45 protein-coding genes and 1 tRNA gene are annotated in these 53,662 nt (G+C 67.9%); 22 read left to right on the forward strand and 24 right to left on the reverse strand.

The window, feature by feature from the left end; translation table 11 throughout:
- From VGK32_16100 to VGK32_16115, 4 genes are all read right to left on the reverse strand, one after another.
- Nucleotides 1-1,081: M24 family metallopeptidase (locus VGK32_16100; protein HEY3383295.1), on the reverse strand; the 1,081-nt coding region annotated here is incomplete at its 3' end.
- Between the two features lie 56 nt (nt 1,082-1,137).
- Nucleotides 1,138-1,644, reverse strand: coding sequence for a DinB family protein (locus tag VGK32_16105; GenBank protein ID HEY3383296.1), 507 nt, complete (start codon nt 1,642-1,644; stop codon nt 1,138-1,140).
- Between the two features lie 84 nt (nt 1,645-1,728).
- Nucleotides 1,729-2,781 (reverse strand): hypothetical protein, encoded by a 1,053-nt coding sequence (locus VGK32_16110; protein ID HEY3383297.1) that lies wholly within the window; start codon nt 2,779-2,781, stop codon nt 1,729-1,731.
- A gap of 3 nt (nt 2,782-2,784) precedes the next feature.
- Nucleotides 2,785-3,744, reverse strand: a complete 960-nt coding sequence (locus tag VGK32_16115; GenBank protein ID HEY3383298.1) for an alpha/beta hydrolase — start codon at nt 3,742-3,744, stop codon at nt 2,785-2,787.
- Nucleotides 3,745-3,920: 176 nt separating this feature from the next.
- Here VGK32_16115 and VGK32_16120 point away from each other — a divergent pair, with 176 nt between their 5' ends.
- On the forward strand, nt 3,921-4,940 hold the full coding sequence (locus tag VGK32_16120; GenBank protein ID HEY3383299.1) for an AI-2E family transporter: 1,020 nt from the start codon (nt 3,921-3,923) through the stop codon (nt 4,938-4,940).
- 117 nt (nt 4,941-5,057) lie between these two features.
- On the opposite strand, the gene VGK32_16125 is transcribed toward VGK32_16120, so the two are convergent.
- Nucleotides 5,058-5,537 carry a hypothetical protein gene (locus tag VGK32_16125; GenBank protein HEY3383300.1) on the reverse strand — a complete coding sequence of 160 codons (480 nt, stop codon included), beginning with the start codon at nt 5,535-5,537 and terminating at the stop codon, nt 5,058-5,060.
- Nucleotides 5,538-5,745: 208 nt separating this feature from the next.
- Here VGK32_16125 and VGK32_16130 point away from each other — a divergent pair, with 208 nt between their 5' ends.
- Nucleotides 5,746-7,035, forward strand: a complete 1,290-nt coding sequence (locus VGK32_16130; GenBank protein ID HEY3383301.1) for a hypothetical protein — start codon at nt 5,746-5,748, stop codon at nt 7,033-7,035.
- A 70-nt stretch (nt 7,036-7,105) separates the two neighbouring features.
- Nucleotides 7,106-8,407 (forward strand): response regulator, encoded by a 1,302-nt coding sequence (locus VGK32_16135; GenBank protein ID HEY3383302.1) that lies wholly within the window; start codon nt 7,106-7,108, stop codon nt 8,405-8,407.
- 35 nt (nt 8,408-8,442) lie between these two features.
- Here the strand turns inward: VGK32_16135 and VGK32_16140 are convergent, their stop codons facing one another.
- On the reverse strand, nt 8,443-10,836 hold the full coding sequence (locus tag VGK32_16140) for a response regulator (protein ID HEY3383303.1): 2,394 nt from the start codon (nt 10,834-10,836) through the stop codon (nt 8,443-8,445).
- Between the two features lie 146 nt (nt 10,837-10,982).
- Between VGK32_16140 and VGK32_16145 the strand changes: the two genes are divergently transcribed.
- Complete coding sequence (locus VGK32_16145; protein HEY3383304.1) at nt 10,983-11,729, forward strand: DsbA family protein; 747 nt, start codon at nt 10,983-10,985, stop codon at nt 11,727-11,729.
- Between the two features lies 1 nt (nt 11,730).
- On the opposite strand, the gene VGK32_16150 is transcribed toward VGK32_16145, so the two are convergent.
- Both VGK32_16150 and VGK32_16155 read right to left on the reverse strand, forming a co-directional pair.
- The gene (locus tag VGK32_16150) at nt 11,731-12,096 is read right to left on the reverse strand and encodes a nitrous oxide-stimulated promoter family protein (GenBank protein ID HEY3383305.1); all 366 of its coding nucleotides are present in this window, start codon (nt 12,094-12,096) and stop codon (nt 11,731-11,733) included.
- 56 nt (nt 12,097-12,152) lie between these two features.
- The gene (locus VGK32_16155; GenBank protein HEY3383306.1) at nt 12,153-12,701 is read right to left on the reverse strand and encodes a DinB family protein; all 549 of its coding nucleotides are present in this window, start codon (nt 12,699-12,701) and stop codon (nt 12,153-12,155) included.
- Between the two features lie 87 nt (nt 12,702-12,788).
- On the opposite strand from VGK32_16155, the gene VGK32_16160 reads away from it, so the two are divergent.
- Nucleotides 12,789-15,089, forward strand: a complete 2,301-nt coding sequence (locus VGK32_16160) for a M28 family peptidase (protein HEY3383307.1) — start codon at nt 12,789-12,791, stop codon at nt 15,087-15,089.
- A 114-nt stretch (nt 15,090-15,203) separates the two neighbouring features.
- Here VGK32_16160 and VGK32_16165 read toward each other — a convergent pair whose 3' ends face one another.
- The 4 genes from VGK32_16165 to VGK32_16180 form a co-directional block, all read right to left on the reverse strand.
- Nucleotides 15,204-16,190: a PEGA domain-containing protein gene (locus VGK32_16165; protein ID HEY3383308.1), complete on the reverse strand. Its 987-nt coding sequence runs from the start codon at nt 16,188-16,190 to the stop codon at nt 15,204-15,206.
- Between the two features lie 510 nt (nt 16,191-16,700).
- Complete coding sequence (locus tag VGK32_16170; protein ID HEY3383309.1) at nt 16,701-18,587, reverse strand: hypothetical protein; 1,887 nt, start codon at nt 18,585-18,587, stop codon at nt 16,701-16,703.
- 102 nt (nt 18,588-18,689) lie between these two features.
- A complete protein-coding gene (locus VGK32_16175) occupies nt 18,690-19,547 on the reverse strand; it encodes a glutamate cyclase domain-containing protein (protein HEY3383310.1) in 858 nt (285 codons plus the stop codon).
- A gap of 3 nt (nt 19,548-19,550) precedes the next feature.
- Nucleotides 19,551-20,333 (reverse strand): putative hydro-lyase, encoded by a 783-nt coding sequence (locus VGK32_16180; protein ID HEY3383311.1) that lies wholly within the window; start codon nt 20,331-20,333, stop codon nt 19,551-19,553.
- Between the two features lie 65 nt (nt 20,334-20,398).
- On the opposite strand from VGK32_16180, the gene VGK32_16185 reads away from it, so the two are divergent.
- From VGK32_16185 to VGK32_16195, 3 genes are all read left to right on the forward strand, one after another.
- Nucleotides 20,399-22,465, forward strand: a complete 2,067-nt coding sequence (locus VGK32_16185) for a hypothetical protein (GenBank protein HEY3383312.1) — start codon at nt 20,399-20,401, stop codon at nt 22,463-22,465.
- Nucleotides 22,466-22,685: 220 nt separating this feature from the next.
- The gene (locus VGK32_16190) at nt 22,686-24,818 is read left to right on the forward strand and encodes a M1 family metallopeptidase (GenBank protein ID HEY3383313.1); all 2,133 of its coding nucleotides are present in this window, start codon (nt 22,686-22,688) and stop codon (nt 24,816-24,818) included.
- Between the two features lie 23 nt (nt 24,819-24,841).
- The gene (locus VGK32_16195; protein HEY3383314.1) at nt 24,842-25,882 is read left to right on the forward strand and encodes a hypothetical protein; all 1,041 of its coding nucleotides are present in this window, start codon (nt 24,842-24,844) and stop codon (nt 25,880-25,882) included.
- 23 nt (nt 25,883-25,905) lie between these two features.
- Here the strand turns inward: VGK32_16195 and VGK32_16200 are convergent, their stop codons facing one another.
- Nucleotides 25,906-27,789, reverse strand: coding sequence for a transketolase (locus VGK32_16200; GenBank protein ID HEY3383315.1), 1,884 nt, complete (start codon nt 27,787-27,789; stop codon nt 25,906-25,908).
- A gap of 177 nt (nt 27,790-27,966) precedes the next feature.
- On the opposite strand from VGK32_16200, the gene VGK32_16205 reads away from it, so the two are divergent.
- The 3 genes from VGK32_16205 to VGK32_16215 all read left to right on the forward strand — a co-directional run bounded on the left by VGK32_16205 (nt 27,967) and on the right by VGK32_16215 (nt 31,223).
- Entirely contained in the window at nt 27,967-29,094 is a 1,128-nt protein-coding gene (locus tag VGK32_16205; protein ID HEY3383316.1) for a 1-acyl-sn-glycerol-3-phosphate acyltransferase, read from the forward strand.
- Between the two features lie 308 nt (nt 29,095-29,402).
- Entirely contained in the window at nt 29,403-29,708 is a 306-nt protein-coding gene (locus VGK32_16210; protein ID HEY3383317.1) for a hypothetical protein, read from the forward strand.
- A 144-nt stretch (nt 29,709-29,852) separates the two neighbouring features.
- A complete protein-coding gene (locus VGK32_16215; GenBank protein ID HEY3383318.1) occupies nt 29,853-31,223 on the forward strand; it encodes an HD domain-containing protein in 1,371 nt (456 codons plus the stop codon).
- 25 nt (nt 31,224-31,248) lie between these two features.
- Here the strand turns inward: VGK32_16215 and VGK32_16220 are convergent, their stop codons facing one another.
- Complete coding sequence (locus VGK32_16220; protein ID HEY3383319.1) at nt 31,249-32,244, reverse strand: threonine/serine dehydratase; 996 nt, start codon at nt 32,242-32,244, stop codon at nt 31,249-31,251.
- A 16-nt stretch (nt 32,245-32,260) separates the two neighbouring features.
- On the opposite strand from VGK32_16220, the gene cax reads away from it, so the two are divergent.
- Entirely contained in the window at nt 32,261-33,430 is a 1,170-nt protein-coding gene (gene cax / locus VGK32_16225) for a calcium/proton exchanger (GenBank protein ID HEY3383320.1), read from the forward strand.
- Here cax and VGK32_16230 read toward each other — a convergent pair.
- Nucleotides 33,408-34,310: a dienelactone hydrolase family protein gene (locus VGK32_16230; protein ID HEY3383321.1), complete on the reverse strand. Its 903-nt coding sequence runs from the start codon at nt 34,308-34,310 to the stop codon at nt 33,408-33,410. The genes cax and VGK32_16230 overlap by 23 nt on opposite strands.
- A 1-nt stretch (nt 34,311) precedes the next feature.
- Complete coding sequence (locus VGK32_16235) at nt 34,312-35,217, reverse strand: NAD(P)H-binding protein (protein HEY3383322.1); 906 nt, start codon at nt 35,215-35,217, stop codon at nt 34,312-34,314.
- 118 nt (nt 35,218-35,335) lie between these two features.
- On the opposite strand from VGK32_16235, the gene VGK32_16240 reads away from it, so the two are divergent.
- Nucleotides 35,336-37,849: an AMP-binding protein gene (locus VGK32_16240; GenBank protein ID HEY3383323.1), complete on the forward strand. Its 2,514-nt coding sequence runs from the start codon at nt 35,336-35,338 to the stop codon at nt 37,847-37,849.
- A gap of 435 nt (nt 37,850-38,284) precedes the next feature.
- Here VGK32_16240 and VGK32_16245 read toward each other — a convergent pair whose 3' ends face one another.
- Nucleotides 38,285-39,043, reverse strand: coding sequence for a tetratricopeptide repeat protein (locus tag VGK32_16245; GenBank protein HEY3383324.1), 759 nt, complete (start codon nt 39,041-39,043; stop codon nt 38,285-38,287).
- 120 nt (nt 39,044-39,163) lie between these two features.
- Here VGK32_16245 and glk point away from each other — a divergent pair, with 120 nt between their 5' ends.
- The 4 genes from glk (at nt 39,164) to yidD (ending at nt 41,454) form a co-directional block, all read left to right on the forward strand.
- A complete protein-coding gene (gene glk, locus VGK32_16250; protein HEY3383325.1) occupies nt 39,164-40,153 on the forward strand; it encodes a glucokinase in 990 nt (329 codons plus the stop codon).
- Nucleotides 40,154-40,236: 83 nt separating this feature from the next.
- Entirely contained in the window at nt 40,237-40,608 is a 372-nt protein-coding gene (locus VGK32_16255; protein ID HEY3383326.1) for a DUF4870 domain-containing protein, read from the forward strand.
- A gap of 153 nt (nt 40,609-40,761) precedes the next feature.
- Complete coding sequence (locus tag VGK32_16260) at nt 40,762-41,124, forward strand: hypothetical protein (GenBank protein HEY3383327.1); 363 nt, start codon at nt 40,762-40,764, stop codon at nt 41,122-41,124.
- Nucleotides 41,125-41,142: 18 nt separating this feature from the next.
- Entirely contained in the window at nt 41,143-41,454 is a 312-nt protein-coding gene (gene yidD, locus VGK32_16265; protein HEY3383328.1) for a membrane protein insertion efficiency factor YidD, read from the forward strand.
- Between the two features lie 19 nt (nt 41,455-41,473).
- On the opposite strand, the gene VGK32_16270 is transcribed toward yidD, so the two are convergent.
- Nucleotides 41,474-41,857, reverse strand: a complete 384-nt coding sequence (locus tag VGK32_16270; protein HEY3383329.1) for a hypothetical protein — start codon at nt 41,855-41,857, stop codon at nt 41,474-41,476.
- Nucleotides 41,854-42,321, reverse strand: a complete 468-nt coding sequence (locus VGK32_16275) for a hypothetical protein (GenBank protein ID HEY3383330.1) — start codon at nt 42,319-42,321, stop codon at nt 41,854-41,856. The genes VGK32_16270 and VGK32_16275 overlap by 4 nt, the downstream gene beginning before the upstream one ends.
- 77 nt (nt 42,322-42,398) lie before the next feature.
- Between VGK32_16275 and VGK32_16280 the strand changes: the two genes are divergently transcribed.
- Nucleotides 42,399-42,578: a hypothetical protein gene (locus VGK32_16280; protein HEY3383331.1), complete on the forward strand. Its 180-nt coding sequence runs from the start codon at nt 42,399-42,401 to the stop codon at nt 42,576-42,578.
- A 17-nt stretch (nt 42,579-42,595) separates the two neighbouring features.
- Here the strand turns inward: VGK32_16280 and VGK32_16285 are convergent, their stop codons facing one another.
- Nucleotides 42,596-42,817 carry a hypothetical protein gene (locus VGK32_16285; protein ID HEY3383332.1) on the reverse strand — a complete coding sequence of 74 codons (222 nt, stop codon included), beginning with the start codon at nt 42,815-42,817 and terminating at the stop codon, nt 42,596-42,598.
- A 128-nt stretch (nt 42,818-42,945) separates the two neighbouring features.
- Between VGK32_16285 and VGK32_16290 the strand changes: the two genes are divergently transcribed.
- A complete protein-coding gene (locus VGK32_16290) occupies nt 42,946-43,152 on the forward strand; it encodes a hypothetical protein (protein HEY3383333.1) in 207 nt (68 codons plus the stop codon).
- Here the strand turns inward: VGK32_16290 and VGK32_16295 are convergent.
- The 4 genes from VGK32_16295 to VGK32_16310 all read right to left on the reverse strand — a co-directional run bounded on the left by VGK32_16295 (nt 43,122) and on the right by VGK32_16310 (nt 51,633).
- Nucleotides 43,122-43,382, reverse strand: coding sequence for a hypothetical protein (locus tag VGK32_16295; protein HEY3383334.1), 261 nt, complete (start codon nt 43,380-43,382; stop codon nt 43,122-43,124). The two genes, VGK32_16290 and VGK32_16295, sit on opposite strands and share 31 nt — an antisense overlap.
- A 193-nt stretch (nt 43,383-43,575) precedes the next feature.
- Nucleotides 43,576-47,064: a UvrD-helicase domain-containing protein gene (locus VGK32_16300; GenBank protein HEY3383335.1), complete on the reverse strand. Its 3,489-nt coding sequence runs from the start codon at nt 47,062-47,064 to the stop codon at nt 43,576-43,578.
- Nucleotides 47,065-47,077: 13 nt separating this feature from the next.
- The gene (locus VGK32_16305; protein ID HEY3383336.1) at nt 47,078-50,239 is read right to left on the reverse strand and encodes a PD-(D/E)XK nuclease family protein; all 3,162 of its coding nucleotides are present in this window, start codon (nt 50,237-50,239) and stop codon (nt 47,078-47,080) included.
- Nucleotides 50,239-51,633, reverse strand: coding sequence for a hypothetical protein (locus tag VGK32_16310; protein ID HEY3383337.1), 1,395 nt, complete (start codon nt 51,631-51,633; stop codon nt 50,239-50,241). The genes VGK32_16305 and VGK32_16310 overlap by 1 nt, the downstream gene beginning before the upstream one ends.
- Before the next feature lie 221 nt (nt 51,634-51,854).
- Here VGK32_16310 and VGK32_16315 point away from each other — a divergent pair, with 221 nt between their 5' ends.
- The 3 genes from VGK32_16315 (at nt 51,855) to VGK32_16325 (ending at nt 53,571) form a co-directional block, all read left to right on the forward strand.
- Nucleotides 51,855-52,073, forward strand: coding sequence for a hypothetical protein (locus VGK32_16315; protein ID HEY3383338.1), 219 nt, complete (start codon nt 51,855-51,857; stop codon nt 52,071-52,073).
- 31 nt (nt 52,074-52,104) lie between these two features.
- Entirely contained in the window at nt 52,105-53,331 is a 1,227-nt protein-coding gene (locus VGK32_16320; protein ID HEY3383339.1) for an asparaginase, read from the forward strand.
- Between the two features lie 164 nt (nt 53,332-53,495).
- Nucleotides 53,496-53,571 (forward strand) — tRNA-Ala (locus VGK32_16325).
- Nucleotides 53,572-53,662 lie beyond the last annotated feature (91 nt).

Here is a 53,662-nt window from a genome sequence, read left to right on the forward strand (position 1 = left end):
CACGTGCCAATGCGGCCGCCAGGACCTGGTTCCCGGTACTGCCCTCTTTCATCTCGCCCACCAGGACGTCCTGCAGGCGATTACCGAGCGCGAGCGCGTCGCGCAAACCCGCCGGCGCGTCGGCCTCGTCGGGCTTCAGCACGTACGCCACCTGCTGCACGTCGGCCGTGAGTCCCATGTAGGTCACGCCGATGTCGCAGCGCAGCATGTCGCCGCGCTCGATGACGCGCGGGTTCTTCGCGGCTGATCCCGGCGGCCGGACGATGTAGAACATCGGCTGGAACCAGGTCGAGAGCCGCCACTCGGCGATTCGTTCGCGCACCCACCAGGCGAGGTCGTCGATGCTGGTCACGCCAGGCTTGATGACGGCGCTCGAGAACGCGTCGGCGACGACCTGATGGGTGATCGCCACGATCTGCGGATAGAAGTCGATCTCCGGCTGGGAACGGCGTTCCATCCAGCCGACCGTCAGGCGGCCGGCGGACACGACGCGACTGGCCAGGTCTGGGCCCAGCGAACGCACGAGCAGGTTCTTGTGCGCGGCCGAGAGCCCGTCGGCAAACGCGAACGTCTCGGACTCGTCCACCGCGATCTTCCTGGGATTCCTGGCCCTGATGATGGCCGCGAGACGCTGCCACGGGTCGAGTTGCTCGGGTTCGAAGGCCGGCTGGTAGTAGTCGGCGAACTCCTTGTGGAGGTCACCACTGCCGTAGCGGTTCACGATGAGATGCTCGATGCCAGCCGCTCCCCTGTCGAAGAACACCAGCATCGTCAGGCGCCAGGCGAACATCGAGGGCGCGGGAACGAGCGTCCAGTACACCGGGTCTTCGTTGTGCTCGCGGCAGATGACCACCCACATGTCGATCTGCTCGCGGCGCATGATCTTCGGCAGGACGGTCTCGAAGCGGACTTTCAGCCAGCGGTTCTGCAGGAGCGCGCGATCCTTCTGATTCAAAATCGCCGGCGCAGCAGCCGTCGCAATCTGGGCCGGCAGGAGCACGGCCAGCAGGAGCAGTGACATCAGAACAACCGTGCAGCGGCCGGCGGACCATCGCGTCATGTACCCTCCAATCTCGGCCATGGACTCTACCCGAGGCCGGTCTGGCGAAACAACCGCGAGATCCGGTCTGGCACCCGTCAGCCCTTGCCCGACGCCTGCAACCGTTTCAGCAGCTGGATCTGGCCGGCGTGGTACAAGTCGTGAGCGGTCACGCCGCGGATGAGAAACGCCGCGGAGTACTTGCTGCGCGGCACGCGCTGGTCGAGCCGTCCCGGGTCGAGCGTCATCACGGCCTGGCGCAGCCGACGGTGTTCGTCGATGAGCAGGCGCACGTCGCCGCGCCACGAACCGGCCGGATCGGCATCGCCTGCCACCGGGCGCGCGAACCAGTTGCTGCCCTCGAGCGCGAACGTGCCCCTTGCCTCCCCGGTGAGCTTCCGTCGCACGGCGTACTTCCAGTAGGCCGCGTGCACGGCCAATTCCCAGATATTGTGACGCCCCGGCGCCGAGCGCCACGACGCCTGCACAGGCTTCACGGCACGGAGGGCGCCGCGCAGGTTGGCGCCGTGCCACGACATCCTGTCGAAGGCTTCATCGAGTGCGTCCAGCAACTGCGCCAGCCTCGTATCCCCGGTCTTCGCCATCGTTCAGCCTCCGTCTCGCCTGGAGCGTGCCATCGGTGTTCCGTGTCGCTCCTCCCCCGCAGGTCGCCTCGTTCGGCCGCCTGTCTACGATCCGGCCGTCGCGGTGCCCGGTCCCGACGCCGGTGTCCAGGCCGTCGCGGCCTTGGTCTTGATCTCTCGGAACTTGTCGCTCACGCCCGAGAGCCGCTCGTCCCACTCGGCGTTGATCGCCTGGTTCTGGATCACCACGTGGAACTTCGTCATCACCATGACGAGGAAGATCGGCTTGAGAAACGCCTGCCGCACGTTCGACGCGAACAGCGCGGCGATGGCCAGCCCGCCCAGGAAGCCGCCCGGCTTGGCCGACGCCGGGAGCAACGCCAGCATCAGGAACGCCGGCAGCAGCATCACGATCCAGACGACCGCGGTGAGCACCTTGTCCAGCACGACGACGTAGATCGCCGTCTTGAGAATCTCGGTGCTGTTCTGCGCGTAGTAGATGAGGCCGTCCTTCCCGGCGCGCCATGGGTTCTCGTCGCCCCGCGCGAGGTCGTAGGAGAAGATGGTCTCGTCGATGTACCGGGTCGCGGCCCGCACCACCGCGTTCACGATGCCCATGACCGACTGCAGGCCGGGAATGGGAATGAAGCCGGCGATCCAGTCGAGCGTCCGGTTGAACGTCGACACCACGCCGCGAATCAGCAGGCTGATGGCCAGCAGGACGTTGACCTCACCGAATCGCTCGGTGACGATGCGCTTGCCGTAGTCGAACATGCCGGTGGCGCCGTTGCCGATGCTGCCGTTGGTCATGAGCTCGGTCAGCACGGCGACATGGCCGGCCTGGATCAGGTAGAGCGCGTAGCGCACGACGAACCACCACGCGTAGCCGTAGCCGCCGAGGCCGACGATCATCCAGCCAACGCCGACAAACGGGTGGATCCTGGCGCCGAGCAACGCGGCGCCGCCGAAGGTCGCGCCGAACCACGCTACTGTGACCAGCGTGAAACCGACGAGGATCCCGAAACGGACGAGCGCATACGGCAGCGTCCGGGCGACGAGCGAGACAGCCGTGCCGAAGCCCGCCTGGGTCACCGCCAGCGGATACGAGTGACGAACCGGGGCGTCGGGGTGGCTGAAGGATGTCGGAGAGGCAGTCATCGGTCATCGTTCCTTTCTGTCGAGCCAACCGTGCGCGCGCATCCAGTCGAGGAGGCGGTCGGGCCATTCGGATGTCGGGCCGAGGCCCGCGCGCGTGCCGAACGCGTGCTGGCCCTTTTCGTAGAGGTGGAGTTCGGCCGGGACGCCTGCGCGCCGCAAGGCCTGGAAGAACAGCAGGCTGTTCTCGAGGGGCACGCTCGTGTCCTCCGCCGTGTGCACCATGAAGACCGGGGGCGTGTTCTTCGTCACTCGTGTCTCGACGGAGAGTCGCTCCAGGAGCGCCGGCGACGGCTGTGCCCCCAGGAGATTGCGCCGCGAACCTTCGTGGGCGTGCGGCGGCTTCATCGTGATGACGGGATAGAGGAGTGCGACGAAATCCGGGCGCGCGCTCGTGGAGTCGAGGGCTGCCCCGGTGCGACCCTCGGGCGCGTCGTAGAGCGTGGCCGCGCTGGCCGCCACGTGCCCGCCCGCAGACGCGCCGAACACGCCAATTCGATCCGGGCTGACGCCGAACTCCGCCCCGTGCGCACGAACGTATCGCACGGCACGAAGGACGTCCTGTAGCGGCGCTGGATGCCCGTACTCGGCGAGCCGGTACTTGAGGATGAACACCGTCACGCCCGCGGCCGTCAGCCGACGCGCCACGCCGTCAGCTTCGTTGGCGATGGCGAGCCGCGCGTACCCGCCACCGGGGCAGTTGATCACCGCCGTACCGGTCGCGATGTCGGGCGGGGCCGGCACGACAGTCAGCGTGGGCTTCTGCACGTTGAAGACACGCCCGTCCTCCACTCGCTCTTCACCGCCGCCCGGCTTCGCTCCAGGCACGCCTTCGGGCCAGAGTTCGATCACGCGGGCCGTGGTGGCCGTCGCGCGCCGCGATGGGGCCCCCTGGCGCGGCGTGGCGCCCACGTGAACGACCACGACCGCAACGAGTCCAACGACTACGGCAGCTGCAACGCTCATCGACCTCAAAGCGAGCTCCCTGCATCCGGGCCAGGAACGACTCCATCGAGTCGGCCGGATGATATCCCATATTGGGCCGGGACTATTTTCCCGAATCGGCGACGAAACTGTAAGAATAGGTACCTCGAGCTCGACACGGGTCCCGACCCCGTTTCTCTGCACAGGGGCAAACTACCATGCCTCCTTCAGCGACGACACTCGAAGCGATCGGCTGGCTGGCGCTCACGGGGTTGCTGGCCGTGTTCATCGCGCTCGGCCTCCTGAAGTTCATCGTCTTCCTGCTGTTCATGCGCCTGGTCATGGACCTGCTCGTGGACAGCCTAGGCAACCGCGTGGGGTTCATGTCCAGGAAGGCCATCCTCTACGCCGTCTCGCTGATCGTCGCAGGCGTCATCGCCCTGCTCGCCGCCGTCGTCGTACCGTCCTTCGCGGCGGAGCTTCCCGCGTACACGCTGAACCTCGACCGGAACCTGACAGGCAAGGTCACCGAACTGCTCGCCTCGACAGGGGTCTCGGTGGACGTCGAGATGTTGAAGGTCAGGGCGATGGAGTGGGGTCGCGAGCACGTCGGCGAGTCCATGTCGCTCGCCAGGCGAGCCGGCACCAACGTGGTGCTCCTGATCATGGCCTACATCATCACCGTCGTCGTCAAACACGACCGGATCGGCGAGGCGGACGCGCGGGGATCGGGTCGCCCGCCGGACAACCTGTGGGAGTTCCTCGCAGACTTCCTCGGGCAGAAGATCGGCACGTTCTACCGGGGCTTTCGCCAGGTGATGGCCGGCCAGGTGGTGATTGCGCTCGTCAACGCCGCCCTGACGGTCGGCCTGCTCGTCGTGCTCGGCATTCCCCACAAGACCGCGCTGACCGTGCTCGTCTTCGTGTTCGGCCTCTTGCCGATCGTCGGCAACCTCATCTCGAACACCGTGATCTGCGTGAGCGCCCTCTTGTGGACCGGGCCCGCTCAGGTTCTCGTGGCGCTCGCGTTCCTGGTGGTGATTCACAAGCTCGAGTACGTCCTGAACGGAAAGATCATCGGACACATGGTGAAGCTGCCGCTCCACCTGACGCTGCTCGGCCTCATCGTGGGCGAACTGCTGTTCCACATCTCCGGCATGATCCTCGCGATTCCGTTGATCCTGTTCGTGCGGGCCGAGTTGGCTGCGGTCGAGATCGGCGCGCCGCAGTCGTCCTGATCGCAGGCGCCAGGCCGTGGCGGCACAGGGGAGTCCGCTCGTTCCTGGTGCAGTTGCTCGAGGATGCGCTCACCCTCCGGCGAGAGACGGTCGAAGCGCTCGTTGCGCCTGTCCTCTTCAGGCCGGTCCGCTTTGCCGGCGCGACGCGTCCGTGGCTGACTGGGTGGCACCCGCTGGTCCCGGCGGATCCGGCGCCTCGCTGCGAACCTCCCACTCTGTCGCGCCCGCGGTGAGAAGCACCAGGCCGAGGCCCCCAACCGTCACCACCGCGATCAGGCGCAGGACGAGCACCATCATCCCGAACATCACGTCCTGCTGATCCGAGATCACCGTCACGAGATAGAGCTCGGTGCTGTTGTTCGGCGTGACCCCCCGCATGTGGAAGGGCGCCCGGGTGAGTCGAGAGGCCATCTGCACGACCGGCTGGTCGAAGGCGGTGAGGTCGGCGCCGCGCTTCGCGAACCGCGCGCCTGCCCAGACCCCGTACGACAGCGCGAGAGCCGCCAGCACGAGGCCTGCGACGAGATTGCGCCGAGGCCGGCCCGTGAAGACCGAGCGGCGGAAGCGCACGGAAAGACGTACCGGCTCAGTGGGCATCCTGACATTCTACTGCCGCATCGCGCGCCGCCCGCTCAGCCAGCGCCGGCACGCGCGTGCCTTCCTGGAGCGGATCTGGTGGAGGCAATCGGCCCGAGCGGGGGTATAGTCGATGTCCGGATGGAGGCATCGTGCCCTCCTACGCCTGCCATGCCGCGATATTCGACGAGCGCGTCCCGGGGAAGACGATGGGACGGGAGCAGATGTCATGACAAGACCACGACTGCTGGTGATCCTTCTCTCGCTCGCGGTGATGCCGACTGCCGCGCGCGGCCAGGCCCCGTCTCCAATCCTCGAGAGCCACGAGGGCGACGACTACACGCGCTACGAACTGCTGACGCCGGGGTCGGGGCAATTCCGGATCGTCTATGAAGTCACGGCCACGTCGCCAGGCGCCAGGTTCTATTTCAACATCATCCGGAAAGGGAGCGAGGCCAGCGACGAAGCGGTTATCGATCAGATGACCGGCCAACCACTGCCGTTCACGATGGTGAACGGAACCGCCGCGCGCGCGGCCGGCCTGGCGCACGCCGATCCCGACGCTCAGTACATCCAGGTGACGCTCTTGCGGGCCGTGCCGACGGGCGGCGAGATTCGACTGCGGATCCTCAAGACCTACAAGGATCCGAAGTCGTACTACCAGGAGGCCGGCGGGATCGTGTTCGCCCGCGGCCTGGGCATCCGCCGAAACTCGGTCGTGATGCCGGCCGGCTACGAGATCGTGTCGTGCAACGTGCCGTCTCAGGTCGTTCGGACTGCGGATGGGCGGCTCACGATCAGCTTCTTCCACACGGGCGCCGGCGAGGCGCCGCTCGTGGTCAAGGCCCGGCCGCTGCAGAAGACGGTCGCAACCCCTGCTTCGATGACGAATCCAGCCACGGCGGCCCCCACGGCGAGAGCGACCGTCACGGCCCCGGCCGCCCCGCCGTCGATCGCGGAACGCCTGAGTGAGCGCGCGCACCAGGACCGCGAGATCGTGTATTTCCTGCAGCAGCCGGAATCCCACTCCTTCTCGCTCTACCACGACTACACGGAATCGCAGCCGGGGATCGACAAGTACCTGAACGTCGTCCGCGCTGGCAGCCGCGCGTCGAATCCCTCGGCGAGGCTGCTCGACACCGGTGAAGCGTTGAAGGTGGAGACTCTGAAGGGCGATCAGATCACCGCCGCCCGGCTCGACATCGGCGAACCGGTGACGCCGGCCACGGAAGTCGTGGTCATCCGCTTCCCCGCCGTGCAGAAGGGACAGTCGGTCCGACTTCGCATCCTCGAGACCTATACGGATGGAGGCCGCTACTACCTGGATGGCGACGAACTCGTGTGGGACCGGAGTCTGGGCCGACCGCGAAACGCGGTGGTCCTCCCAGCGGGCTGGTATCTCTCGGCAAGCTCGATCCCGGCCGTGGTGAGGATGACCGAGGACGGCCGCGTCCGGCTGGACTACGACAACCCCCGGCCAGATGAGGTCGACGTCTTGCTGAAGGCCGCGCGGCGGTGATGGATCTGCCTTCTTCAAGTCTGCCGCCCCTCACGCCGATTACACGAAAGCCCCGAGGTGTGATGTGACGATGATGAAGGTGCTGCTGGTTGATGACAGTCTGACGATTCGGTCCCTGCTGCAGCGGACGCTCCACGGCTTGTTCCCCGTGGAGACCGCCCACGCCGCCAACGGGGTGGAGGCGTTGGCGCAGATCAACCACCACCGCTTCGACCTCGTGATTCTCGACGTCAACATGCCCGTGATGGACGGCGTCGAGACGCTCGAGGCGATCCGCACGTCACCAGACCACGCCGCGCTGCCTGTCGTCGTCCTCACCAGCGAGCGGAACGAGGCCGTTGTCCGGCGCCTGGTGGAACTGGGCGTCAGCGATTTTCTCTCGAAGCCGCTCCGGACCGAGGTCCTCGGAGAACGACTGCTCAAGCTCCGGAACCAGTGGCTGGATCGCGCAAAGGCCGCGCTCCCCATCTCGCACCAGGCGGGCGAACGCCTCAGGATCATGGTCGTCGAGCAGGATCCGGACCGGCGTCACTTCTTCACGACCGTTCTCCACTCGCACTTCGATGTCGTCGAGGCCGATTCCGGGGCCGCCGCCCTTCAAATCTGCCTCGCACCGAACCAGCAAAAGCTCGACCTCGTGCTGGTTGGCGATCAGATTGGGCTGCCCCCGGTCGAGATGTTCGTGCCGAAACTGCGGACGCTGGCGCCCGCGTCGAGCGCCCGCATGGTCGGGTGCCGATCGAGTCGTCAGGCCAGCGACATGCGCATCGAGCACCTGTTCGACGGCATGGTGCAGCGAAGCCTCGTGCCGGAGGTCTTCCTCGCGGAGTTGCAGCGGATCTTCTCCGGCGCCGGCCGTCCGCTCGGCAAGCTGCTGGCGCTCCGCCCGAGCCTGCGCAAAGACATCGTCTCCGCGACTGAGCAGGTATTCGGGATCATGCTGTCGGTGCCGGTCGAGTTGAGCGACAGCGGATCCGCGGCGGCCACCAGCCAGCCGCTCGATGGCGCCCACGCCACCATCGGCCTCGAGACCGACGGCGAGCTCACGCTGGACCTCCGGTTCGACGCGAGCCACCAGACCGGCCGGGAGATCGCGGCCCGCATGATCGGTGTGGATGCGAGCGAAGTGCAGGACGCCGACGTGCTGGCATCGGCGGCCGAGCTCGTCAACATCGTCATGGGTCGACTGCGAAACCGGCTGGTGGAGACGGACGTGCACGCGCAGATCCAAATCCCGAAGACCTGGTTCGGCGACGACGGCTCGGCACCTGTCGCGGATGACCCGGACGGGATCGTTCTCCACTTCGGTTCCCCCGCCGCCAATCTCTCGTTCCAGCTCACGCTGTCGGCAGGACCCAAGAGCAGCGGATAGCGGGACAGCGGGACGCAGACGTCTCGAACGGCCGCTCAAGACGTCTGGACGAGCGCGCGGCATGCGGCGACCGCGGCATCGAGCGCGCCGGCGAAGCGGGCCATTGGTTCAGCGACGGTGCCGCCCTGGTTGGCGATGGCATCGGGAGACGATGCGGCGGACATCGCACGCTCGAGATCGACGGACGCGTCGTACAGCCCAGTCGCACCGAGTGTTCCCGACACACCCTTGACCGTGTGCACGAGACGGCCGGCACACGTCCAGTCGCCTGCGTCCACCGCCTGGCGAACCTTCTGCACGTGATCGGCGTAGTCTGTCACGAACACGCCGAGCAGTTGCACGGCAAGCTCCTCGTCACCTCGCAGTTGGCCGACGAGCCGGCTGAAGTCCACGCCCCCCGAGACCGGGCGGTCCCCGTTGACCGGGACGCGTGCGGTCGTGGCAGGTGCCCCGCGATCGGGCAGTTCGTCTGGAACGCCGGCGTCGGCGCGGCCTGCCCACCTCGCCAGCGCCGCGAACAACTCCTTCTCGTCGATCGGTTTGCCGACGTAGTCGTTCATTCCCGCGTCCAGGCACTCCTCGCGCACACCCGACATCGCGTGCGCCGTCATCGCGATGATCGGGAGGCTGTCGTACTGCCAGTTCTCGCGGATCCGCGCGGTAGCCTCGTATCCATCCATCTCCGGCATCTGAATGTCCATCAGCACCACGTCGTACGTCTTCGCCTCCACCATGCGCACGGCCTCGGCACCGGTGGCGGCCACATCCACCTCGATGCCCGCGCCTCGCAGCACGGCCTTCGCCACGTCCTGATTGATGGCGGAGTCCTCGGCCAGCAGCACGCGCAACCCGCGGATTTGCCGCTCGTTCGCCGATCCCTCGGCCGGGCCACGCGCCGACGACTGGCGGGCAGACGGCCCTTCGACCGCGCATTCGATCACGTCGATCAGCAGCCCCGGATGGATCGGTTCGATGAGCGGGGTCCACGTCCCGCGCTCCTCGGGCGGCGCCGCCTCGAGGTCGAGCGAGCTGATCGACACGACGGTCGGGATCTCGCGGCACCCGGCCTCGACCCTGATCGTGCGCGCCACGTCCACCCCGAACGTGCCGGGAGCGCACCAGTCCACGACCAGCAGATCTGCGGGGGCGGCCCCCAGCGCGCGAATGGCCGACTCAACGGAGTCGGTTGGCGTCACACGCAGGCCCATTTCGCGAAGTTGGTGCGACAGCGTTTCCCGCACGGCCGCCGATCGCACCATCAACAGCGCGTGGCGCCCCTTCACTCCAGGCGGCACGGACGCGGCGAGCGTCGCCTCGCTCGCGCAGTCCACGCTCACGGTGAACGTGAACGTGCTCCCGCGGCCCGGCACGCTCGCGACCTCGATCGTCCCGTCCATCATTTCGACCAGGCACTTCGAGATGGTGAGGCCCAAACCCGTCCCGCCGTACTTCCTGGTCGTCGAGGCGTCGGCCTGGCTGAACGCCTGAAAGATCCGGTTCTGCTGCGCCGGCGTCATGCCGATGCCGGTGTCCTCCACCGAGAAGCGGAGCCGCGCACGATCGCCAAGCCGTTCGACGAGATCGACGCGCGCGATTACGTGGCCGGTCGCGGTGAACTTGATCGCATTGCCGACGAGATTGGTCAGGACCTGCGACAAGCGGAGCGGATCTCCGACCAGCTGGCACGGCACGTCGGGCGCCGCGGTGATGAGCAGCGCCAATCCCTTCTCTCCCGTCTTCAGCGAGAACAGGTCGGACACCTGGCCGAGCAGCGGCATCAACTCGAACGGCGCGCGCTCGAGATCCAGCCTCCCCGCCTCGATCTTCGAGAAGTCCAGGATGTCGTTCACGACCGCCAGGAGGCTGTGGCCGGACACCGAGATCCGACGGAAGTAATCGCGGGCAGTGGGCGCGGCGTCGAGTTTCAGTCCGAGCCCCGAGTAGCCGAGGATCGCGTTCATCGGCGTGCGGATTTCGTGACTGATGTTCGCGAGGAACTCGCTCTTGGCTTTCGTCGCTTGCATCGCGCGGTCGCACGCCTCGGCGAGTTCGTCGTCACGGTGGCGCAGTTCCTCGGTCCGTTCGGCCAGCGTCCGCTCGAGCCGGCGCTTGTCACGCTCGAGGGTGCGCAATCGCGAGCGGACGGCGCCGTAGCCGGCGGCGAGGATCACGAGCGCATAGCCGACCAGAGCCCACCACCTGAGCCACGGCGGCGGCGCAACCCGGAACGGGAACGACACTGGATCCGGCAGGCGTCCGGCATGGCCCCGAGCGGTAACCTCGAGAACGTATGACACGTGGCGCAGTCCGGTGAACTCGCGCGACGAGGCGGTGCCGGTTGGTCTCTGGCCAGCGGCTGCCGGCGCGGTGAGAAGCCAGGCCGCGACAAGCGCGGCAAGCGCGGCAAGCGCGAGACGACGGGCAGTCATCAGAAAGGTAATCGGCACGGCGGGCCCGAAGCTCATCATCTTCAGGTCCCGGTATGCCGAGAAGGAACGGAACGTGACTGGCCGGTGGAGGGGGCTGGCGGCTGGCGGCCTGCTGCGAATAGGATCTGTCATTGGAGGTTCCAATCATGCGTACTGTTGCCGGCCTGCTGGCGATCTGTCTTCTCCTTGGTCCGAGCCTCGGGTCCGCGGGTGCGCAGGGCATCACGCAGCAGCAGGCTGACGACATGCTGAAAGAGCTGCGGGGCATCCGCGCGGTGCTCGAGCGGATGGCGGCCGGTCAGGCCTCAGCGCGCCCGACCACGCCGCCGCCGGCCCCCGACCCGCGCGTCCGCCTCCCGAAGGTCGGAGGTCACGTGCTCGGCAAGCCCGATGCGCCGATCACCATGGTGGAGTTCACGGACCTGCAGTGCCAGTACTGCGCCCGCTTCGCAAACGGCGCGTTCCCGCAAATCAAGTCGGAGTACATCGACAAGGGGCTCGTTCGGTTCGTCACGCGCGATTTCCCGCTCGACATCCACCCACACGCGGAGCTGGCCGCCCGCGCCTCTCGCTGTGCCGGAGAGCAGGGCCGGTTCTGGGAGGTCCGCCGGACGTTGATGATCAACTACTCGAAGTTGAATCCGGACTTCATCACGGCCACGGCCACCGACGCCAAGCTCGACATGGCGGCCTTCACCGGGTGCCTCAGCAGCGGGCGTTTCAAGGACGAGATCAGGAAGGAGCTCGATGAGGCGTTCGACTTCGGCGTCGAGGGCACTCCGACGTTCTTCATCGGGCGAACGCAGGGCGAAGGCCTCGAGGGCCAGCGCGTGGTCGGCGCCCTGCCGTTCGAGATGTTCGACGCGAAATTCAAGGAACTGCTGAAGAAGTAGCTCAGGCCCGCGGATCCGAGGAGGTGCGGCGAAAACGGGGTCGTTGGGGGTCGGGGCGAAGATACTCGGTCCAGACGTGCATCACGGCAAGCCAGGGGTGACGCCGGAACATCTTCGGGCCGGCGTACCGCATGACGGTCTGCATCGAGGCCCGACGCGCGGCCTGATAGCAGTGAACCGGGCACACCTTGCAGGTCGGCTTGCCGTCGCCGTACGGGCAGCGGTCGAGCCGCTGCCGGGAGTAGTCCAGGAGGCCCGCGCAGTCGTCGCACAGCCCGCCACGGGGTGATCCGTGGAGGTCGGTGCAGTAGATCCCGACCATCGCGGCCACGGTGCGCTTCTCGCGTTCGACGTGACGGCGGTCCATGAGTCCGTTCTACACCATCGGCCGCCTCCGCGTCATGATCGGGATCACGTACCCCGCTACTGCTCCTGTTGCTGCTGACGCCGCCTGGCCAGGGCCGCCTCGCGCCCGGCGGTGATGTGCGGGACGATGCCGATGAGGCGCTCGATGAGCATGAGCTGCGCCCTGTGGTGCATCTCGTGCTCCTTGACCGACAGCAGCATCTCGAAGCGCGTCTTGCTCGGCGGGCTCGACGGCGGCTCGAACTCCACGCGTTCGGCCAGCACGTCATCCGACAGCGTCTCGAGCCAGGAGGCAAAGATCTCGCCTTCTTCCTCCAGCACCTTGACGAGCGCATCCTTCGTCGTCAGGGCCGCCTCCTCCTTACGGGCGCGCTCGAAAATCCCGGCGAAGAACTTGAAATCGAACGCCGACATCCGGTCGCCGTGAACGCGGTGCTGCCACCGGGGAGCGACCGCGACGTGCGCCAACATCTCCGCGACACTTCGCACACCCGGCGCCGCCCGGAACTGGTACTGCTCCTCCGGTATGTCCTTCGCGACTCGGACCGTGTTCGCCCGCACGACGCGGAACGACCGCGCCAGATCACTCGCTCCATATCCGCGCATCGCTGTTCCTCCCTTGGGACTCTCCAGGCTCCGGGGACCAGGAAGCCGCTGCCTGTAGGATAACCCGAAGGATATAGAATGCGCCGCATGTCATGTCGCCCTCCCGTCGTCCTGTGCGTCGTCGCACTCTTTGCCACCGCCTGCGCCCCCGTACCGACCGGCTTCTCGTTGGATCGGGCGCGGAAGCACGTGCGCGTGTTGTCCGAGACGATTGGCTGCCGCCCTGTGGGCAGCGACGCGAATCGTCAGGCACGCGAATACATCGTCGACGAGCTGCGACGCGACGGATTCGAGGTACGCCTGCAGGAAGCGAATGCGTCGCGCCCGGAGTACGGACTGACGACGCGCGTGTTCAACGTCATCGCGTTGAGGCAGGGCACCTCGCCGGACACCGTGGCGTTGATCAGCCACTACGACTCGCCCCCTGAGTCCGTCGCTGCGGCGGACGATGGCCTCGGGGTGGCGGTGAGCCTCGAGGCCGCACGCGTCCTCGCCCAGCGAACGAATCCGCGCTACACGCTGCTCGTCGCCGTGACCGACGCGGAAGAGGTCGGGCTGATGGGCGCGGCGGCGCTCGTCGAGGACCCGGTGATGCTTCGGGTGCGGGCGTATCTGAATTTCGAGGCGGTCGGGACCTCCGGCCCCAGCATGCTGTTCCAGACGGGACCCGGCAATGCGTGGCTGGTGAAGGCGTGGGCCAGGGCGTCGCGCCGGCCGGGCGGCGCGTCGATGTCCACCGAGATCTACAAGCGGCTCCCCAACGATACCGACTTCACCATCGTGCAGCGCCTGGGGATTCCGGGGCTGAACTTCGCGCCCATCGGCAACAGCGAGGCATACCACACGCACCGGGACATTTCGGCCAACCTCGGCGACGACACGATCCTGACCACGGGCGAGAATGCGGTCGCGATCGTGCGCGCGCTGGACGGTGTCGACATCACCGAGCGCTCCGCGACCGAGCAAGCCACCTATTTCGACATTGCCGGGCGCGCGGCCGTGGTCTACGGTCCGCGGACGGCCACGACGATTGCGTGGGCGGCCTTCGTGCTCGGAGGCCTGGCGTGGCTCAGGGTGTTCGTGACGGCCCGGAAGACCGTCGGGCTGATCCGGGTCCTCATGGGTGTCGCGTGGACGATCGTGGGCGTGGTCGCGGCGGGCGCGGCCATGGTGGGCGTCACCTGGCTCGCACGCTTCGTCTCCGACACCAATCATCCGTGGTACTCGCATCCCGAGCATCTCTTCGCGTTGCTGGCTGGCGCGGGGTTGCTGGCACTCTGGGTGCTCGCGAGACTGGCCGCCTGGCTGCCCCGGCGGGCCCAGGGCTGCATGCAGCCGTCGTGCGTGTGGTCGATCGCGCTGCCGCTGTGGATGGCAGGTACCTGGTGGTTGAATCGCGTGGCCCCCACTGCCAGCTTCATGCTGGCCTGGCCGTTGATCGCGGCGGGCGTCTGTCTGCTCGTCACGCCGCTCACCAACCGCGTCGCGTCGCGCGCGGCGGCGGGCGTGGTGCTCCTCGTCGCCGTCGGCACGTCGCTCGCCAATGCCCCGGCGCTCTTCCACTTCGTGGACCCCGTCTTCGGTCGCCTCGGCGTGGTGATGCCTGTCTGGGTGTTCGCGGCAATCGCCCTGGCGTTCTGCATTCCGGTCGCACCGTCGCTCGTCGCGCTGATGTGCGGGCGCCGTGCGGGAACCACGCGCGTCGAGGGGTGTGTGTTGCTGCTGCCCGTCGTCGTGGCGTTCGGATCGGTGGTCATGTCTCCACCGTACAGCGTCGAGCGGCCGCAGCTCCGGGTCGCCCGCTACATCAACGGCGGCGAGGGTATCGAGTACTGGGAGGTGGGTGGACTGGAGGCGGAACGCGCCCCGGAGCCGGGCCCGGGAGGCACATGGAAGAGCGTGCAGGATGCACCGCGAGTCGGCGTCCCGATCTTCCGATTGCGTCGGCCGTATGTGTATCGTATCGAGCGGCCCGTCGTCCCGACCTCGCCCGGCTTTCCCGGTGAGGTGGCCGCCACGCTCGAGCCTCGCCCCGACGGCGGCGTGATGCTGCGGGTCCGGGTCGTTTCTTCGTCCTCGACCGCAACCGTGTCGTTGTGGCTTCCGCGCGGCATCACACCGATCCGGGCGAACCCGGACGGACGCGACGCCGATGGGCGCTGGCGCGCGGTGTTCATCGCGCCCCCGGCGGGTGGCGTCGAATTTCGCGTGGACCTCCCGGCCGTCACACCCGGGACCCTGTCCGACACCCATGTGGCGATCCTGGACCGCGGCCTTCCCGGCGGCTCCGGATGGGAACACCTGCCCGCCTGGCTGCCGCAGGACGCCGCCGCGTGGACAGCCCGGTCGGTCTACCTTCAGAAGCTGGCGCTTGGCGGAACGAAATAGCAGGCGGGTCCACGAACACGAAGGGGACGGGCACCGGCCCGTCCCCTCTTCACCTCTCGGTTCTCTGTTCCGGGTGCTGACTCCCGGCTCCTCGGTCGTGGTTCCCGAGGCGTGTCAGTAGATCTCCATCTCCCCGCGGAACGGAATCACCTCGCCTGGGATGACCTCGACGTCCCAGACCATCGAGCGGTACCCGTCGGCCTGGACCTCGATTCGGTGGCGGCCGGGCGAGATGGTCAGTGGCGCAGCGCTCGGCGGGAAGTTGCCGACCACGCCGACGTAATCGCCGTCCACGAACACCGCGGCGTCACCCGGCGAGATGTCGAAGCTGAGGCCGCCGTACGCCACGCCGGGGCCGACGTTCACCATCCCCTGCGGGTAGCCGTAGACGGGCAGGTCGTAGCTGCTCACGTAGCCGTAGGGGTACGGCACCGGGAACCCGAGCCACAGACCGAAACCGAGATTGAGCCGCGCCCGGAACGAGTAGTACGGCCCATCGAAGTACCGCGGCCGGTAGTGGTCGAAGAAGCCGTAGGAGCGATACGGGGCGCGGGGGTAGTAGGACCCGTACCCGTAGCTGCGGGGCACGGCGCGCCCGTAGCCGGCGTAGCCGCGGTCACGATACGAGCCGCTGTAACCCCGGTTCGAGTAGTACTGGCCCGAGTAGCCGCGGTTCGAGTAGCCGCGATCCGGGTAGCCGCGGTTCGAGTAGTTGTGATCCGAATAGTTGCGATCCGAGAAGTTGCGGTTCGAGTAGCCCCGGTCGGACGGACGTCGATCTGCGTACTGCTGTCCGCCGTAGGCGCGCGGCACCACGTTCTGACGAGGCGCGTCGTACCGGGGTTGCGTGTACTGCCGCGACTCGCTCGGACGAGGCTGCGGGTATTGCCGCTGTTGCGGTTGCGGTTGCTGGTACGAGCGCCCTTGCTCGCGGGGCACGGCTCGCCGTTCGCCGCCGCCGTCGCGCTGTCCAGCGCCACGCTGCCCATCGCGCTCGCCGCCCCGATGTTCGCCGCCACCAGGCCGCTGCGCATCCGCCGGCAGCGCGGTCAGACCGAGCGCGAGCACGAGCACGACTGGAATCGTCGGGTTGAGTTTCATGATGCCCTCCACCGTCAGCCGAACACCCGATCCCCTGTTGACGCTCGAGCGACCGGAGCAGGCTATGCCCGGGATACTTCAAGGTTGATGCCAAGTTCAACCGTCTAAATTGCCGATGATTCTACCTGGTACTGGCGATCGGCCGCCCATCTCCCAGCCTGCAGAGGACAGTTGCCGTTCCGGTGGACCGCTCGCACATTCGCGAGAGCGCCGGACCTCCCGGCGCCACCAGCTCAACCCGCCGTCAGTTCCGGCACTCGAGGAGCGGCCGTAAGGGCTTGTCGCCGGCCCCTGGCACCACCGTAACGCGTCCGTCCCACCGGATCACCTCCAGCCGAGGCTTCCTGATGGGCGCAGCTGGATTATAAACCCTGAGCTCACCTGTGTTGACCATGCTTCGCGCCCTGCGCACCCTGTGAAACGGACGTTCAGAGCGCCAGAGGGTGGTCAACACAACTGAGTCGAAGGGTGGAACGACCGAGGAGGAGAGAGGGAGCAACCTCTGTCACCCTACATTCGCGTGAACAGCGAACCCACGCTGACCGACACTGACACGGCCACGTATCCCGCCCCGACAAATTTCTTCGCCGTCCGAATGTCGTCACGCGACGAGACGGACGTCCCTTCGTTCTGGCCGTCGAGCGTGTTGACCTGTTGCCAGGTCCAGCCACCCGACAGGCGCAGGTACTTGAAGCACTCGACGCCCACACCCACGAACACCTCGGCGGTACCCGTGAGACCCGCGCCGGCCTGGGCGAAGGGCTTGACCCACAAGCGTCGTGCGATCGGGAAGAGCGGATCGAGAAATCGGTAGTCGGCAAACAGCCCGACGGTGCCGCTGCGGGAGTCAGATCCCGTGCGGGCGATGATCTTCGTGCCGGGACGGACGGGGTCCGGCACGGCAGACCAGGACGGATCGACGATCGACGTGCCGATCAGGCCCACCGCAACGCCGAGTGCCCGGGCAGAGGCGGCGCCGACGCCGAACGTCGTGGAGAGGCTCTCGGATCGCGCGAGTGCGAGCGCCGAACGGAACGCCGGATCAGCCGCGAGGGTGATCGGGTACGAATCGATCGTGTCCCAGTGGATGCGCGCATCGGAGGGCAGGATCGAGATCCACCGGAGCACGGATCCATTGGGTAGCGTGAAGCGACGCTGTCGCGCCGCGGCCGCGTCGACTTCGTGTGCGGTGCGGATCGCCTGCGTGCGCCCCGTGAGCAGGCCATCGATGTCGTGTAGCGGCCCGTTCTCGCCCGACATGTCGAGGTCGCGCAGGATCCCGCGGGTGGTGATCGCCCGATCCAGCGCGGGCTGGAGACCGGATTCGGTCCCTCCCGGCGCCACGCCGCCTGGCAGAAGCCGGCGCGCGATGCCCTCGAGGTCGTCGATGAGGAACGTCCTGAGACTGTCGGCCGGGCCGGGACATCCCGTCGTCGCCACGCTGTCGAACGCGAACTTGTGCGCCGCGAACTCACGTGGCGCCCGTGCCGCCATGTCCACCGCATCCGCATAGGCGCGGAAGGTCGCTGCGCACGGCAGCGAGGCGTCGGCGAGATCGCCGCGCGCCCTGACCATCGCGTCGAATCGTGCCGACAGCAGCGTGGCGCCGGCGCCGGTCGCGCCATCGCCCGGCTCCGGCGCGCAGGTCGCCGCACCCAGTTCCGCGGCCTGCGTGCATCGGACGATTCGGTCGCCGGCGCGTGAGATGGCATCGAGCGTGTGTTGCAGTGATGAGGCGGCCTGCCTCATCGCTGCAATCCGCGAGTGGATCGCGGCGGCGTACTGGCCCAGCGGCGAACCGGCCGTGCCGGCCGGCGCCTCGAAGTGCCCGCCGAGAAACGCATTGGCACCGCGCACGCGCTGTCCGAGCGCCGCGCCAAGCAGGCCGAGGAGCGATTCCAGGTTGTCGAGCGACTCGATCGCGGCCGACTTCACCGGGCCGTACGAAACGCTGTAGGCGAGCGGGTTCATGTCGTCGACGATGACGAGGACGGACGCGAGGGAGACGGCGTGGATGATCGGAATCCGGTTGCGATCGAAGGTGACATCCACGCCGCGGACACGGCCCGGATCGGTACGCCATCGCTGCAGCCGGTGGCTGTAAGCGAGGATGAAGGGCCGCCGCGCGGCGAGCGGCGCAAATGACGCGCACACGGCCGACTGGTCCGGCATCCGGCAGACCTCGTCGAGCATCCACCACTTGGCGCTGTCCGGATAGGCCGACGGGTCCTCACACATGTAGCGTCCGGCCCCTTCGGGCGTAGCGCAGTAGGCGGCGAACACACTGGCGACGGGACCGACGGCGGCTGGTCGGCCGCCGGACGTCTGGTCGCCGGCCTCAGCCGGACACGAGGGACTCAACAGGAAGAGGATGGCAAATGCGGCAGGCAGGCGCATGGCGGTGAACCTCGCCGCCAATCTGCGCCTCGCCCGGCGCCGAGGCAAGATCCAGAACGCATCGTTGCACGCAATCTGCGCGTCGCGGCGTGCGGTTGGCGGTCAGCGCACCCCGACGTGGTGCCGCGCCAGCCAGTCGTGCATCTCCGACAGCAGCCGGTCGTTCTCTTCGATCGGAAATCCGTCCACGCTCTCGCGGTTGCGGCGGCTGACGCCGTCCACTGCACCCATCGCGACCGCCCGCCGCAGCAGGTCGTGCGCCTCGTCGACGGTCGGCAGCAGGTTGCGCCCGCGCAGGCGCGACATCGCGGCGACAACCCCCCACGCACCCCAGTTGGAGACGCTCGAGATCACGAGGCGGGTCGTCTTCGTGACGCACGGAGGCGAGTCGATTGGCATCACCTCTGGAATGACGTTCGCGAGATTGCCCATTCCGATCTCGTTGCCGCCGTCACCGATCCCGACGCTCGCCCGGTCCGGGGAAAAGAGGTAGTCGAGCTTCGCATTGAACGGCGAGACGTCGACCCCGCGCATGTTGCGATAGAGCCCCTCGTCGGTCAGGCCGCACCGCTCGATCGCAATCGAGACGGTGGGCGCCACGCGCTCGATCAGCGCCGCCGCGAACTCGCGGCTCTCGGTGTGACCGGTGACCGGCCACTCGACAATCTCGGCCGCCTGGCCGAGCAGGCCGCACAACAGGGGTGTGGTGAACCGGTCGGAGACGTACACCACGCGGTAGCCCAGCCAGGCGAGCGCGTCGCCCATCGCCACCGCGCCGGGTGGCCCGTCGGTCTCCGTCGCGCAGGCCGCCGGCACGTAGAAGCCGGTTGCGATGATCGCCGTGCCCGGGTTGTCGAGGATCAACGCGGCAGCGCGCCCGCAGAAATCGTCCGCGAGAAAGGGCCGGAGCGCGGAGACGCCACGATGGTCGCGCGACAGGACGAGGTTCTCGATGGACATACCCTACAGCACCGCGAACTCTGCGTCCCGCCGGTCGGTGATGAACATGTAGCCCGGGGCATGGGTCAGCATCAGCGGCGGCTTCGACGCCATCGCGACCGCCTGGGGAGTCACGCCGCACGCCCAGAACACCGGCACCTCGCCGGACTCGATGCGGACCGCGTCGCCCAGATCCGGCCGTGAGATGTCGCGGATGCCAATGGCGGCCGGGTCGCCGATGTGGACGGGCGCCCCGTGAACCGACGGGAACCGCGACGTCACCTGCACCGCGCGCACGACCTTCTCCGGCGGAATCGGCCGCATCGACACGACCATGGGCCCGTGGAAGGCACCCGCAGGGGTGGTCGGGATCGAGGTGATGTACATCGGCACGTTCACGCACTGGTCGATGTGCCGCATCGGAATGCCGGCTTCCACGAGCGCCGACTCGAACGTGAAGCTGCAGCCAATCATGAACGAGACGAGGTCGTCACGCCACAGGCCCGCGATCTCGCTTCGCTCCTCGACCAGCGCCCCGTCGCGATACACCCGGTACTTCGGCAAGTCGGTCCGCAGGTCGGCGCCCGGTGCCATTTGCCGCGGTTCACTCGCCCCCGGCTCGAGCACCTCGAGCAGCGGACACGGCTTCGGATTGCGCTGCGCAAAGAGAAGGAAGTCGAAGGCGAGGTCGCGGGGGAGCACGACCAGGTTGGCCTGCACGAATCCCGGTGCCAGGCCTGCGGTCGGCTGCGAGCGGTCGCCCCGGCGGAAGTCTTGCCGCAAATCGGCTGGAATGGTCGGAAGCACGGCACACAGCCTAGTGCGTGCGGGGAAAGCCCGTCAAGCGGCCGGCGATGGCGCTATCATGCCCTATGCGCGCCTGGTCACTGACGCCACGCCTCGCGACGCTGCTCTGCGCGGGCGCTGTCGCTCTCCTGCTCGCGCGGGACCAGGCACCAACCTCGAGCGGACCGGCGGTTCCGCCCGGCCCCCCGGTCCTCGACGTGCTCGTGCTCGATGGCGCTGGCCATCCTGTCCGCACCCTCGCGCTCGCCGACTTCGCCGTCTCCATCGACGGCCGGCCGCGTCGCGTCGTCGCCGCGTCGTTCGTCTTCCGAGGTCCCGGCGCCGAACAGGCCGCGGCGTTCACGGCAGCATCGGCCAGACCGGCGGCTGGCGCGTCCGCGATGCCACAGCCTTTTCCGGCCTCGCCGGTCGGTTTCGCCGAGACTGCCCGCTCGATCGTGATCGCCGTGGACGAGAACACCATCGCGCGTGGCGCCGAGAAGCCGATCGCCGGTCTGCTCAACGCCGTCGTCGATCTGCTCGGCGCCTCCGATCGTCTCGCGCTCGTCGCCCTGCCCGAACTGCGGGGAGGCGTCTCGTTCGACACCGACCGGGAGCCCGTCCGCGAGCAGACGGCACGACTGGCCGGCCGCGCGGCGACGGGCGATCACCTCGCACGCCCACAGGACGAGCACGCAGCGCTTCCGACGCTGAGCGACGATGTCGTGCCGGAGCGGCAGCAGGCCTCCGGAGTGTCGGACAGTAACAAGACGCCGACCGAGCCCACGGCGGCGGAGGTCAACCGCGAAACCCCGGCACGAGGGTCGTTCGAGGCGCTCGCGCGCACCCTGGCCGCGCTGCAGCCGGTGCCCGGGCTGAAGACCGTGCTCCTGATCTCTGGCGTGACCAGCCCATCCGAGCGGCAGGCCGCCCAGGCGCGCGCGGAGATCGTGCGGATCGTGGAGGCTGCCGGCGCCGCACGCGCCAGCGTCCATGTCGTCAAGCTCGGCACGACGCTGACGCAGGCCGAACTGGTCGAGTTGGGGGGGCTTGCGCAGGCGACCGGCGGCGGGCTCTTCCGCGTCGCGCGCAATCCGGCGTTCGAGTTTCAGCGGCTCGGACAACAACTGTCGGGCAGCTACGTGCTGGAACTGGAACCGGACGCCGCCGACCGGGACGGACACGCGCATGCGGTCGAGGTTTCCGTGGCGCGCGGCGGCATGCGGCTGCAGTACCCTCGCCGATGGACGGCGAGAGCCGATCCTGCCCCGATGCGGGTTGAGTCTGCGCCGCCGCCGGAACCGCCGCCGCCCGCAACCCCTGTCGCCGGCAGCAACATCGGACCGGCCCCGAAGCCGTTGCGCCGTGAGCCGATCACCGACCCGGAACTGGCGGTGGTGCTCACCCGGACGGCGGACTACGTGAAGTCCTACATCCGCGACTTCGCGAACGTCGTCGCGGAAGAGGCCTACGAGCAGCGGATCGAGTATCGCTACGACGGCCGCCACGAGGACCGGAAGCTGAAGTCCGATTTCCTGCTCGTAACGTCTCCGGGAGCCGCCGGGTGGGTGCCGTTCCGCGACGTGTTCGAGGCCGACGGCCGGAAAGTGCGCGACCGCGAGGACCGCCTGAAGCGCCTGTTCATCGAGCGGCCGGATACGGCCATCTCCGACGCGCGGGTCATCAGCGAGGAAAGCGCGCGATACAACCTCGGCACCATTCAGCGAACCACCAACGTGCCAACGCTGCCGCTCATGCTTCTGACGCCCGAGCGGATGCCCGGCGTCAATTTCAAGAAGGTGGGCGAGGAGACGGTCCAGGAGGTCACCGCCTGGCGCGTGGACTTTCAGGAGTGGGCCAGCCCGACACTGATTCGATCGATCCGGACCACCGACGTGCCGTCGAATGGCACGATCTGGGTGGAGCCGCTCACCGGCCGCGTGGTGAGGACCATCCTGCGCGCCACACCGACCAACGTCGACAGCGAATCGATGGTGGTGTACCGCAAGAACGACACGCTCGGCCTCTGGGTCCCGGCCGAGATGCACGAGCGCTACAAGACGAGGCAGGAGGAGACGACGGGCACGGCCCAGTACACGAACTTCCGCCGGTTCCAGGTCAGGACCGAAGAGAAGATTACGGTGCCGAAGTGAGAAGAGTCAGGAGCCAGGAGTCGGCGGCGAGAAGAGAGAACTCAGAAGCGAGAATGGCGACAGAGCCGCGGGTGATGGGTGGCGCTCGCAGCGCCCGAACGCGGGTTCAGAGCCCGGAGCGCAGGGAACGCCCGTTTCACACGGTGCGCAGGGTGCGAAGGATGGTCAACACCAGCGAGCTCAGGGTTTAGTGTAGGATCGCCGACAAACGGGAGGATTCATGCGTCGCTGGCTGCTACCCGTGGTTGCCGTGCTGGTTGTGATTGGGGTCGGCGTGGCCGCCCGCCCGACGCTCGAGGCCCAGCGGCGTGGGCGCACCAAGGCCCCGGCCGGCGCGAAGGGCCACGCGGCAAGAGTCGCACGCCCCGCTGCCGCACCGAAACAGGCGGTCGCGGCCCGGGCGCAAACCGAACCGCCCCCCGGATCGCTCTCGCCCCGCAACGCGAACTACTCGATCAAGGTCGTGCTGGATCCGCTCGCCCGTACACTCGCCGGGACCGAACTCCTCACCTGGCGCAATATCACGACGTCGCCCACCTCCGAGCTCCGCTACCACCTCTACTACAACGCGTGGCGCAACACGCGTTCGACGTGGCTGCGCGAGGCGATGTTGTCGCGCCGGCGGCGCGGGTCACCGTCCGACCTGAAAGAGAAGGACTGGGGCTGGACGGACGTGAAGGCAATCCGGTTGATCGGTCTCGGCGGCGCGACGCCGGTCGATCTCACCGCCGACCTCCGCTTCATCGCGCCCGATGACGGCAACCCGGACGACCGCACGGTGATGATGGTGCCGCTGCCGCGCCCGGTGAAGCCCGGCGAGACGATCAACGTCGAGATCGACTGGACGGCGCAGATCCCGCGCACGTTCGCGCGCACGGGTGGCATCGCCGACTACTTCTTTGTGGCCCAGTGGTTCCCGAAGGTCGGCGTGCTGCAGGACGACGGATGGAACTGCCATCAGTTCCATGCCGGCACCGAGTTCTTCTCCGACTACGGGGTCTACGATGTCCGCATGACGGTGCCGAAGGGATGGACCGTTGGCGCGACCGGCGTGCAGCACGAACGGCGTGACAACGCCGACGGCACCACCGAGCATCGCTACTACCAGGAGGACGTTCACGACTTCGCCTGGACCACGAGCCCGACGTACATCGTGAAGCAGGCGCGTTTCGAGCAGGCCGGGCTGCCTCCCGTCGAGATGCGGCTCTTGCTGCAACCCGAGCACGAAGGGCAGGCGGACCGCCACTTCACCGCCACGCGCGCGGCGCTCCGCTATTACGGCCAGTGGTTCGGTGCGTACCCGTACCCGCACATCACGATCGTCGATCCGGCCTGGCAGAGCGGCGCGGGCGGCATGGAGTATCCGACACTCTTCACGGCCGGCACCTCGTGGCTCGCTCCGGCAGCGGTCGCCGACCCGGAAGGCGTCACCGTGCACGAGTGCGGTCACCAGTTCTGGTACGCCATCGTCGGCAACAACGAGTTCGAGGATGCCTGGCTCGACGAGGGCCTCAACACCTTCTCGACCGGCCGGACGATGAGCGTGGCGTTCAACCCGAACTTCGGATCGCGGCGGTTCTTCGGCGGGTTCCTTCCGTACGTGCTGCGCGACTTCCCGCAGACCCGTGAGGTGGACGAAGACGGGTTGGCCAGCTACCGGGAGGGCGCGAAGCTCGATGCGCAGTCCACGCCGTCCTGGCGTTACTGGCCAGCGGCCGGCGGTGCCTTGTCGTACAGCAAGACCGCACTGTGGCTCAACACGCTGGAGCGCTACCTCGGATGGCCGACGCTCCAGCGCATCATGTCCACGTACTTCGCGCGCTGGAAGTTCCGTCACCCGAAGCCGGACGATTTCTTCGCGGTGGTCAACGAGGTGAGTGGTCGCGACATGACCTGGTTCTTCGACCAGGTCTACCGCAGCTCGAACGTGTTCGACTACGCCATCGACGAGCTGCGCAGCGGGCCTGTGACCGCGAGCGGACTGTTCGACCAGGCGGGCCGCCGCGAGTTCAAGGCGGAGAACCCGACGCGCGGGCGGTCCCGCACGACCGTTGTGGTGCGCAGGCTTGGCGAAGCGGTCTTCCCGGTGGACGTGCTCGTGACGTTCGCCAACGGCGAGCAGGCGCGCGAGCGCTGGGACGGACGCGACCGCTGGAAGATGTTCACGTACGACCGGGCGGTCGAGGCGAGGTCGGCCGAGGTCGATTCCGACCGGGTGCTGCTGCTCGACATCAACCGCACGAACAACAGCCGGACGCTCGATCCGCAGGGCACTGCGGCTGCGACGAAGTGGACGTTGAAGTGGATGACGTGGCTGCAGGACCTGATGCTGACCTATTCGTTCTTCGTGTGAGTGCCTCACGGCTGGACTGATCTATGACGACCCTCTCCGCGCTGCGCGATGGAATCCGCCGGGTGAACGCGGCCCCGGCGGTGATGTTCGGCGTGCTGCTCCTGACGTTCCTGCTGGCCCTTCCGTTGGGCGTTGTCCTGCACGGGATGATCCGCGAGAGCCTGGGTGACAGCCTGGCGGCCGGGGCGGCCGCGACCGGCGTCAACAGCGAGTGGTGGCAGGAGTTCGAATCCCAGGCCACTGGCGTCGGACTCGCGTTCACGCCGCGTATCATCGGCTTCGGCGCCGTGCTCGCGAACCTCAACTCGCTGGTGGACGGGCATCCGCAGGTGCCGGCAGTGGCCGGCGCGGCGGTCGCCTACCTGCTGGTCTGGACGTTCCTGGCGGGAGGCATCCTCGATCGCTACGCGAGGAACCGCGCGGTCCGCACGGCCGCGTTCTTCTCGGCGTGCGGCATCTTCTTCTTCCGGTTCCTCCGCCTCCTGGTCATCGTCGTCGTCGCGTACGGACTGCTCTACCGGTTCCTGTATTCGTGGCTCTTCCTCTCGTTCTACCCGTGGATGACGCACGACTGGGTCGTCGAGCAGAACGCCTTCTTCCTGCGCGTCGCACTCTACGTCGTCTTCGCCTCGGCGCTCATCGCCGTGAACCTGCTGTTCGACTACGCGAAGGCCCGCGCCGTGGTCGAAGATCGCCGAAGCATGATCGGCGCGGTGCTCGCGTCGTTCCGTTTCGTCCGGCGCCACCCCGGCCAGACCATCGGCCTGTACCTGATCGATGGCGTCCTGTTCGGGATCGTGGTGCTGCTCTACGGCCTGGCGGCCCCCGGTGCCGGGTCGATCGGCTGGTCGATGTGGGCCGGATTGATCGTCAGCGAGCTGTACCTGCTGGCGCGCCTGTGGGTGAGGCTGGTGTTCTCCGCCTCGGAGGTCGCGCTCTTCCAGGGCCTGGTGGCGCACGCCGAGTACACCGCGGCACCGATACCTTCGTGGCCGGAATCGCCGGCGGCGGAGGCCATTCGGCCTGGAGCGGGGGACAAGTTGGAAAAAGGTGCTGGGTGCTAAGTGCGAAGTGCCAAGCACTCTTCCTAAACACCTCGTCCATCCGCCACCTTCCTGACCGCGTCCACGATGTGGCTCGCCGAGATCCCGAACCGGTCCAGCAGTTCCTCGGGCTTGCCGCTGCGCGGGATGTCGCGCACCGCGAGCACGCGAACGGTGGCGAGGCCGGTCGTGACCGCGGCGACCGCGTCGCCGATACCGCCGCCCGCGTAATGGTCCTCGACCGTCACGATCTGTCCGTGCGTCTCGGCGGCGGCTCTCTTCAGCGTGGTCTCGTCGATCGGCTGGATCGAGTACAGGTCGATCACGCGGATCGCGATGCCGACCTTCTTCAACTCGTCGTACGCCTTCAGCGCCTCGAACACCGTCACGCCGGCGGCAACGACCGTCGCCAGGTCCTTCTTGCTCTCGCGCAGCACCTTCGAACCGCCCACCGGGAATCGCTCGTCGGGTCCGTAGATGACCGGCGTCTTCGGTCGTGAGGTCCGGATGTATGCGGGTCCCGGGTGGTACGCCGCCTCGGCGACGAGCCGTTCCGTGCTCACCGCATCGCACGGATAGAGCACGGCGATGTTCGGCTCGGCGCGCATCATCGCGAGGTCTTCGAGTGCCATCTGCGATGGCCCGTCCTCCCCAATCGACACCCCGGCGTGCGAGCCGGCCATCTTGACGTTCAGCCGGCTGATGGCCGCCATGCGAATGAAATCGTAGGCGCGCGTCAGGAAGCAGGCGAACGTCGAGGGAAAGGCGATGGCCCCGCGGGCCGCGAGCCCCATCGAGACGCCGAGCATCACCTGCTCGGCGATGAAGTTCTCGTAGAACCGTCCCGCGAAGACCTTCTCGAACCTGTCGCTGAAGGTCGAGTTCTTCACGTCCGCGTCGAGGACGACGATGCGCGGATCCACTTCGCCGAGCTTCACCAGCGCCGTGCCGTAGGCCTCGCGAGTGGCAATGGCTTCGCCCATCTTGTACGCCGGCGCCGACGGCTCGGGCCGACCCGCGACATCCGGCCCGCCGCTCGTTCTCGGCGGCGGCTGCACGGCAGGCGGTCGCGTGTTCGCTCCGCCTCCCTCGGGCAGGAACTGCGCCTCGAGTTCGGCAATCGCCCGGGTCTCTTCGTCCTTCTTGAGCGGGCGGCCGTGCCACCCGTTCAGCCCTTCGACGAACGAGACACCTTTCCCCTTCACGGTCTTCGCGAGGATCATCGTCGGTCGATCGGTCGTGCGGCGCGCCCGGTCGAACGCGTCGAGCAGCGCTTCGATGCTGTGGCCGTCCACGACGATCGCGTTCCAGCCGAACGCCTGCCAGCGCGTGGCGTAAGCCTCCATGTCGTGGCCGAGCGCGGTCGGCTGGCTCTGGCCGAGGCCGTTGACGTCGATGATCGCGCACAGATTCGACAGCTCGTAGTGCATCGCGACGTCGGCGGCCTCCCACACGGAACCCTCTGCCGATTCGCCGTCACCGAGCAGCACGTACGTGCGGTACGTCGAGCCGATCCGCCGGGCGTTCAGCGCGGTGCCGACGGCGGCGCAGACGCCCTGCCCGAGTGACCCCGTGGCGACGTCCACGAACGGAAGGCGCGGCGTCGGGTGCCCCTCGAGATCCGATTCGATCTGCCGCAGCTTCAGGAGTTCCGAGCGGTCGAATGCGCCGGCCTCGGCCCACGCGGCATAGAGGATCGGCGCGGCGTGGCCCTTCGACAGCACGAAGCGGTCGTTGTCGGGATCCTGCGGGCGCTTCGGGTCGAAACGCATTTCGGCGAAGAAGAGCGTCGCCACGATCTCTGCCGCCGAGCAGCAGGTCGACGGATGACCGCTGCCCGCTGCGGTCGTGGCCCGGATGGATTCGATCCGCAGCCGGGTCGCGACGTTGTGAAGGGTGGGGACCAGCGCGTGAGCATCAGCAGCCACTCGGAACCTCCATGGTGCACGCGCCACTCGCGCGGCGACCGTACGGGATGACGCAGGATCTTCGTCGCGGTCAAAGTGCATATTATAAGCGGTCCCGCGCGTCCTCGGCGTGGCGGCGTCGACCTCGAGGGGGATCGGGAGGGCAGCTGGCGAGCGGTGCTATAGTTCTGTTCAATCATGGCGCTCGACGATATCAGCCAGGCAGTGCTCTCGCGTGACGAGGTCGTCCGGTACCTCAAGGGAACGCACGGCGAGAGTTCCGAGCAGGCGCGCGAACGCGTGTACGCCTACCTCGACGAGCTCCGGACGAAGCAGCGCTACACGCTCTACCGTGCGCTCAAGCATCCTGTCTACCCGATCCTGCGGAAGATCCGCCGGCACGTCGAGCACATCGATCGCGCGGTGAACGCGACGCGCGAGAGCCGCGTGATGTACGCGTCGAACCACAAGAGCCATACCGACTACCTGGTCGAGCCGCTCGTCCTCGACGACAACGGCGTACGCCCGCCGATCATCGCGGCCGGCATCAACCTGTTCGGCGGCCCACTCGGCCTGCTTCATCGCCATGTCACGGGCGCCGTGCCGATCCGCCGCGCGACCAAGGATCCGGCGTACCTCGTCACGCTCAAGGCCTACATCGCCGAACTGCTGCGCGCGCACGACCTGCTCTTCTACATCGAGGGCGGCCGCAGCTACAGCGGCGAGCTGAGACCGCCGAAGACCGGGTTGATCCACGCGGCGATGCAATCGGACACGCAGAACCTGGTGATCCTGCCAATTGCGGTCTCCTACGACCTCGTGCTCGAGGACCGGATCCTGGCGCGCCAGGGCGTCAAGAAACGGCAGCGCCCCTTCACGCGGGAACTGGCGGAGATGATGCGTTATGCCGTCGGTTACCGCTCGCGTGCCTTCATCACCTTCGGGACGCCAATCGCCACCTCCGAGTACGATCCGCAGTCGCGGCGAGACGTGCTCGACCTGGCGCACCGGACGCGGGAGGCGATTGGGCTGTTGTACAAGGTGACGCCGACCGCGCTCGTGGCTGCCGCCCTGCGGCGGTCGATGTCGCGCGCCGAACTCGAGACCCAGATCGACCGGACGTTGGATCAGTTGCGCCAGGTTGGCGCCAACCTGGCCGTGGAGAGCGGCCGCCAGGCCGTGGCCGAGGCCAGTCAACCGCTCGAACGGCGCGGCGTCCTCGTCGTCGAGCCCGGTCGATACCGCGTGCGCAACCGGATGCTGCTTCGGTACTACGCGCGAACGATCGAGCACCTCCTCGCCCCGGCCGCCCCGCGATCCCACTAATGCCCGCCGGACAATAGACAGCCTCGCTCAGCGATTTCGTTGTCTGCCGTCAATACACTTCGGCCCCACTCTGTATCGTTCGCAGACTACATCCCTCCGCCTCTCGCGCTGCCTGGCTTCGGCTCGGCCCTGCGATTCGCGGGGATTGGCCATAAGTCCTTCGCCACGCGGGACCAGGCGCCAGGAGCTCATCCCTGGCACGTACCTTGAAGTCGGTTTGGCATCACCGTGGAAACTGGAGGGCGACCGCGGTCTCCCGTGGGCGTCTGCCGTCCGCAGGGGTGATCGGTCGAGGAGAGTCCGGGACCATGTTCAGTCACGCCCCCGAACACGCGCTGCCGGCCGGGTCAATCCCCCGGAGTGCGGCGGATATCCGAGCACCGGGCGCGGTCGAGTCGTTGCTGCACTGGCTGCAGTGCGGCGTCTGCAGCCTTCGCGGCCACGATCCAGTGCTGCAGTACGACCGGACCCGGATCTATCTGCGATGCACGTCGTGCGGTCACGAGACCCCGGGTTGGGACGTCGCGCCCAGCACGTTGCCAGGTCGGCGTCCTTACGCCAAGCGCGCGCAGAGTGCGCACGCCGGTCTGTCGGTGGTGCGGAAGATCGCCTGAAGGATGCGGCCCCCAGGGACCGAGGCGGCAACACCGCCTCGGTCCCACATCCTCTCGTCCCGGGCTGGTTCAAGGACTCGGCTTGGGGCTCGCCCGCCTGCCTGTCGCCACCCGCGTGCTACGATCCGCGTGATGTCTGCGGCCATGACCTCAATCGAACGCGCCCGTCTGCTCGCCGACGCCATTCGGACGGCAGGCGGACGTGCGCTGATCGTCGGCGGATGGGTCCGCGACCGCCTGCTCGGTCTCACCTCGAAGGACATCGACGTCGAGGTCTACGGCCTCCCCGCGGCCGATCTGCGCCGGCTTCTCGAGCGCTTCGGCCACGTGGAGACGATCGGCGAGAGCTTCACGGTCTACAAGATTGGGGACATCGACGTCGCGCTGCCGCGCCGTGAATCGAAGGCGGGCCGCGGCCACAAGGGATTCCTGGTCGAGGGCGATCCGGGCATGGCGGTGGAGGAGGCTGCCCGCCGGCGCGATTTCACCATCAATGCGATCGCCTGGGATCCGCTGACCGAAATCTACCTCGATCCACGCGGCGGCCGCGACGACCTCGAGCGCCGCATCCTCCGTGTCGTGGATCCATCGACCTTCGGCGACGACAGCCTGCGCGTGCTGCGCGCGATGCAGTTCGTGGCCCGCTTCGAACTGGACGTCGACCCGGCCACCCTGCAGCTCTGCCGCGTCATCCCGCTCGACGACCTGCCTGCCGAGCGCGTCTGGGGCGAGTTCGAGAAACTGCTGCTCCTGCCGGCCCGGCCGTCGCGCGGTTTCTCCTTCGCGCGTGACGCGGGCATCGTCGATCGTCTGTTGCCGGAAATGGCTGCGCTCGTCGGGTGCGAGCAGGAGCCGGAGTGGCACCCGGAGGGCGACGTCTGGACGCACACACTGCTGGTCATCGACCAGGCGCACCGGCGGACCGACGATCTGCCACGCGCCTCGCGCCTCGCGGTGATGCTCGGGGCCGTCTGCCACGATTTCGGCAAGCCGTCCACCACCGCGTTCTTCGACGGCCGAACCCGGTCGCACAACCACGAGGAGGCTGGCGTCCCTCCCGCCCGGGCGCTGCTCGACCGGCTGAACGTGCACTCGATTGACGGCGTGGACGTGAGAAGTCAGGTCTTCGGCCTGACGGCTCATCACCTCAAGCCAGGGTCCTGGTACAAGGTGCGCGACGAGGTGGGCGACGGTGCGTTCCGTCGCCTCGCGCAAAAGGTGGATCTGGAACTGCTCGCCCGCCTGGCTGCGGCGGACTGCCTCGGACGCACGGGCGAGTTCGACTGCACCGCGATGGCGTGGTTCCTGGATCGCGCGCGCTCGCTCGGTGTCGAACACGAGCCGCCTCGCCCGCTCCTCCTCGGCCGCCACCTGCTCGCCCTCGGCCTCGAGCCGGGTCCCCGCATCGGCGAGATCCTCCGCGTCGTCTACGAGCGCCAACTGGACGGCACCATCACGACGACGGACGAAGGGATTCTCGCTGCGAAGGCGATCGTCGACGATCGTTCCGACTGACGCACGTCAGCCCCGACCGACCGCGTCAGACCCGACTGGCTGCGTCAGTTCCGACGATCCGTGCGTAGGTCTTCTCCTCGACGTTCCCTCCGCTGATCACCGCGACGACCGGCCTCGCCGAATCCCGCTTCCCGTTCGCCTCGTCGGCGAGAGCGGCGGCGATTGTGATGGCGCCGCTCGGCTCGGCGACGATCTTCGCCGCCCGGAACAGCCAGCGCATGGCATCGGCCACCGCCCCGTCGTCGATCCGCACGATGCGATCGACGAACGCCTGAACGTGCGGGAACGTGACCTCACCCGGGCGCACGGCCAGCAGGCCGTCGGTGATGCCGGGTGTCAATTCGATCGTGACGGGTTTCCCGGCCGCGAGCGACGCGGTCATGCGCGACGCGCCAACCGGCTCGACGCCGACCACGCGGATCTCGGGCCGGGAGCGCTTCAGTGCGGTCGCGATGCCGGAGATGAGGCCGCCGCCGCTCATCTGCACGTACACCGTTCCCACCGTTGGACACTGCTCGAGAATCTCGAGGCCGATCGTCCCCTGCCCCGCCGCGATGTCCAGGTGGTCGAACGGCGGCACGATCGTCATCCCGCGCGAGGCCGCCTCCTGTTCGGCTCGGGCCTTGCGCTGCACGGTCGTCGTCCCCTCGAAGATCACCTCGGCACCAAGCGCCCTCGCGCCTTCGACTTTCACAGCCGGCGCGTTGGTCGGCATGACGATGAGCGCGGGCACACCCAGCATGCGTGCGGTGATGGCGATGGCGAGGCCGTGGTTGCCGGACGAGAAGGTCAGCAGCCCGGCCCGTCGCCGGTCGTCGGACAACTGCACGGCCATGTTGTAGGCGCCGCGGAGCTTGAAGGCGCCGCCCACCTGCAGGTTCTCGCACTTGAGCAGGAGCGGCCGTTGGTTCGAGCCGCAATCGGGCAACTCACATGCCTCGAGGAGTGGAGTCAGGCGTGCAACGCCGCGGATGCGTCCGGCCGCCGCGCGGATGGCGTCGAGAGAGAGCAGTTCATTCACGCGGGGATGCTAGCATATGGGCGAGATGACTGCCCTCCCCGATTTCTTCCGCCGGGCGGCGCGTAGCCGGCTCAACCTGCTTCTGGTGTTCGCGCCACTGTCCTGGATCGTCGGCTGGCGCGCCCCGGACACCGTGTGGCCGTTCGTGCTGGGCGCCACCTCGATCGTCCCCCTTGCCCGCCTGATCGGGGCCGCCACCGAGGAACTCGCCACCCACACCGGCCCGGCCCTCGGCGGGTTCCTGAACGCGACGTTCGGCAATGCGGCGGAGATCATCATCGGCCTCGTCGCGCTCCGCGCGAACCATCTCGAGGTCGTGCAAGCGTCGATCACAGGCAGCATCATCGGCAACCTGCTCCTCGTATTCGGTGCGTCCGCGTTCGTCGGCGGCATCGGCCGGGTCTCGCAGCGCTTCAACCGCACGAGCGCGGGAAACGCCACGATCATGCTGTTCCTCGGCGTCGTCGCGCTCACGATTCCGGCTGTCTTCGACCTCACGCTGTTCGGCAGTCTGGAGCGACGCCCCCCGGCCCTCTACACCCTCAGCGTCGGGACGTCGCTGCTGCTGATCGTCGCCTACGCGGGCAGCCTCGTCTACAGCCTCACGACGGGCCGGACGCTGATCGGGCCGCACCTGCCGGCGCACACGCCGCGCAAGATCCCGCTGTGGCCGCCGATGGTCGTGCTCGCCGTCGCCACGGCATTCACCACCGTGCAGGCGGAAGTGCTGGTCGGCGGTCTGTCGGCCGTGCTTGCCCGCTCGGGCATGAGCGAGCTGTTCGCGGGCGTGATCATCATCGCGCTCATCGGCAACGCCGCCGAGCACTACAGCGCCATCGCCGCGGCCCGCCGCGACGAGATGACGCTCGCTGTCGAGATCGCCATCGGCAGCAGCGCGCAGATCGCCCTGCTGGTCGCGCCGGTGCTGGTTCTCGCGTCGTTCGCGCTCGGCCAGCCGATGACGCTGCTCTTTCACCCCTTCGAGATCGCGGCAGTCGTCCTGTCGGTGTGCGCAACGGCCATCGTCGCGCTCGACGGCGAGAGCAACTGGGTCGAAGGCCTGCAGTTGCTGGCCGTCTATCTCATCCTCGCACTGGCGTTCTATCTGATTCCAGCGGGAGGCGGGTCAGGACTCCAGGCTCTCGGCTCCAGGCTCTGTCTCGTCACTTGCCTGTGTACTTCCTGATGAACGCGATGGTCCGCGGCCAGGCTTGATCGGTGGCCTTGAGGTTGGCACCGCCGCGGCCATCCTGCTGGCGCAGGAATCCGTGACCGGCGCCGGCGTAGACCTCCACTTCGTACGCCTTTCCCAGTTTCTGCATCTGGGTCTTGGTCCCTTCGACGGTCGCCGTCACGCGCGCATCGTCTCCGCCGTAGAGGCCGAGGACCGGAGCCTGGAGGCTGGCGAGCACGTCGGCTGCCGGAGCCGTCCCGTAGTACACGACGGCCGCATCGAGCGCGGGCTGCACGACCGCGTACGCGAAGCTCGTCGATCCGCCCCAGCAGAATCCCACGGCGGCGGTCTTGCCGTTCGCCGACGGAAGCCTCATCGCGTAGTCGCGGACCGCGTTCAGCCGCTGCACGACTTCCTCCCGCGGCAGCGCCATCACGAGCTTGACGACGTCGTCCGAACTCGAGGCGGAATCGGTGCCGCCCCCGCCCGGTCCCTTGCCCGAGACCAGATCCGGCGCCACCGCGATGAACCCTTCGCGCGCCAACTGATCCGCGACGGCGCGAATCCAGTCGCTCAACCCATAGATCTCGTGGATGACGATGACCACCGGGGCCTTGTCCTTGCGCTCCGGATAGACCACCCACGTCTTGACCGGCTTCTCGCTGCCGGCCAGTTTCACGTCCACCCATTCGCCGTGGCGTGGCGATTTCTCGAGCCTCGCCTTCGCGGTGTCCGCCCACGCGGGCCACGCGGGATTGGCCGGCACGGTGACCTTCTCCGGCTGTGCCTGGGCTGGCGGCGCGGGCGCCTGGTGATCGTGCATCGACTGACCGAGGGCGGCGGCGGGAACGGCGAGCAGGGCAACCGACAGAACGAGCGGGGGCAGCGTCACGTCAGACCTCCTGTGCCCGCCATTCCTCGAACAGGCGGGCGGTGTTGCCGGAAATGGATCGGAGCGTCGGCGCCCAGCCCAACGCATGGGCGCGGGGGCTGCGGATGCGCTGATCGAGCGCCATCGCCAGGGCATAGGCCCCGTGCTTGGCCTTGGCTTCGTCGATGGGCACGCGCCGGACGTCGGGCGTGCCCGGCACCTGGGTCACGATCGCTTCGACGATGTCATTGACCCGCTCGTCGCCTTCGTCGTTGGCGTGGTAGATGCCCGAGGCGGCCGGGTTGGCGGCGAACCGCGCGTACAGGTCACCGAGGTCGCGGTCGTAGACGACCGGCCAGTGGTTCTCCCCACTGCCGATCACTCGAACGAGCCCGTTCGAGGCGTCCCGGAACAGATCACCGACAATGCCCCGAGAGCCACCATAGACGATCCCGGGGCGCACGACGATCGTGCGAAGCCCGTTCCCGGCCGCCGCAACAACTCTCTGCTCGTGGGCGGGACGATACTCCACGATGGCCGCCGGATTGAGCGGCGCATCTTCGGCGACCGGCAGGGACGTCGGTCCGAGCACCCAGATGCCGGACGTGTAGACGATCACGCGATCGCCGGCGCCGGTTCCCCTGCTCTGTGCCGCAGCAAGCAGCGTCTCGACCGCCGTGCGATCGACATCCACCGCGTGCGCGCCGTCGAAACCTGCGTGGATGATTCCTTCATGCCCAACAGCGGCCTCCTGATAGGACGAGGGGTCCGCGAGGTCGCCGATGAGCGGCGTCGCGCCGCGCGCCAGCACCTGCCCGGCCTTTTCGGAGTTCCGGACGAGGCCGGTCACCTGGTGGCCGCCGCGCACCAGCGCGTCGAGAACCGCCGAACCGATGTAACCACTCGCGCCAGTCAGGAAGATACGCATAACACCTCGGGGCTGCATCGGCCGGGCCGGTTCATATCAGGAAGGAGTTGGAGTCCGTTACCATTGTACCCCAGCCGGGAGCCAAGTGAACTGCTGACGCTTGCTGTGGAATTGATACATGCGCCGCGACACGCTCGTTGATTTCTTCCGGGACCTCTCCAACGCCCGCGGCCCGTTTCTGGTGCACGACGACGGGTACCGAAGCCGGGAGTACAGCTATGGGGAGGTGGCGCAGGCGGCGCAGGCGTTCGCCGCGCGCCTCGACGATGCCGGCCTGAGGAAGGGCGACAAGCTGGTCTTCTGGGCCGAGAATCGGCCGGAATGGGTTGCCGCCTTCTGGGGTTGCATCCTGACCGGCGTGGTCGTCGTCCCGATCGACTACCGCTCGTCGATCGACTTCGTCCGGCGCGTCAGCGCGATTGTTGCCGCGCGCGTCGTGCTGGTCGGGAACGACGTCGAGTCGCCGAGGCCGGGCGAGCGACCCGTGGATGGGGCAGCCGTCTGGCCGATGTCCGAGCTCGACTGGCGTGACGCGAGGCCGGCGCCGGAGGTTGCGCTGAGCCGCGATGACATCGCGCAGATCATGTTCACATCAGGGGCGACCGCCGAACCGAAAGGCGTGCTCATCACGCATCGCAACATCCTCGCCAACATCGTCCCGATCGAGGGCGAGATCCTGAAGTACCGCCGGTGGGGACGGCCGTTCTTCCCGCTCCGCTTCCTGAATCTGCTCCCGCTCAGCCACATGTTCGGACAGGCGATGGCGACGTTCATCCCGCCGATGCTGCCCGGCACCGTCGTGTTCATGCGTGGCTACAACCCGGCGGAGATCCTCGCGCAGGTGAAGAGGCGGCGGGTCTCGGTCGTCGTGTCCGTACCGAAGATCCTCGATGTGCTCCGCGATCACGTCGCGCGCACGATCCCGGGCGCCTCGACACCTCTCGTGCGGCCCGAGCCTGTAGCCTTCCGATGGTGGCGCTACCGCGCCGTGCACCGGGCGTTCGGCGCGAAGTTCTGGAGCTTCGTGGTCGGTGCCGCGCCGCTCGATCCGGCGCTCGAAGAATTCTGGTCGCGCCTCGGCTTTCTCGTCATCCAGGGCTACGGCCTCACCGAAGCCGCCCCAATCGTCAGCCTCAATCACCCGTTTGCCGCCCGAAAGGGATCCGTCGGAAGGGCCATCGGCGGCGTGGAGGTGAGGATCGCGGCGGACGGCGAAATCCTGGTCCGCGGCGAGAACGTCACGCAGGGTTACTTCGGCGCGGACCGCGAGACCTCGGCGGCTTTCGAAGACGGCTGGCTGCACACTGGTGACATCGGCGACATCGACCCGGGCGGCCAGTTGTTCGTGCGCGGCCGGAAGAAGGAACTAGTCGTGACACCCGAAGGGCTGAACGTGTTCCCGGAGGACGTCGAGCGCGTCTTGAATCAGCAGGCCGGCGTGCGCGATGCGGCCGTCGTGGGCAGGAAGACCGGGAGTGAGGAACGCGTCCATGCCGTGCTGCTGCTCGATGTTTCCGGCGACCCGGAGGCCGTGGTCCGGTCAGCCAATGCCAGGCTCGCTGACCATCAGCGGATCCGCGGCGCGTCCGTGTGGCCCGGCGGAGAACTCCCGCGCACCGAGGGCACGCGGAAACTGAAGCGGCTGGAGATCAGGGACTGGGTGGACAGCGGTCGGCCGGCCGTGACGCCGCGTGGCACCGGCGGCAGTCTCGAAGCGCTCATCGCGCGATATCGCGCCGGCGGCGAGATCCGCCCCGAGACGACGATTGAGGAACTCGGGTTGAGCTCGCTCGAGCGCGTGGAATTGATGGTGGCCATCGAGGAGCAGTTCCACGCGACCCTCGACGAGTCGCGGTTCGCCGAGGCCAGGAGCCTTGGCGATCTCCAGGAACTCGTCTCCCAGTCGACGGCGGCCGCGGCCGTCGCTCGGCACGACTGGCAGATGCCGGCGTGGAATCGTCGGCCGGTCGTGCGCGGGATCCGTCGCGCCAGCCAGGCGCTGTGGCTGCTGCCCCTGACGCGGCTCTTCGCACGGGTCCGGGTCGAAGGGTTGGAGCACCTCGGGAAGATCGACGGCCCGGTGGTGTTCGCGGCGAACCACCAGAGTCACCTGGACACGCCCGTCATCCTGTCGGCGCTCCCCGGATCGTGGCGGCGGCGGATCGCGGTGGCGATGGCCAAGGAGTTCTTCCAGGCACACTTCCACCCGGAAGGGCACCGGTGGCGGCAACGGGTGACGAGCAGCGCCGCATACGCGCTCGCGTCCTTCTTCTTCAACGCCTTTCCACTCCCCCAGCGCGAAGCGGGCGCACGCCGGACGCTCCGGTACATCGGGGATCTGATGAGCGAGGGTTCGTCGTTGCTGATCTTCCCGGAAGGGGAGCGAACCGAGACCGGGGCGATTGGCTCGTTCCGCCCGGGGATCGGGATGATTGCGTCACGCCTTGACGTGTGGGTGGTCCCGGTGCGCCTCGATGGTGTGGACCGCGTCCTGCACAAGTCGTGGAAGATGGCGCGGCCCGGGGCCGTGCGCGTGGCCTTCGGTGCGCCGCTGCAACTGAAGGGCGAGGACTATGCCGGCCTGGCCGCCCGGGTGGAGGCGGAGGTCAGGGCTCTGGGAGCCGGACGGTAGGCTCTGTCCGCCGTGCGGTCAACTTCGTTTGCCGGGACATGGGCCATGTGGCACAATGTTTGACGGTTCAAGTCCCTGAACAGTATTTCCAGGATACGAGGACAATTTGTCGGTTTACGAAAAGCTTCCGGACGCGCAGCTCTCCCCGCCAGACGCTCCCGCCCCAAGTCTAGGTCAGGCTCCCGATCCGGTGTCGGCAGCTGTGGCGCGGTTCCGCTCGTGTCGATGGCGAAAGGCAGCCGAGAACGGAACGCCGGAGTGCTGCGGCCACCGGGACGTGCTTCCCATGACCGGCGCAAACGGCTTCGACCCCGAGGCCTGGTGCCCCGAGTGCGCGTACTACAAGCTGCGGCGCACGCCGAAGAAGCGTGAATACTACAACGACAGGTACTAGGCAGGCTCTCGGCGCTCGGCTCTGGGCGCTCGACTCACCTCTCACGACTCCTCGCCGAACTCACGGGCCAGTTGCACCCACTCGCCGTCCGGCGCCAGTTCCAGATACCGATGCCAGTGCGCCCTGGCCTCGCGCGATTGCCCCAGCTTCTCGAGCGTGACGGCCAGGTAGAAGTGCGCGTCCGGATAGCCCGGGCTCAGACGCAGCGCTTCCTCGTAGCACACGTGCGCTTCCTCCAGCCGCCCCACGTCGTGATAGACGTTGCCGAGGTTGAAGTGGGCCTCGAATGCGTCTGGCTGCAGCGCGAGCGCGCGATCGTAGAGCAGTTCGGCCTCGATGAAGTGCTCGCTGGCGTAGTGCAGGTTGGCAAGGTTGATGATCGCAGGCACCAGGTAGGGATCGACCTCGAGCGCCCGTCGGTAGGCGCGGCTTGCCGCTGCCTCGTGGCCGGGGTCGCCATCGTCCAACGCTGATGCGGTCAGGAACAGCTGCTCGGCTGCTTCCGTGGAGTCAGCAGGGCATGCGGTCTCAGCGAGCGCGCGACGGGGGCTGAGCGTGATGACCTTCGCCGGTTCGGCGCCCGACCAGAAATCGAGGCGCAATTGCCCCTCGCGCGATGCCTGCAACTCGCGCAGCACGGCGCGAAACGACGCGCCGCGCTCGAGTTCGGCGTTGGCATGGCGGATGATCGCGAGGTCGGGAAAGGCGAAATACTTCTCCCCGCCGGCCCTCAGCGCCGGGCGAATCAGGTTCCATTTCTGCAGGTAGCGAAGGTGATCCTCGCGCAGGCTGGTGTACATCGCGAGAATGTCGTGCAGGGCGTAGCAACCTGGCGTAGCGGGCGGATTCCGTTCGTGCACAGTCGGGTGACACGATGCAGGAGGCTTCGCGAAAAGTCAACGCTGCAGTAGAATCCAGCCATGCTCCTCGCCGGTGACATCGGTGCGACGAAGACGCTCATCGGCCTGTTCTCGCCTGCCCCCGTCCGGCCGGACCCGATCGACGTCCGCAGCTACGTCACGTTCCAGCACGACAGCCTCGAGACCATCGTCGACGAGTTCCTGTCGATCGAGCGAAGCGGCCCGCGCCTGACGGTCACCGGCGCGTCATTCGGTGTAGCCGGGCCGATCGTCGAGCAGGTTGGCCGCCTGACGAACGTGCCCTGGAAGGTGGATGCGGCGGCGATCGCGCGGCAGTTCTCCATTCCGCGCGCGACGCTGCTCAACGACCTCGAGGCCATGGCGTACTCCGTGCCCGTGCTCGAGGCGAACGAAATCGCGGTGCTGCAGGCGGGCCGGCGCGTGAGGTCGGGCAACGCGGCGCTCATCGCGGCCGGGACCGGGCTCGGCGAGGCACTGCTGCACAACGTGAACGGACAGCTGATCCCGTCGCCGACAGAGGGCGGTCACGGGGACTTCGCTCCGCGAACGCCCCGTGAGATCGGCCTGCTCGAAGAGCTCATCCGGCTCTACGGCCGCGCTGACTACGAGCGCGTCCTGTCCGGGCCCGGGCTCGTCAACGTCCACCGGTTCGTGCATCCCCGCGGCTGTCCAGCCTGGGACGGGGCCGTGGACCCGGCGCACGCCCCGTCGCTCATCTCTCGGGCCGCGCTCGAGGGGCGGTGTCCGCAGTGCGTCGAGGCGCTCGACCTGTTCGTGTCGGTCTACGGTGCCGAGGCAGGCAACCTCGCACTCAGGTCGGTCGCGTCGGCCGGCCTCTTCCTCGGCGGGGGCATCGCGCCGAAGATCCTGCCCGCGCTCCGACAAGGTCCCTTCCTGGAAGCGTTTCTGGCCAAGGCGCCGATGGCCGAGTTCGTTTCGGCGGTGCCCGTGGCGGTCATCCTGAACGATCGCGCGGGACTGCTGGGCGCGGCCGTTCACGCCAACCTGGCGGAGCACGCTGTCAGGTGACGCGGTTTTGTCTGGATCTAGACGTCCAGCTTGAGTAGACTGCCGCTACCCCACGGACCCGTTCGAACAAAAGGAGATGTGCCATGAGCGATCCCACGCCAGTTGGCAGCACCCCGTCAGGCAATCGGACGATCATGATCGTGCTGTCGTACCTCTGGCTTCTGGCTCTCGTCCCGCTGCTGGTGGAGAAGAACGACAAGGAAGTTCAGTGGCATGCCAAGCACGGCATCGTTCTGATGGTTGCCGAGATCGTGCTTTGGATCGTCCTGTTCATCGTGCAGATGATCGTCGGCCGCATCCCTGGACTCGGCTGCCTGTTCGCCATCGTCGGCGCGCTGATATCCATCGTCTTGTGGCTCGGCGCCCTGATCGTACACATCCTCTGCATCGTGAAGGGCGTGAACGGGCAGCGCTTCACGCTGCCGTACATCAGCCAGTACGCGGACCAGTTCTAGAGGCGGACTTCCAAATGTCTTGAACGGCGCGAACGAAGCCGGTCTTTCGCGGCGACTTCGGCCGTTCAAGACGTCCAGCGAGACCACATTCCGGCATCCGGCACTCGAGGGCGGCGCCGGGTCGTGGGCGCCACCCTTCGGTTTGCAGTCGTCATGAAGGCACCTGACACCCCGGGCAGCCCGCAAGCCAGCCATCGCGCCATCATGCTGGTGCTCGCCTACCTGCCCCCCTTTGCCGTCATCCCGTTGCTCGTCGAAAAGGACGACCCGGATCTGCACTGGCACGCGAAGCACGGTGTCGTGCTGATGACGGCTGAGATGCTGTTGCTGCTCGCGCTCGTCGTGGTGGCGCTCGTGTTCGGATTGTTGACCGCGGGAATCGGGTGCGCGCTGCTGGCGCTCGTCCCGATCCCGTTCCTGGCCTTCCTCGTGCTGCACGTCGTGATCGTCATCAAGGCGTTCAACGGCCACCGCCTGCTGATTCCGATCGTCAGCGACTACGCGGACAAGTTCTGACCCCGTCGCCTCAGCCGAATGAAGAGGCTCCTGCGCTTTCGCCTCGTGGCGCCTGTCTGCCTCCTGCTCATGGCGTCGGCGTTCGCCTGGGACGTGTCGCGGCCGCCTGCCGATCAGCTCACGACGCGAACAGCGCTCCGCGCCATCGGGTGGTACCAGCGCACCCTGTCGGGACACCTCGGCATCCGCTGTCGCTTTCGGCCGACGTGCAGCAGCTACGCCGTCGAGTCCTTCGAGCGGTACGGGTTGATCAAGGGGGGGTGGCGAACAGCGGGACGCCTCGTCAGGTGCGGTCCGTGGACACCGATGGGCACGGTTGACCCGCCGTGAGCACATCCCGGGTGTGGGGCTACCCGCGCTCGAAGAGCGGCCTGGTGTCCTGATGGATGAGCGCCCAGAGCGTGTAGACGCCGAGCGCGGTGCCGAACGGCAGCAGGAAGAGATCGACGACCGAGAGGATGATGGCGAACGCGCGGGCCCACTCGCGAAAGCGTCGCAGGCGTCCGCCGACCCACAGATGTGCGGCACCGAAGAGAAAGCCGAGGGCGGCCAGGGTGAAGAACCCGGCAGCGACGATGCCGGCGGCCAGTTTGCCCCCGGTGGCACTCTGGCTCACGGCCGCGCCGATGGCCGTTGCCGCGATGCCGATCGACAGCATCGACACGCTCAACAGCACGCACATCCCGCCCCAGATCAGGTAGAGCACGCCCACGAGATCGACGTGTTTGTTCATGTCGTGCGAAGCTCTACTGCAACGCGCACTTCGATGCGTGTCGGAAGTGACAGCGGCGAGGTCACCCGGAACCGGAACCTCGCGCCGTCGAGCACACGCGCGGGAACCGTCAGCCGGACACGGTGATGGAGGAGCGACTCGCCCGTACCCCCGCACGCGCGGCACCACTCCATCCACGATTCCCCGCGTCCCCCGCAGAGCGAACAGGCGCTGAACACCGGCACGTCGAGCGGTACGGTCACACCGTCGAACGCCTCGCTCGGCGAGAGCCGGATCTCGGCTTGGAGCGGTTGTCGCACCTCGTCATCCACGAACGCCGCGCGGATGCGGTCCACCGCCGCGGGAATCGCCGGGAAGTCGATGGCCACCTCGTCGGCACACCACCGGCAATCGAACGCGCCCTCATCCGTCGTCGAAAGAAGCGCCTTGTCGTGGTCGAGCCGTCGGCGTTCGTCGTTGCTCAAGATGTCTATTATCCGAGCCTTGTCAAGGCATCAACCGGGTGGTACGATTCCTCGCGTTCCGAGCGAGAGACTAATCCATGCCCGAACGGCGAGAGACCAAGGAATGCCCCCTCTGCGGCGAAGTCATGCGCCGGAAGGACCTGGAACTTGTCGATCTGGTCCCGGGCACCACCGAAGCCAAGCGACGGAAGGTGAGCGAGTGGGTCTGCCCCGACTGTGACTACTTCGAGGAGATCGAGAAGGAAGGGAAAGGCTGAGCGCCCCAGCCCGGCGTCTAACGGGCGCCAAGGCTGAGCAGCACTTCCTTGCGGACGGCGTCCTCCACCTCTTCGAAGTTCAGGGCCGTATCGCATTCGTCACAGAGTACCTCGAGGACGGCCGGCCGACTCTCTTCGGTCACGTCCACCCGCGAATCCTCCAGGCGAACGACGTGAATCTGCAGCGTCTTCACCAGGAAATTCCGGGCATTGCCGCAGTTCGGACAGGTCAACGCCATGTCATGGCTCCTTCAGCCGATTCGCTGAAAATCGTGTCAGACAAGGAATTGTACGGAATCAGGCCCTGCTGAAGCAATCACGATCTTCCAACACCGGGCCGATGTAGGGCATTTGGGGGGGAAAGACGATGAGCGGACAGCCAAACGCGATGTTCGAGATACACGCCGAGGCCAGGGGCCCGCACTGGGTCGCCTGGATTAGTCGACCCGGTCAGCAGGATCCGTACCAGTCGGTGCTGGTGGTGGGCGCCAGCCAGCAGGAGGCCGAATCGCGAGCTCGCGAGTGGGCCGCCAGGGTCTCGGCTCAGATCGAGCGGTTGTCCTCCTCGTCGTAGTCGAGGAGATCGAGGGATTCGCCGAGCCGGATAACCTTGTTGAGCCTGTGTTGCTGATACGTGCAGTGCGGCCCTTTCGCCTCGAGCGACATGACCGACACGCCGGACAGCCTGACCCGCTGAATCGCGATCACGCACCCGCAGGGCAGCAACTCCAGCGCTTCGAGCTGGAGCTGGGCGGCTCCCGTCGTTACGGGACGGGATCGACTGGGCACGCTGCTCATCATCATGGTCCACCTCCAGGTCTCGCCCCTGGTCCCCTCGTTCCGGCCCACAACGGCCGGGGTCGGAATCCTGATCCTTCTTCCTTCTCAGTTCTCCATCCTCGGTTCTCGCTCCTGAATTCTGGCTCCTGTCTGCTTAGACGCTCCCGTCCCGATTCCGGTTGCACGATGTGCCGCCGAGTGGCCCTGGCAGGAACGATCAGCCGTAGATCAGGCGCCCTTCGACGAGCATCCCGGGGTACATCGCTCGCACGGCGGTGACGTACAAGTCGAGCTGCCGCTCGTGCCAGCTCTTCGGTCGGCCCGTCTTGATCTCGACGACGGTGATCCGTCCCTCGTCGAGATGACAGGCGAGACAGTCGATGCTGCCGCGAATAATCGTCGTCCGAGCAACGGTGCCACCCTCGCCAGGCGCCCTGTCCTCCCTCGAGACCGATTGCCCGGCCGTCGGTTGCGAGTCGATACGCCGTTCTGCCGTTCCCTCAGCGGCTGGAAGCGGCGCATCAACCGCGGCCGACATGCACAGCGAGAATGGCACCTCGTACAGGCAATTGGCCGAGTCGAGGAGCAGGGTGACGTCCGGCCGCTGACGGAACGCCACGAAGACGCGCACGGCTTCTTCGACCGTTCCGCGGCGTTCGTCGGGATTCTCGAGCTCCTGGTCTGCGAGCAGCCGGGTCGCGCGCTCGGTCAACTCCGTCTCGTCGACCGCGCACGAGCGCGGATACCACTGGAACAGGCGGTGCACGAGCGTGCCGACGAGGACCGCGGCGATGTGGCCGGTCGGAGCCGCGGGTTCGTATGCGGCGTCCGCTCCCGTCACCTCGTCGTTGCCGCACATGGCAGAGGCGGCGGCCGCCACGTGGCGGGTGCCGGTGACGTCCAGGAGCGGTGCGAAATCCGTGTCCCGAGCGGCGCCTCGTACGGCAGGCGAGGCTTCGGCGGCTGGCGTCGGGGCCGCGATCGCGCCACCCGTGCTGGCGCACACACGAAACCGGTGCACGCCGCCGCCTTCCGGTCGCCACTCGATCTCGGCGTCCGGCCCGAGCGAGGCTGCCGCCGTCAGCACATCGCGAAGCGACGCGGGAAGGTCCTCGGCCAGGCTGCCTCGGCCCGGCGCGAATCGGCCGGCCTTGAGGACACCCGACAGATACAGCCGCTCACGGGCGCGCGTGACCGCGACGTAGAGGAGCCGCTTGGTCTCCTCGCGATCGCGATCGCGGAGTGCCTCCTCGGCTTCGTCGAGGCTGCCGGCCACCGACACGATCGGCAGGCCCTGTGGTCCCGCCGGGACCACCGTGATGGGGTCACCATGCGAACCGGTACCGCGTCCCACGTTCACGAGGAACACGATCGGGAACTCGAGGCCCTTCGCGGCGTGAACAGTCATCAGGTTGACGGCATCGAGCGCGTCCACCGCCGCGTTCGATTCGTCGCCTGCCGACAGGCGCTCGAAGTGATCGGCTATGCGGCCGAGCGTGGCGTATCCGCGATTCTGCAATCGACGCGTCAGCGCCCGGACCTTCTTCAGGTTCTCCCTGGCCTGCACGAGGCGCGGGCCGCGCAGTTCGAATGCGTAGCCCGCTTCGTCGAGCACGCGATCGAGCACTTCGGCTGGCGTCAGCCGATCGACGTGCGCCAGCCACCCTCGAACCGACTCGCGGGTTCGACCGAGCACGCGAGCATCCTCGGGACCGAGATCGGCGGCCAACGAATCATCCTCGTCCGTCATCAGGCGCAGCGCGAAACCCGGTCCGAGGCGGCGCAACGCCTGGTCGGAGAGACGAACGACGCGCGATCGCAGGAACGCGGCGGCGCGCAGGTCCGACGCGGGATCCGCGAGGTACCGCAGCAACGCCACGATGTCCTTCACCTCGTCGGCGTCGAAGAAGCCAAGGCCCTTGTAAACGTACGTCGGAATGCCCCGCGCCTCGAGCGCGGCTTCGATGTCGCGATGACTCTGGCGCGAGCGAAACAGGATCGCGATGTCGCCCGGCGTTGCCTGGCGTGCGATCCCGCTCTGCCGGTTGCGGACCACTCCCTGGTCCAGCAGTTGCTGCACCTCGCTCGCAATCGATTCGGCCGCCTGCGTGGCGCTCGACGCGAGCACGAGGCCGAGCGCGTCGGTCGAGGCCGCGGGCGTCGCATCCAACGGGAATCGGTCGGACACGCGGTAGCGGAACGCGTCGGCGCGCGCTGCCGGGCGGTCCATGCCGCCGAACAGGTCGTTCGTGAACGCGAGGAGCGCGGGTGTCGATCGGAAGCTGCGCGCGATTGATCGCCGCACGCGGCCGGACGGACGGAGCGCCTCGATGTACCGGCGCGCACGGCGCAACAGGCGCACGTCGGCGTCGCGGAACGCGTAGATCGACTGCTTGCGGTCGCCGACGATGAAAATGGACGGCTGGAGGGGGGCGTCCTGCGTCACGCCGATGCCCTCGCCCCACGACTCGATGAGCCTCGCGACGAGGCGCCACTGCGCGTGGCTCGTGTCCTGGAACTCGTCCACGAGCACGTGGTGGTACCGCGCCTCGAGGCGATACCGGCTCTGCGCGAACTCGTCCATTCGCGCGAGCAGGCCGAGCGCCCGCTCGAGGCCGGCCGCGAAATCGAGGGCCGCCTGCGTGTCGAGCGCCCGCTGATACCGGTGGCGCGCGATGCGGAACAGCCGTTCGACGGCGCGGACCATGGCGACATTGAGGTCGCGCTGGAACACCGACATCGCCTCGCTGACCTCTGGAGCCATCAGGGCGACGGCGCGCGAGTGCCGCGCCCAGGCCGCGGGCGTCGGGCACTGCGCTTTGCGGTACGCGTTCGCCGGCCGGGACCGCGCTCCGCCGTCGTCCTTCAGAAAATAGCGCGACACACGGTCGAGGACAGCGCGAGGAGCGGCCGGACGACCGGCAACCAGCGCCCGGAGGTCGGCCGCGAGCAGTGGGTACCCGACGTGATCCACCGGCGCGTCGGCGAGGAACGCGTCGAGTCCGCCGTCGCCGCGCGAGAGCAGATCGCGCAGCCGACGAGCGACCCGTTCGAACGCAACCTCGGGCGCCGGACCGGACGTCTGACCGAGGAAGCGGCGAATCGACCGCCCGACGACCAGACGACGGTCGAGCAGCGCGGCGAGGCCCTCGCGCACCTTCCGCTCGCCCATGGTCGCGAGCAGCAGGGCCATGTCCGCGTTCGCGGTGGCCATCCGGCGGCCGGCGCGGAGCGCGGTGTCGAGGGCTTCGTCCACGAGGCGCGGGACCTCGGTCTCGTCGGCGATGTCGAACCCCGGATCGAGGTCGGCTTCGAGCGGGAACTCCCGGAGCAGCGAAAAGCAGAAGGCGTCAATCGTGCTGATGGAAATGTCGCCCAGGCGATCGCGTAACACGCGCCAGCGCGCCTGGTCGCCGGCAGAGAGGTCCGCCATCTGGCGCAACTGCTGCACGATCCGCTCGCGCATCTCGGCGGCAGCCTTTCTTGTGAACGTGATGGCCAGGATGTTGGCGGGGTCGACGCCGGCGCGCAGGAGGTTGATGTAGCGCGTCACGAGGACGCGCGTCTTGCCGGTGCCGGCCGACGCCTCGAGGACGACGTTGCGGGTGGGATCGACCGCGAAGGTCCTGGCCGCCTCGTCGCGCGCCACCATCGGATCGACGGCAGGCAGGGGCGGCGACGCGCCCGAATCGTCGTCGAAGGGCAAACGTTCCGAGGCATCAGGCCTGTTCGTCGGCAACGACGTAGTCCTTTCGGCAGACCGACGCGAATGCACACGTGCTGCACAGCCACTGCGTGGCGGGTTGCGGCGGGAACTCGCCCCGCTCGATCCGATCGATGGCGCCGATAAGCCGCGCCTGACCGTCGGCCAGCGACTCCGCCGCGCCCGGTCCCGCTTCGACGACCGCGCGAACCGGCTTGCGCTCGCCGAACGCCATGTAGGACGCCTCGGCAATCTCCCACCGACCGCCTCGCGTCCTCTCCAACTGCTGCTGGACACAGATGGCGTAGATCGGCAACTGGACCGAACGGCCCGCATCCGGCATCTTGCCTATCTTGTAGTCGATCACGCGGAACCGGCCGTCGGCGAACAGGTCCACGCGGTCCGCCTTCCCCCGCAAGCGGACGCGCCTGACCGTGTCGCCGTTGGCGATCGAGAACAGGCCATCCAGCGTGTATTCGAGGAGGCGCTCGCGCACCGGTTCCGGCCGCGCCGCCTCGGCCGCCAGCACGATCTCGCCGAGCCCGGCCGCGGCAACCGATCCAAGAAGCCGTAAGCGCTCGAGCGCGGCCTCGCCCTTCGGCAGCGTGCTCAACTGCCGCTCGGCGATCGAGGCAAACAGCCCGCGTGCCTGGTCGAGCACGGTCACCGTGATCGGTCCTCCGCCCGCCGCCTGCCATTCGGTGAAGAAGGCGCGAAGCACTTCGTGGACGAAGCGTCCTCGCACCTTCGGCGACATCGAGGATTCATCCGCCACGTCCTCCGGCAGGCGAAGGACCGTTGCGGCGAAGTACTTGAACGGGCAGTCGAGGTACCGGTCGATCGCCGTGACCGTGTACACGGGCAGCGGACCCGGGCCGGCGGCGCCGTGGAACGACGCGTCGGTCCCGGGTGAACGCGACAGGCGCAGAGTCAGCCAGTCGGACGGGTCGCCCTCGAGGACCGCGGTGTCGATCGGATCCGAGGTGATCGCTTCGTCCACGAACACCCGCGCCGACGACTCCTCGACGCGAACGACGGAAACATCGGCGCCGTCCAGTTCTTCGAGCAGCGCCGACGGGTTGACGATCGAATCGTCCTCGAGCGTAAAGGTGGAGACGAACACCGACGCGGACGGCAGACACAGCAGATCGACGAACGCCGCGCGGACGGCGGCGAGTCGCGCGGCATCGGACGGCCACCCGAGCTCGGCGAGCAGGAATGCCGGATAGAAGATGTTGCGCGCGGACGGCTCGGGCCAATCGCCCTCGGCCAGGCCAACGAGGTGGACGGTGTCGAAGTCGCCGTAGCGTGCGGCCTGCGCGTCGGCGAACTGCACGCCGGCCGTACCGCGCCGCGGTGAGAAGGTCTCGGCCTCGAGCCACCGCCGCACGGCGGCCGCAACGTCAGCAAGGCGAGCGGGCGGATCGTCGTGCGCCAGCGCCGCAGCCCTCAGGGTCTCGAGCACCGCGATCACCGCCCCGCGCGCACGCAGGTGCCGCTGACGAATCATCTCGTCCGGCAGGTCGAAGTGTTCGTGCGAACGGAGGAACGCCAGGACGGTGGTCAGGTGCGCCGAGACCGGCGCCACCGACATCAGCGGCGCGAGTTCGGCAGCGACCCGCGCCGCCGCGCGCGCGCCCGCCGCGCCGTCGCCCGCCCAGGTCTCGGCCAGCCGTGCGAGCGCCTCTGGGTCGCCGAGATACCCCAGGTCGCCCAGCGCCCGGTCGAGCGCTGCGATCTCTGCGGGTGCCACGGGCGAGACGCCCGTGCCACTCGTGCCTTGGAGCAGCCGGGGCGAGACGCCCGTGCCACTCGTGCCTTGGAGCAGCCGGGGCGAGACGCCCGTGCCACTCGTGCCTTGGAGCAGCCGGGACGAGACGCCCGTGCCACTCGTGCCTTGGAGCAGCCGGGACGAGACGCCCGTGCCACTCGTGCCTTGGAGCAGCCGGGACGAGACGCCCGTGTCTGGCCGATCGGCGAAATGCGGTGACTTCAGCAGCGCCACGAGCGCCGTCCGTCCGAACCGCGACTCGACCAGCGCGAAGATGAGATCGAGAAGGCCTGCAAACGGCTCGGCGGCCAGCGGGAGCGCATCCGCCGCCTGAAACTCGATCCGTGCGTGCTCGAAGACGATGGCCGCGAGGTAGACGTACGGCAGGGGGCGCTTGAAGACGATCGCCGTACGATCGAGCGGCGCGGGCGCCAGGACTCCGGACTGTGCCCGCCGGTCGCACTTGATGCGGCGCGCGATCGCCCGCAGTTCTTCCTCCCGATCCCGGCTGCGGAAGAACCGCACGTCCGATTCCCGCGGCGCCACCAGAACCGGCCGCGGACACGCCGCGCCCATGGCTTCTTCCTCCAGCTCCGGCAGGAGATCGCGGAGCCGGTCATGGAGCCCGGCAGCGAGCTCAGCCTCGGTTGCCACGATGTCCACGGCCTCGAGGTGCGGCAGCCGCGTGAGAAGATCGAAATCGGCCGGGTGCAGGCCACCAGACGGTTCGCTGATCCGGTCGCCGATCGTCACCACGACATGACGGTAGAGCGCCACGTCGCGCGACTCGAGCAGACGCCGCCGCAGGCTCGATTCGTCGAGTGCGCCGGAGGCCGCCACCCGGCGCTCGAAGGCGCGGAACGCGGCCACCAGGAAGCGCGTCTGGCGGAGCAGACGTTCGGCTCCGCGGTCGATGTCCGCGCGTGGCTCGAGGTCTTCGACGACAATCCGTTCGAAGGTCTCGATCGTGCGCTGCTGGCGGGCGAGCGCATCGTAGAAGGCGAGCATCTCGGCCACGAGGCCGGGCCGCACGCGGAACGGTGGGACGACACCCGCCTCGACCGTCTCGCGGGCGGCGGCACCGAGCAGCACCTCGCGTTCGATTGGCGACAGCCATGGGTCCCGCCAGCCCGCGCGTTCGTACAACCTCCGGTACCATTCATCGCGCGTCACCAGGTCCGGCAGCACGAGCGACCACACCACGCCCTGCTCACACGCGGCTGCCGAAGGCGGCGACGCGAAGGCCAGCCGTTCGAGCGTATGGCGCAGTTGCTGCGCTGCCGCTCGCGACGGCACCAGCACCGCGCAGTCCCGGGCGCGAAGTGCCGCGCCCACCAGCGATCCCACGGCGCGCGGGACCGCCCGCAGATCGGGCGCCCGAAGCAGCCTGACGGAGCGTGGCGTCATCACCGCAACTCGGGTGGACGGGAGATGGTGTCGATCTGCTTGCGGGCTTGCGCGAGCATCATCATGGACCCGGCGGCGGCAGACGAGGCATCCCACGCCGCGGTGAGATCGGCGGTGACCGCCGCACGCTCCCGCGTCCGGGCCGCCTGCTGGCCGAGTTCCACGGCAGACAGCAGCGTCGCATGCACCGTGGACATCTCGTCCGGAGGCTTCACGAGGACGAGCTGGCGATACGCGCGCTCCAGGCGCTGCACGACGTCTGGCAACGACGCCACGGCGGGGCCGGCGAGCGCACGGATGTCCTCGAGCGTCGGGCGCAGCCGCGCGACCTGATCGATCGGGCCGGACACGACACGGCGGTACGCGCGATAGGCTTCCGATCGGCGAACCCACTGATCGCGCATCAGCCGCAGGCGCCGGGCCGAATCGAGACGATCCTCGAGCGCGGCCAGCAGGCCGGCGACCGTCTCCTTCCTGCGCTGGCCGAGCTTCTCGTCGCGGCTCCGCACGGAGTCGATCACCCGCTCGACGCCCCGCACGTCGGCCCCGGCCGCAGCCGTTGCCGCCTTGTCGATCGCCGTCCGGGAGAGGTCACCGTAGCTCCGATCCATGCGGGCTTCCGCCTCGAGCTGTGCCCTCGCCGACGCGCGCATGTCGTGCACCCATTGCTTCGGCAGCCGGCTGGCCGTTTCGTCGAGGACGCCGATCGCGGAACGCAGCAGGCCCATCCGCTCGGCGGGCACGTCGGACAGCCGCGCGGCGATCAGCAGCTGATCGATCGCCTGAGTCGGCGTCGGATCCGGCAACGTCGGCATCGACGGCGGCTCGATCGTCGCGACGAGGCTGACGTCGAACTGCTGCACGCCGGCGGCCGCCTGCAACTCGGAGATCGCCTGCTCGACGAGCGCGACCATTTCGCGGATGTCCGAGGACCGGTAGCCGAAGTGATCGGCGGGCCATGCGATCAGCGTCTTTCGCACCTGCCCGGCCAACTGCAGCCGACGCGTGGGATCGTTCGTCAACGCGATCTGGTTGAGCGTCTCGGCCACCTCTCCGGTGAGCACCGCGAAGTCGGCCTCCGCGCGGGTCCGGAGGTACTGCGCGTATCGCACTGCCTCCGCGTACCGCATCGTCGTGTCCCAGTTGATCGCCGACGCGGGCAGGTTGACGAGATGCGTGCGATCCCCGCGCGGCACCCCCACGGGCATGGAGAAGACGACGCGGTCGCCAACGCGCGTGAACTCCCCCGCCGACACGAGTGCCGTGCCGTCCTTGAGGATCACCCGGAACAGCGGGACATCGTCCCCGGCGGCATCCGCCATCGCGGGCGCGATCACACCGAGGGCGACCAGCGCGAGAAGACCAGCCCAGGTTGCCGTGCGACGCCTGTGCATTCGAGTCAAGCCTACCACTGACGGCCGAGGCCTGTGCAAAACCTGTGGATGGACAGTGAAAATCCTGTTGAGCGAACGACAGGTTCAAAGTTCTTTCCGCACGAATGCACGCGCTCTGAGGTTTCTGCGGTTGTGCACGCCGCTTCGTCACGCCTTTCGCTTGACGCGTACCGCCAGCAGCTTAGAATGACATGGCTCTGATTTGAGGCGCATTACTTCCCATGATGGCTGTTCGCCGTTTCCAGGAAACCATTGGCGGTCACGTCTACAACATCGAGGCGTCGATGGTTCGTGACGACCGCTGGCGTGCGCAGATCGCGCGCTTGCCAGGCATGCCCACCGCCCTGATGCCGTTCTACGGATCGACGGCGGACGAGGCGGCACGTCAGCTCTGCAACTGGCTGGCGCGGGCGCATCACGTCGTCGCCACGACCGCCTGACCTTCCAACCAGCCCCATCGGCCAGAACCGCATGATCTTCCGGACGTCGTTCAGATTCTGTCTGCTCACGCTCATCGCGTTCTTCGCCCAGGTCACCCTCGCCACGGGCGCGCCCGATCAGCACGCCACGGCCGATGCGAGTGGCACGGCTGCACGCGGTGCGAGCGGCACGGCTGCACGCGATGCGAGTGGCACGGCCGCACGCGATGCGAGTGGCACGGCCGTCCCGGCCGTGCGCTCCCCCCCCCAGCTCCCGCGTGTCCGCCTCGTCGCGACCGGCGGCACGATCTCGAACCGCGACGGGGGCCGCTTGACCGCCGACGAGTTGATGCAGGCGATTCCCGCGCTCGGCCGTCATGTGCGTGCCGAGGCGGAGCAGTTCTCGAACGTGGCCAGCAGTCAACTCACGCTCGAGCAGTGGCTGCAGCTCGCGCGTCGGCTGAACGACGTCTTCAGGAGCGATCCCGGCTTGTCCGGCATCGTCGTCACGAGCGGCACCGACACGCTGGAGGAGCTCGCGTATTTTCTCGACCTGACCGTGCGGGACTCGCGCCCGGTGGTGGTCGTCGGATCGATGCGCAATCCGAGCACGCTCGGGTACGAGGGTGCCGCGAATCTGCTCGAGGGCTTCCGCGTGGCGGCGGAACCGACCGCACGGAACAAGGGCGTGCTCGTGGTGCTCAACGACGAGATCAACGCCGCACGGGAAGTCACCAAGACCGACGCGCTACGGCTGCAGACGTTCCAGAGCCGCGGCTACGGCGTGCTCGGCGTGGTCGATCCCGACCGCGTGGTGTTCTATCGGGACGTGGTCAAGCGGCACACGGCGAAGAGCGAGTTCGATCTCTCCGGCGTGACGGCGCTACCGCGAGTGGACATCGTGATGGTGTACCAGGGCGCGACCGGCGACATCATCAAGGCCGCGGTGGACAACGGCGCGAAGGGCATCGTCATCGCCTCGGCGGGTGCCGGGGCAACGGCGCCGACGCAATCCGACGGCATCGACTACGCGGCGTCGAAGGGCGTGTTCGTGGTGACCAGCACGCGGGCCGGCGGTGGGCGGATTGCGGCCGACCGGGTCCGACCGGCGGGCGCGGCGGCCGACGACCAGGCCCCGGCGTCCGGGCGCCGGCAGCGGAACGCGGCGTTTCTCGCGGCCGAGGACCTCACGCCGATCAAGGCGCGGATCCTGCTGATGGTGGCGCTCACGAAGACGCAGGACGGCAAGGAGATCCAGCGGATGTTCACGGAATACTAGAAGAAGTCGGAACTGACGCTGTCAGTCGGTGCCGCATGTCAGTCGGGGCTGACGATGCTGGTCGGAGCCAGACGTCAGTCGGGGCTGACGGTTTCAGCCGGGCTGTCCGTGTCTTTGACGAACACGGGTTGGCTGGGCTAATATTGATAGTTCCCACCCGCAGTGGGCCTGTAGCGCAGTTGGGAGCGCGCCTGAATGGCATTCAGGAGGTCACCGGTTCGATCCCGGTCAGGTCCACCAACCTTCGCTCTTGGCTGCACGCGAAGGTTGTCCCGCCGAGGCCCCGCAGGGCGAAGGCGGACCCCAACCAATCGGTGACCATCTGCGGCGA

Source organism: Vicinamibacterales bacterium (assembly GCA_036504215.1).
GTDB lineage: Bacteria > Acidobacteriota > Vicinamibacteria > Vicinamibacterales > Fen-181 > FEN-299.

Coding starts and splice junctions, on each gene's coding strand:
- VGK32_16105 (HEY3383296.1), bottom strand. CDS start 1,644: ATGGCGAAGACCGGGGATACGAGGCTGGCGCAGTTGCTGGACGCACTC.
- VGK32_16110 (HEY3383297.1), bottom strand. CDS start 2,781: ATGACTGCCTCTCCGACATCCTTCAGCCACCCCGACGCCCCGGTTCGT.
- VGK32_16115 (HEY3383298.1), bottom strand. CDS start 3,744: ATGAGCGTTGCAGCTGCCGTAGTCGTTGGACTCGTTGCGGTCGTGGTC.
- VGK32_16120 (HEY3383299.1), top strand. CDS start 3,921: ATGCCTCCTTCAGCGACGACACTCGAAGCGATCGGCTGGCTGGCGCTC.
- VGK32_16125 (HEY3383300.1), bottom strand. CDS start 5,537: ATGCCCACTGAGCCGGTACGTCTTTCCGTGCGCTTCCGCCGCTCGGTC.
- VGK32_16130 (HEY3383301.1), top strand. CDS start 5,746: ATGACAAGACCACGACTGCTGGTGATCCTTCTCTCGCTCGCGGTGATG.
- VGK32_16135 (HEY3383302.1), top strand. CDS start 7,106: ATGATGAAGGTGCTGCTGGTTGATGACAGTCTGACGATTCGGTCCCTG.
- VGK32_16140 (HEY3383303.1), bottom strand. CDS start 10,836: ATGACTGCCCGTCGTCTCGCGCTTGCCGCGCTTGCCGCGCTTGTCGCG.
- VGK32_16145 (HEY3383304.1), top strand. CDS start 10,983: ATGCGTACTGTTGCCGGCCTGCTGGCGATCTGTCTTCTCCTTGGTCCG.
- VGK32_16150 (HEY3383305.1), bottom strand. CDS start 12,096: ATGGACCGCCGTCACGTCGAACGCGAGAAGCGCACCGTGGCCGCGATG.
- VGK32_16155 (HEY3383306.1), bottom strand. CDS start 12,701: ATGCGCGGATATGGAGCGAGTGATCTGGCGCGGTCGTTCCGCGTCGTG.
- VGK32_16160 (HEY3383307.1), top strand. CDS start 12,789: ATGTCATGTCGCCCTCCCGTCGTCCTGTGCGTCGTCGCACTCTTTGCC.
- VGK32_16165 (HEY3383308.1), bottom strand. CDS start 16,190: ATGAAACTCAACCCGACGATTCCAGTCGTGCTCGTGCTCGCGCTCGGT.
- VGK32_16170 (HEY3383309.1), bottom strand. CDS start 18,587: ATGCGCCTGCCTGCCGCATTTGCCATCCTCTTCCTGTTGAGTCCCTCG.
- VGK32_16175 (HEY3383310.1), bottom strand. CDS start 19,547: ATGTCCATCGAGAACCTCGTCCTGTCGCGCGACCATCGTGGCGTCTCC.
- VGK32_16185 (HEY3383312.1), top strand. CDS start 20,399: ATGCGCGCCTGGTCACTGACGCCACGCCTCGCGACGCTGCTCTGCGCG.
- VGK32_16190 (HEY3383313.1), top strand. CDS start 22,686: ATGCGTCGCTGGCTGCTACCCGTGGTTGCCGTGCTGGTTGTGATTGGG.
- VGK32_16195 (HEY3383314.1), top strand. CDS start 24,842: ATGACGACCCTCTCCGCGCTGCGCGATGGAATCCGCCGGGTGAACGCG.
- VGK32_16205 (HEY3383316.1), top strand. CDS start 27,967: ATGGCGCTCGACGATATCAGCCAGGCAGTGCTCTCGCGTGACGAGGTC.
- VGK32_16210 (HEY3383317.1), top strand. CDS start 29,403: ATGTTCAGTCACGCCCCCGAACACGCGCTGCCGGCCGGGTCAATCCCC.
- VGK32_16215 (HEY3383318.1), top strand. CDS start 29,853: ATGACCTCAATCGAACGCGCCCGTCTGCTCGCCGACGCCATTCGGACG.
- cax (HEY3383320.1), top strand. CDS start 32,261: ATGGGCGAGATGACTGCCCTCCCCGATTTCTTCCGCCGGGCGGCGCGT.
- VGK32_16235 (HEY3383322.1), bottom strand. CDS start 35,217: ATGCGTATCTTCCTGACTGGCGCGAGTGGTTACATCGGTTCGGCGGTT.
- VGK32_16240 (HEY3383323.1), top strand. CDS start 35,336: ATGCGCCGCGACACGCTCGTTGATTTCTTCCGGGACCTCTCCAACGCC.
- VGK32_16245 (HEY3383324.1), bottom strand. CDS start 39,043: ATGTACACCAGCCTGCGCGAGGATCACCTTCGCTACCTGCAGAAATGG.
- glk (HEY3383325.1), top strand. CDS start 39,164: ATGCTCCTCGCCGGTGACATCGGTGCGACGAAGACGCTCATCGGCCTG.
- VGK32_16255 (HEY3383326.1), top strand. CDS start 40,237: ATGAGCGATCCCACGCCAGTTGGCAGCACCCCGTCAGGCAATCGGACG.
- VGK32_16260 (HEY3383327.1), top strand. CDS start 40,762: ATGAAGGCACCTGACACCCCGGGCAGCCCGCAAGCCAGCCATCGCGCC.
- yidD (HEY3383328.1), top strand. CDS start 41,143: ATGAAGAGGCTCCTGCGCTTTCGCCTCGTGGCGCCTGTCTGCCTCCTG.
- VGK32_16270 (HEY3383329.1), bottom strand. CDS start 41,857: ATGAACAAACACGTCGATCTCGTGGGCGTGCTCTACCTGATCTGGGGC.
- VGK32_16280 (HEY3383331.1), top strand. CDS start 42,399: ATGCCCGAACGGCGAGAGACCAAGGAATGCCCCCTCTGCGGCGAAGTC.
- VGK32_16285 (HEY3383332.1), bottom strand. CDS start 42,817: ATGGCGTTGACCTGTCCGAACTGCGGCAATGCCCGGAATTTCCTGGTG.
- VGK32_16290 (HEY3383333.1), top strand. CDS start 42,946: ATGAGCGGACAGCCAAACGCGATGTTCGAGATACACGCCGAGGCCAGG.
- VGK32_16295 (HEY3383334.1), bottom strand. CDS start 43,382: ATGATGATGAGCAGCGTGCCCAGTCGATCCCGTCCCGTAACGACGGGA.
- VGK32_16305 (HEY3383336.1), bottom strand. CDS start 50,239: ATGACGCCACGCTCCGTCAGGCTGCTTCGGGCGCCCGATCTGCGGGCG.
- VGK32_16310 (HEY3383337.1), bottom strand. CDS start 51,633: ATGCACAGGCGTCGCACGGCAACCTGGGCTGGTCTTCTCGCGCTGGTC.
- VGK32_16315 (HEY3383338.1), top strand. CDS start 51,855: ATGATGGCTGTTCGCCGTTTCCAGGAAACCATTGGCGGTCACGTCTAC.
- VGK32_16320 (HEY3383339.1), top strand. CDS start 52,105: ATGATCTTCCGGACGTCGTTCAGATTCTGTCTGCTCACGCTCATCGCG.